Genomic DNA, 55535 nt, shown 5'->3' on the forward strand with positions numbered 1-55535 from the left:
GATCCTCGCCTGGGAGGTGAACGGCGCGCCGATCCCGCTCGCGCATGGCGGGCCGCTTCGGATGATCGTGCCGGGCTATTCCGGCGTGAACAACATCAAGTACGTGAAGACGGTGGCGCTCACGGAGGCCGAGACGGACGCCAAGATCCAGGCCACGAGCTACCGCATGCACGGTGTCGGCGAGAAGGCTTCGCCGAGCCAGCCGTCGATCTGGGAGCAGCCGGTGCGCTCGTGGATCAACGCCCCCCTGACCGGGATCCCGGCCGGTCGCACCATCGTGACGGGCGTGGCGTTCGGCGGGCTGCACGCGGTGGCGCAGGTCGAGGTCTCGGCAGACGACGGCAGGACCTGGACGCGCGCGCCCTTCGTCGGCCCGGACCTCGGGCCCTACGCGTGGCGCGTCTTCGCGCTGCCGATCGACCTCCCCACCGGCACGCACGTGCTGGCGAGCCGAGCGACCGACGCGGGCGGCAATGTCCAGCCGGACAGCACGCCTCCGAACGGCGGCGGCTACAGCTACAACGGCTGGCGCGGTCCGGCGATCACCCTGGAGGTCGCATGACGCCGCGGGACGGTGCGACGTCCGCCGCGCGTGCGCTCGCTCTGCTCGCAGGCCTCCTCGTCTGCGAAACGGCGTCGGCCGATCCTGCCCGGCTCGAACTCGGCAAGCGCGTGTTCACGGAGATCTCGGAGCCGCGCTGCGGCGCCTGTCACACGCTGGCAGACGCCGGCACCACGGGTGACGTCGGACCCGTCCTCGATGGGCTGAAGCCGGATGCCGCCCGCGTCGCGGCCGCGGTGAGCGGCGGCATCGGGGTGATGCCGGCGTTCGAGGACCTGACGCCGGAACAGATCGAGGCCGTCGCGCTCTACGTCGCCACCGTCGCCGGAAAAGCGAAATAGGTCGCGCCCAGGCCGTTGGTCCTCGGATCTCGCAACAGCCAGGGAGGCCCCGGAGGCGATGCCGTCGGACTCAGTTCGCCGAACAGAGCTTGGTCCGCTCCGATGTACGATTGTCTTGAGGGCAATCGGGCGGCTGCCGGGTCGATCCGCGCCCGTGGCTGCCGTTCGAACGAGCTGTGCGGATCACTGTAGGCGGACATCGCTGCACCGCGCGCGAACAGCGATGCACGCAGTGTCTCGACGATCGCCTCTCGCTGGCCGAGGACGGTCAGGCTGCCCTGTATCAGACGGCATCGGATCGCGGGTACAATCGTGGCGCGCCCTCACCCGCCCGGAACGCCTGAGCGACCCAGCGCGGGATGCATGGCACTTCCTCCGAACCCCAGGGAGCGCGCGAACTGCGCGCCGATCGATTTGCAGCCATCAGCGACCGAGAGGCTTCGCAGCTCCGCCGCGGCACGGATCGGGCCGCTGCGGCACCTGCCGGCCCTGTTCCGGCTCGCCTGGTCGACGAACCGCGCCCTGACGCTCCTCAGCGTCGGGCTCCGCCTCGCTCGCGCGGCGGTACCTGCGCTGATGCTCTACGTCGCGAAGCTCGTCGTCGACACGGTCGTGAGCGGGCGGGCCGACGGGACCCTGCCCGCGAGCGCCTCGGCCTGGCTCGCCAGTCCGCTTCTTCAGCATGTGGCACTGCTGGTCGGGATCGAGCTCGCGCTCGCGCTCGCCTCCGATCTCCTCGGGCGCGCGACGAGCCTCGTCGACGGCGTGCTGGCCGAGATGACCGGCAACGCCACCACGCTCCGCCTGATGGCGCACGCCGCCACGCTCGATCTCGCTCAGTTCGAGGACCCGGCCGTGCAGGACGGGCTGGAGCGCGCCCGGCGCCAAGTCGCCTGGCGCGCAAACCCGATGGGGCAACTGCTCGGCCAGCTCCAGGACGGCCTCACGGCCGTCTCGCTCGCGGTGGCAGTCGTCGCGTTCCTGCCCTGGCTCGTCGTGCTGCTCGTGCTCGCCCTGATCCCGGCCTTCCTCAACGAGATCCACTTCAACCGGCAGGGCTATCGGCTCGCTTACCGCCGCTCGCCGGAGCGGCGCGAGGGCGACTACATGCGCCAGCTCGGGGCCGGGGCCGAGAGCGCCAAGGAGGTCAAGCTGTTCGGCCTCAGCGGCTACCTCGCCGAGCGCTTCGGGTCGCTCGCCGACCGCGCGCTCCGCGAGAACACCCGCCTTGCGCTGCGCCGGGCCTTCGCGGGCGGGCTCTTCGCCACCCTCGGCACGCTCGCCTACTATCTCGCCTACCTCGTGATCGCGCTGCGCACGGCCACCGGCACGCTCACGCTCGGCGACCTCACGTTCCTGACGGGCGCCTTCCTGCGCCTGCGCGGCCTCGTCGAGGGGCTGCTGCTCGGCCTCTCCCAGCTCTCGGGCCAGGCGCAATACCTCGACGACCTGTTCTCCTTCCTCGCGCTCGCTCCCAACCTTCGCGCGCCCGAGCATCCCGCGCCGTTTCCGACGCCGATCCGCGAAGGCTTCGTGTTCGAGGCGGTCGGCTACCGCTACCCCGGTGCGGAGCGCTGGGCGGTGCGCGACCTCTCGCTCACGATCCCGGCCGGCGAGGTCGTGGCGCTGGTGGGCGAGAACGGCAGCGGCAAGACCACGATCGTCAAGCTCCTGGCGCGGCTCTACGACCCGACAGAGGGGCGCATCCTGCTCGATGGGCGGGACCTGCGCGACTATGATCCGGACGTCCTGCGAACGCGCATCGGCGTGATCTTCCAGGACTTCGTTCGCTTCGACCTCACGGCGGCCGAGAACATCGCGGTCGGGCGCATGGAGGCGCGCGCGGATGCGTCCCGCATCGAGGACGCGGCGGCGCGCGCCCTGGCCGACGGCGTGGTGACGCGGCTGCCGGCGGGCTATGGCCAGCGGCTGGGGCGACGCTTCGAGGACGGGGTCGATCTGTCCGGCGGCGAGTGGCAGAAATTTGCGATCGCGCGCGCCTACATGCGCGAGGCCGAGGTGCTGGTGCTGGACGAGCCGACCGCGGCGCTGGACGCCCGCGCCGAAGCGGAGGTGTTTGCCCGCCTGCGCGCGCTCGCGGTCGGGCGCACGGCGCTCCTGATCTCGCATCGCTTCTCGAGCGTGCGTCGCGCCGACCGGATCGTCGTGCTCGGGGAAGGGCGGGTGCGGGAGACCGGCACGCACGAGGAACTGGTCCGCAACGGTGGGCGCTACGCCGAGTTGTTCGAGCTGCAGGCGGCAGCCTACCGGTGATCGGCGGCCGCGGCCGATGCGCTGTCCAGGGCGGCCGGACGGCGGACAGGTCGCGGACATGCGCCGCCCAGACCTTCGATCGATCTCCGAGGCCTCCTTGTAGCGGAGCGGGTCGCGCCTGTGACCGATTGGATCAGGCCCTGGCGCTCCGGCGCCGCAGACTATGTGACTGTTGGACTCGGAGGACGATGCATGACCGGAGATCCGCGTGAAGCAGGGCCGAAGCCGCCCTTCCCCGGCGACCAGCAGCAGCCTCGCCCGGGACTGACTTCCAAGATGACGCCCGCGCCGGACCATGGCGAGGACAGCTATGTCGGCAAGAACCTGCTGTCGGGCTGCGTCGCGCTGATCACCGGCGGCGATTCCGGTATCGGCCGTGCCGTTGCCATCGCCTATGCGCGCGAAGGCGCCGATGTGGCCATCTCCTATCTCGCGGCGGAGCAGTCCGACGCCGAGGACACGGCTCGCTGGATCGAAAAGGCCGGCCGGCGAGCCCTGCTGCTGCCGGGCGACCTGCGGGACGAGGCGCATTGCCGCTCCCTCGTCGAACGGACGGTCAAGGAGTTCGGCCGGCTCGACATCCTCGTCAACAATGCGGCCGCACAGACGATCAACGACGGGCTCGACGACGTCACCGCCGAAGACCTCGAGGGGGCGTTCCGCGCCAACGTCTTCGCGATGTACTACCTCGTCCAGGCGGCCGTGCCGCACATGAAGCCGGGCGGGGCCATCGTGAACTCGACAAGCCAGCAGGCCAAGGTCGCCGACAAGAGCATGCTGATCTACGCGGCGACGAAGGGGGCGATCGCGAGCCTGACCATCGGCCTCTCGAACATGCTGGCGCCGCAGGGCATCCGGGTGAACTGCGTGGCGCCTGGCCCGATCTGGACGCCGATCCAGCCGATCGCCAAGACCCCCGAGCAACTGGCGGATTTGGGCGCGGAGACGCCGCTCGGCCGGGCCGGCCAGCCGGCCGAGCTCGCCCCGGCCTACGTGCTGCTCGCCTCGCGCGAAGGCAGCTACATGAGCGGTGCGCTCGTCCCGGTGACCGGTGGCACGCCCATGTATTGACCCGGGCTAATCCCCGCGCCGGGCTCAGCCCCATAGTGGCCGTCGCGCCTCACCGGCTCAGGATCTCGCTGGCCACCAGGAAGAGGGCAGCGGCGAGGATCCCGGAAAGCACTGCGATGAGAAGGGGATGACGCGTCATAACTGGGCGATTGTGACCGTCATCCGTATCCAGGCGATTAAAAAATGCTGAATGCAATCGCTGATGGTCGTGGCAGAATGCGTTCTCCAGAGCGATTTGCAGGCCAGCGATGACGTTGACGGAACTGACGAGAGCGATCCGGTTCCAGGGACTGCCGCGGCGTCTCCGGGGCGGCCCGGTCGAGGCTCCGACCTCAATCGTGTGGGCCGAGACACCTCAGGTCCGGATCTTCACGAGCGACAAGGGATACCCCACGACCCGCGAGTTCATCCTGATGGCTCAGGCCGCCCGCACGCGGTCCGCCGCGGCGGGAGCGGAGTGACGCGAGCACGGCATTTCAGGCTCACGCCTCACCACAGGCGAGCGGTCCTGGCGAAGGACTGCCCGGCGATCAGAATCCCGTCGAGCACCGCAACTCCGTCATTCGCAACGCGGGCTTCGACGAGGATGTCCTTGCGGGCCGTCCGGTCGAGCTTGGCGGGCACCCCCTGCGGCCCGTACCAGTGTTCGATCCCGTAGGTGACGGCCCCGCTCAGGCAAGCCGCGTGCTCGCAAGTTGCCGGTTCGGAGGCGCGGACGTTGGCGCCGGGCCGAACGTTTACCGGAGCGCCTCGGCGAACCAGCGCTCCGGAACCGAGCCGGCCGGCCACGAACAGATCCCGGCCCGCGGGCGGCTCGAACTGCACCTCGACTGCGCGGTGTATGCCCTCGGCGTCGGCCGCGAGGCGGACGAAGACTTGGCGGCCGCCGTCCAGGCGGCAACTCTCGCGGCTCACGAGATCGCAGCCGGCCGGGATCGTCGCCGCCGCAATCCCCTGGGGCCGGCCGATCTCGTAGGCGAGCACGCTGTACTCGCCACGAAACAGGTCGCGCGGGTCGCGCGTCTCGACGGCGAGGCGCACCGGGCGTCCCTGCTGCAGCCGCTGCGTCTGCTGCCATGCCAGCGTGGCGGAGGGCAGGACCTGAACTGCCAGCAATGCGACGAAGGCGACCGGAAGGAGGTAGCGTCTCACGCGGATTCTCCGATCAGGCGGCGATCGGCCCAGCGGCAGGCCGCCAGTGTCATCGCAACGAGAAGCGCGCAGACCAGCAGGTTGCCGGAGAAGGTGATGAGGCTGTGAGAGAACGCGAGCATGCCGAGCGTGAGCCCCGCGCACAGCGTCAGGCTCCAACCGAACAAGCCGCGGCGCTCCTCCAGGTGGCCGGCCACCACTAGCGTGAGCGCGGGCACGATGCCGCCCCAGACCGTAAGGATCGGTGACGGTCCCCGGACCGTCCCGGCGAGGAGCCAGGTCAGCAGTCCGAGGCCGGATGCGCCGAGCACGAGAAGGTCGGCGAGTGGCAACGGGCCGCGTCCGTCGAGGCGATGGCGAACGAGGAGGAGAGCGGCGAGCGCGAGGGCTGCGAAGGCCGGCAGGGTCATCACGCCGGGCTTGGCGCCCCCGAACCCGAGCGTGTGAAGCGCGACGATGAGGATGCCGACGAGGCACAAACCTGCGGCCGCCCGGCTGAGGGCCTCGCCGCCCTCTCGCAAGCGCGCAGCCCAACCGCCCGCCCCTGCTGTCGCCGGTGTACCCGCCGAGGCCGCGGCCAGCCCGTGGCCCAGCGCGAGGGCCAGCGCCGCGACCATGAGGACACGATCCGGAGGGACGAGGAAGGGAAGGCCGCTCGATGCGACGCCGAGGTGGTTCGTCAGCACGAGGAGGAGCAGGAGCAGCGTCGCCTCCCGCGCCGGCAGCCAACCCGCGAGGCTGGCGAGGAACAGGCAGGGACCGACGAGCCAGAAGCCGCTCCAGCCCGTGCGCAGGGCTTCCACGCCGGTGGGACCGATTCCCAAAATGCCGGTATCGGCCGCGGCCAGTGCAGCGCAGGCGATGAGGGTTGCGCCTCCGGAGCGCGTGACGAGCGCGGTGGCCAACCCGAGCGCTGAAACAGTTCCGGCAAAGCCGCGTGGATCCGCCGGCAGGTGGAAGGTTTGTCCGACCAGCGCGAGCGTGCCCGCTGCGAAGACGAGGGACAGGGTCGCCAGCCCGTCCGCGAGGCCGCGCGACGGACCGGACGAGCCGGGCGCCTGTCGCCGTGCAGCGACGTAGGTTGCGAGCACCGCCGCAGCGTTACCCAGGAAGAGAACGGCCATGCGCCAGGCAGGTGACATCGCTGCCCAGTTCGCCGCCACGAAGGCGATGATCGCGGGTGCGGCAAGCAGGAGGATGCACAGAGCGAGCAGCGCCTGGAGGTGCCCGAGGCCTCGCGGCGTGAGCGCATCGGCAGCGATGCGCTCGGCTTGCTCGGGAAGGATCAGGCCGCGCTCCTGCCAGCGCTGAAGATCGCGGCGAAGCCTTGCACGATAGGAAAGCGGCATGAGTGCCCTCGTGGCGACGAGGCGGAGTGTGTCCGAGGATCCTTAAGCGACCACCGTTCGAGTCGATTGGTCTGCACCTCGCATCGCCGGAACGTTATTTCTTTCTGAACGGCATGCCGTGCTTTGCCGCACGGCCGCCGGATTGGGGGCTGGCAGCCTTTCACGTAATCAGGGGGTGTTCCGGGCCGGCCAAGCGGCCGCGGACAGTGCCAAGTCTATCAGAACACTCTGAGGCATATCCGACGATGACTCAGGATCTCCCGGAACTGCCACGGGAAGCGTTCGCCAAGCACGATTCCGGTCCCGATCCCCTGTTCTACGCCCAGCCCCGGTTCGTGACCCATATCGACGCCGCCGCGATCGCGGCCGTGACCGGCCTGTACAGGACGGTCGTCCCGGCGGGTGGCGTCGTCCTCGACCTCATGTCGAGCTGGGTCAGCCACCTGCCCGACGAGGTCGCCTACGCCGGCGTCATCGGTCACGGCCTGAACGCGGCGGAGCTCGCCGCCAACCCGCGCCTGACCCGGCATTTCGTGCAGGACCTCAACGCCGACCCGGACCTCCCCCTCGACACGGCCTGCGCCGATGCCGCCCTGGTCTGCGTCTCGGTGCAGTACCTTGAGCGACCGGTCGCTGTCCTGTCCGAGGTCGCGCGCGTGCTGCGCCCCGGCGCCCCGGCGGTCATCAGCTTCTCGAACCGCTGCTTCCCCACCAAGGCGGTGGCCATCTGGAGCGCCCTCGACGGTGCAGGACACGCGCAACTCGTGAGCCTGTATCTGCGCCGGGCCGGCTTCGCCCGCATCGAGATCCGCGTCATGGCGCCAGAGGGACGCTCCGGCGACCCCCTGACGGCGGTGATCGGCTGGACCGCCGCCTGAGGCACGCATCGCCGGCAAGCCCGGGGGGAAGGTTCCGTGCGGGACCGTTTGCCGATGGCCCCGTCCACGGCTTACGCCTCAGGGGCTCGCTCCGACAGGATCCCCGAGGACACCCGGGTCGGCCATCCCTCGTGTCGGGAACCAGTTGCCGTGGAAGCCCGGCGGGATCCGGTGATCGAGGCGGACGCTGGCGACGGGCTGCGCCTCGAACGATCGCGCGTCGAGGACGGCGAAGTCCGTCGTGTCGCGCGCGGTGTCGATGACGAGCCCGACGAGCCACCCCTCGTCCTCGCCGGCCCCGGCATGCGCCGGCACGAAGACGAACTCGCCCGGGACGCGATCGGCACCGAACTCATGCACGCGGCGCGTGCCCGTCGTCAGGTCGTGCTTGTAGAGTTGCGTGGCACCGGCCAGTTGCGTGTTGCCGTCGGGCGGAACGCTGACCGTGTAGACGTACCGGTGGCGCTGCCCGAACAGCCGCTCATCGATGCGGGGGAACTCCTGCGCCGCGGGATCGATCACCCGGCGCTCGACCCGCTTGGCCGATGGGTCCAGCGTCCAGCGTTCGAGCCGGCCCGGCGCGTCGAGCCCGCCCCCGGCCGAGGCGAACACCGTCTCGTAGGCGACCACATCGAGGATCACCCGCCCGTCCGCGTCGTCGTAGGCGTTGGCGGCGTGAAACACGAAGCAGGGCTCGACCTCGCACCAGGCGATGTCGGCGGGCTCGCCTCGACGGGGAAGCAAACCCACGCGAGCCCTGTGATCAGGGTTCCAGCGGAACGGGAAGCGATACCCGGCGAGCAGGGCCCGCAGCGAGAACGTCACGGGCAGATCCAGCACGATCGCGAAGCGCTCCGTGATGGCGCAGTCGTGGATGCAGGGACCGTGCTCGACCGCGATCGGCACGTCCCGCACGACCTGCCCGGTCGGCGCGACGATGACGTGCCGGATGCTGTCCCAGACGCGGCCGTCATAGGCGATGGCGTGGGTCTCGCCGGTGAGCGGGTCGCGGTGCGGGTGCCCGGTGAAGGATCCGGCGAGCGTCCCGTCGAACGGGTTGTAGCGCTGCGCCTCCAGGGTCCGCGAGAGTTCGACCGGGAAGCTGCCGGCCTCCACCACGGCGAAGATCCGGCCACCGATGGTGACGACGTTGGTGTTGACGGTGTCATTGTCGCCCCGCCGCGGTCCGGGCGCGGCAGGCCGGCCGAGCGCAGCGGCAGCCGAGCGCGAACCGATCCAGCGGTTGCGATACCACAGCGCCTTGCCGCCCTCGATCGCAAGCCCGTGCACCATGCCGTCGCCGAGGAACCAGTCGTGGCCCCGCGTCGCCGGACGGACGGGGTTGGCCCCCATCTTGAGGTAGAGGCCGTCGAGCCCGGACGGGATCGCGCCGATCACGGGCAAGTCGGTGAGCGTCAGCTCCTCTCGCATCGGCGCGTGAACGCCGACCACGAAGGGGTTGCGCGTTCCGGGCAAGCGAAGCCGGTTGCAGGCTGCAACGAAGGCGGCAGCGCCCTCGACGGCGGCGCGGAAAGCCGATCGGGCTCGGTGCGACATCAACGGCGATCCCCGGGGTCGAGCAGCAAGTGGAGGCCCCGTAGCGGCCGGGAAGGCGCGCTTCCCAGCGCGCGGGTAAGAGTCCGTGAGCTCATCCGGCCGCCTCGCCGCCCAGCAGACGCAACAGACCCCAGGGCGGGACGCTGCGCCATGCGGCCGCTTGACCGGCCGGCGCGGCTCGGATGAACCGTTCGCCCGAGGAACGCCGGCGACCACCCATGGTGCTGGCGCGCATCGCTCGTGCAAGAAGGCTCTAGAGGGCATGGACGTATTCGAACGCCTGCAGTCGTCCGCTGTCGACGATTGGACCCGTTACGTCGACCACGCCTTCGTCCGCCAACTCGGCGCAGGCACCCTGCCCGAGGCGGCGTTCCGCGCCTACCTCGTGCAGGATTACCTCTTCCTGATCCAGTTCGCGCGGGCTTATGCCCTCGCCGCCTACAAGAGCCGGACACCGGCCGACATCCGTGTTGCGCAGGCTGGCCTCTCCGCCATCCTCGATGAAACGGATCTGCACATCCGCCTCTGCGCACGCTGGGGCATCGGCGCGGAGGATCTGGCCGCCACGCCAGAGCACCCCGCGACGGTCGCCTACACGCGCTTCGTGCTGGATCAAGGGGCAGCCGGCGACCTGCTCGACCTGCATGTCGCACTGGCACCGTGCGTCGTCGGCTACGCAGTCATCGGCCGTGCCCTGGCCCCGCAGGGCGTTGAGGCGCTCGAAGGCAACCCGTACCGCGAATGGATCGCGGAATACGCGGGCGAGCCCTACCAAGCCGTCGCGACGCGGGCGCGCCGCCATCTGGACGATCTCGCCGCCCGTGCGTTCACGGAAGCCCGCCTGCCCGACCTCGTGGCAACCTTCGCCGCCGCCTCCCGCCTGGAGGCCGATTTCTGGCAGATGGGTTTGGATGCCGCCCTCGGTTGAATTCCGCTGCCCAACGCCTCGCATCCCCGGCGATCAGACCTGTAAGGTCGAAGCCGCGTCGCGGGCGGACCACGTCACGGAGAGGCGCAACCTCTCTGACCGTCGCGCCATCAAGGCAGCGACGGTCTTCGACACCCAAGTGGAGGAACCATGTTCACGCACGTCATGATCGGCAGCAACGATCTCACGCGGGCCCGAGACTTCTACGATGCCACATTCGGCGCGTTGGGCGGCAAGCCCGGAGAGATGGATGCCAGGGGCCGGTTGATCTACGCCCATGACGGCGGGCGGTTCATGATCACGAAGCCGATCGACGGCAATCCGGCGACGTCCGCCAACGGTGGGACGATCGGCATCGCGGCGGCGAGCCGCGATCACGTTCTCGCCTGGCACGAAGCCGGCGTCGCTCATGGTGGCACCGCGATCGAGAGTGCACCCGGCGAACGTCCGAACGGCTCCTTCGTGGCGTATCTTCGCGACCCGGACGGAAACAAGCTCTCCGTGCGATGCCCTGCGAAGAGATGACGAACTCGCCGACGATCCGCGTCGGCGATCGAGCGTCCGCGTGGGGAATGGAACGCAATAAGCAGTTGGTTTCGTCCCCCCATCTCGGGCCGGATGGATCGCACGCCCCTCCCCCCCGAGTTGCCGGACGACCAGCAGGCGACTGCGCACAGGAAGCGCCAACGACGGGCTGCGCGCTGACAAGGCCGTCGACAGGGCCGGTATCCGGCAGCCCGCTTTTCGGGCAGGCCGGTTCGGCGCCAGTCATTGCGGTTTCGGCCAGATCCAGCCCGCGGCGGATCGGCGCTCGCAAATTCGGCTCTGCCCGACCCATGCGTCTTCCGAGGGCGGAACGGACCGCCCGTGGGAGACGGGACATGACCAAGACGATGATCTTCGTGCTCGTGGCCGGCAGCCTGATCGGCGCGGGGCATCCCGCCCTGGCACAGGAAGCGTCCGGGACGGCCGCGCCGCGCGGCAACCAGGAATTCATCGGCGTCGATCTCGACAACGGCGGCGTCTACTACAACGGTCACGACTCGGGCCGCTACTGCGTCTACCGCACGGTGGAGGTGTTCAACCGCTACACCGGCTACGTCGAGGCCCGCCGCGTGCGCCGCTGTGGCCGCGGCCTCTACCTGCGCTGAGGCGAAGCGGCATGCTGCTCGTCCGGCTCTATCCCCTGCACCTCGCGGCCCTCGGCCTGGTCTTCGCGCTCATCGACCGGATGTGAGCGCGTAGGTCCCGGGATCGCGGCCGGCATTGTGTCGCCGCTCCCGGCCGACTATTCCGGCCCCCGTCCGGAGAAGCCGGCGGCGGGACCCGGTCGCGCCGGCACCCTACAAGGAGTGGCGCATGGTGACCCCCGCCACGGTGTCGGCTCGTCGTGCACGATCGCGCTTCCGAGGCGGTTGGCCGCTGTTCCTCGTGCTGGTCGCCTTCGCCTGTCTCCGATGCGCCGACGCGGCCTGGGCCGCTGAACCAGCCTCCTTCGCCGACAACGGCGACTCGGTCGCGGTGGTGATCGGCAACCGAGACTACAAGCAGACCGTGCCCGTCGACTACGCGCACAACGACGCCGACGCGATGCGCGACTACCTCGTCCAGCGCCTCGGCTACCGCGAGGCCAATGTCTTCGTCCTCAAGGACGCGACGCTGAACGAATTCAACCAGGTCTTCGGCACCGAGCGGAACCCGCAATCCGGGCGCCTGTGGCGCAGCGTGCGCGAGGGCCGCTCGAACGTGTTCGTGTACTATTCGGGCCACGGCGTGCCGGACCTGTCCACCCGGCAGCCGTTCCTGCTGCCCCAGGACGGCAACCCGAACCTGGGCGAGAGCGGCTTCGCCCTCGAGACGCTCTACCGCAACCTCGATCTCGTGAAGCGCAAGATTGGCCCCGAGCGCCAGCTCGTGGTGATGGTGGACGCCTGCTTCACCGGCGAGACCGGCCGCAAGGGCGAGAGCCTGCTCGCGGTCTCGGCCCCCGGCTTCGCACCGGCCAGGCCGAAAGCCGAGGCGGGGATCGTGAGGATCGTCGCGACCTCGGGGGCGACGCCCGCGAACTGGGACGCGGCAAACCGGCTCGGCCTCCTCACCAGCCGGTTCCTGATGGGGGTTTCCGGGCTTGCCGAGGAGGCGGGCGGCGACGTCCACTGGCCCGCGCTCAAGGCCTACCTGCGCCGCGAGGTGGCGGAGGCGGCGCGCCGGATGAGCGGGCGCGAGCAGGTGCCGGAGGTGGACGACGCGCCGATCGTCATTAAGGCCACGGCCCCGGTCCCGGCCATCGCGGGCGGCGTCGCGCAGGTGCGCGACGAGGCGGCGTGGCGCCGGGCGGAGGCGCTCGGCACCCAGGCGGCCTTCGAGACTTACGTCGGCACCTGCGGGCCGACCTGCGCCTACCGCGCCCAGGCCATGGACCGGCTCCTCGCCGGCCGCCAGCAGGACGCCGCGGCCCTCGACCAGGCGAACTGGGCGAAGTTCGGCACCGCGCGGCAGTATCAGGCCTACCTCGACAGCTGCGGCGCAGTCTGCGCCTACCGCAGGCTCGCCCTCGGCTACCTCGGCGGCTCGGATCCCGCGGGCGACCCGCGGGTCCAGCGCTGCGACGCGCTGGCCGCCGGAACGGACGATCCAGACCGGCCGAGAAGCGTCGAGGGGGTGAAGCTGGGGCGCATCGAATCCGCCTCGGCCATCGAAGCCTGTCGGGCGGCGGCGGAGGCCTACCCGAAGCTGCGCCGCCTCGCCTACCAGCTCGGCCGGGCCTATGACCGCGCGGACCGCTACCGGGAGGCCTTCGCCGCCTACGATCAGGCCGCCAAGGCTGGCAGCATCTCGGCGATGAACAACCTCGCCACCCTCTACGAGAACGGCCAGGGCGTGAAGCGCTCGCAGGCCGAGGCGCTCCGGCTCTACCGGCAGGCCGGCGAGGGTGGCAACGTGGTGGCCCTCGCCAATGCGGCGCGCATGCTCGAGTACGGCAACGGCGTCCCCAAGGACGAGGCGCAGGCTGTCGGCCTCTACAAGCGCGCGGTGGAGGGCGGCGACGTCGCCTCGATCTCGAAGCTCGTGCCCCACTACGCGACCGGCGCCTACGGCTTCCCGAAGGACCTGCGGCAGGGCTTCGACCTGTTCCGGCAGGCCGCCGACCGGGGCGACCCCGTCGCCATGGCCACCATGGCGACGCTCATCGACAACGGCTTCGCGCGCTTCTTCCCCGGCGTGCGCTCCGCCGACATGGTAATGCGAGCCCTGAAGCGGGGCGAGCTCGGCGCGGCCTCGGTCTCGGCGACCGACACCGCGGCCCAGAAGCTGAAGCCCGAGACGATCCGGGAGGTCCAGAAGGCGGTGAAGCAGGCGGACTACTACCCCGGTGCCGTCGACGGCCGCTTCAACCCCGTGTTCGTGCGCGCGCTCGACCAGTACGCGCGCGCCAACGAGGTCGAATGAGCAGGACTCCGCGGGCGCTGCGGGCCGCCCCGACCCTGCTCCGCGTCGCGCTCTTCTCGGCGCTCCTCTCGGCCTCGTCGCCGGCCCGCGCCGATCCCGGCACCGCGGCGCTGACCCCCTTCCTCGACGCCGTGGTGGCCTGCGCCGGGCGGTCGGCCCTCACCCTTGCCGTCGTCGGCCTCGACCCGGGGCAGACCGCGTTCTCGCGCGAGCAGGCCGAGGAGGTGCGCCTCGCGGCCGAGACTCGCCTCCAGGCCACCGGCCGCGCGCGCCTCGCCGCCGCCGCCGACGTCGTGCGTATCAAGGCCCTGCGCGAGGGCACCACGGGCCTCGCGGCCACCGAGGCCGAGGCGCAGATCCGCGCGGCCTTCGCGGGCGACGCCAGCGTCTTCCTGGTGGACGCCCGGCGCGCGGGCGACACCGCCGCCTTCCGCCTCCAGGCCATCACCAGGGCGGCCGACTGCAAGGCGACGAGCGAGCTCGTGGTCCTGCCGATCCGCACCGGGCCGGGCGTCTCGGACGTCGACGCCGTGATGGAGGGCGCGGTCCGGGCGCTCGACGCCGCGGTGCCGAACGCGGGCCGCGTCGACATCTGTCCCTTTGCCACCGATGGGGGGCACTCTTCCTGCGCGGGGGTCCTCACTGACCGCCTCGTGATCGCGCTCGACGCGGAGGCGCGCGCGCCGAACCGCGTCCTGAGGGGCGGGCGCCTGGAGGTGCGGCGCCAGCCCCCCGGCACGACCTGCCCCGCCGCCGGCCTCACGGCGCGCGGGCGCTTCCTCACCGACCAAGGCCGTCAGTCCTGGATGGAGCTGGAATTCCAGCGCGACGGGGCCGTCGTCGCCCCGACCGGGCGTCGCCGCATCGGCATCGAGGGCCTCGGCTGCGACCCGACACCGCGCCCCTTCCTCGACCACGTGGCGGCCACCGCCCCGACCGACGGGTCCCGGCTCGCGGTCTCGGCCACCGCGGCGCCCTTCGCGCGGGGCGAGCGCCTGGAGATGCGGATCGAGGCGAAGGCGCGCCAGAGCCTCTACTGCTGGGTTCTGGCCCCAGACGAGACCGCGTTCGTGGCGCTGCCCGTGCGGGGCAACGCGGCCACTGAGGCACCCCTCCCCCCGGGGACGGCCCGGCGCTATCCGCGCGGCTACGGGCTGGACGAGATCGTGGCCGGCGAGCCCTTCGAGAACTTGTTCTCCTGCTTCGGGGTCGAGGGCGGGCTGCCGCCCGAGCTGGCGGCGCGCTGGCTCGACGCCGCCCCCGCCGTCGACGCGGAGGCGCGCCTCCTTCAGCCCGCCGACGTGCTCGATCTGCTCGACAGGATCCGCCGCGTGCCCGGCGTGACGGAGGCGACCGCGCGCATCACTGTCCGCTGAGCGTGCGAGATCTGCTCTGGCCGCCCATCGTTGGGAGGAGAGCAGCTCACGTGGGAGTTGTAGGGGGGATGACGGAGGGTCACGTAAAGTTTATCGGTGGGCTGGGCCTTCGGGCGCGTGAAGCAAACCATGGGGGGCGACTCATCGGGGGCTACGATGAACGCTGCGCGGCCGACCTCGCCAATGTCGGCGAGGGGCGCGACCTGACGCGTGAGGATCGAGCGTGGCTCATCCGGGTCGTGACGGGCGGCGTGCGGCCGAACCGCGACAAGCCGCTCTGGGAACTCGCCCACGCGCTCGCCGCCCTAGCTGCGCTCACCCGGGCGCGCGAGGGCCGCGACCTCGTCACCCTCGTCCTCGACCCCCGGCTCGCCAGGCCGGGCGCAGCCGCCGCCCGCTTCGCCGACGCGCAGGCGGAGGCCGCCGCCACGGACGCGCGCGGCCTCGTGCTCCCGGCCGAACGGGACTGGCACTGCACCTGGGCCGGGCTCGCGCGCCTGCTCGCCGTCGGCGAGTTTCTGCTGACCGCCGACGACCTCGCGTCCTTCGCCACGGTGTCGGGCTGGTTCGACGAGCTCGTGGCCGCCCCTGGTGCCGCCGCGGCCGAGCTGCTGGGCAAGCGCCTCGCGCGCCAGCTTTCGGCCTACCGCAACGCCCACCTGCCCCTCGCACCCTATGAGCGGCGCTTCCGGGCGATCCTCGCCCATCTCGACGGCCGCACCGCCTTCACGGACGACGACATCGTCGCGTTCTGGCAAGGCGTGATGGCGGCGGGCGAGGAGCGGCCGGGCTTCCGCACGGTCGCGGAGCACTTCGTCACCTTCGAGGTGGCCGGACACCTTGTGGGCAGCCTCGCGAGCCTCGGGTCGGCCGCCTCCCTCGACGCGGTGGCGGGCTGGGAGGAGCGCCTCGACGCTTCCCTCGCGGATCTCGCCGCCGCCGAGCCGGCGGAGGGGCTCGCGGACCTCCTCGCCGACCTGCCGGACGGGCTCAAGATCCTCACGGGCGCGGAGCGGGACGACCTCGCCGACCTCCTGCGCCTCGACCCGTTCCACCGCACGCGCCCGCTCACCAGCCTGCGCGCGGTGAGCTTCGGGCGCGTCCAGGCCGGCCTCGCGAACCGCCTGCGCCGCGGTGGCGGCGGGGCCGGCCTCGCCGAGCGCGCAGCCTGCGCGGAGGCGGAGAGCTACGAGGATCTGGCGGCCCGCGCCGGGGCGCTGTCGGCCCATCTCGGGCGGATGCTGCGCATCGCGGCGGCCCTTCGGCTCGCCGCCGCCGACGATCTCTCGCCCGAGGTCCGCGCGGCGCTCGCGGCGGCGGAGGCCGACCTGAAGCGGGTGCGCCGGGCGGGCTTCGACGATCGCGCGCGGGTCGAGGCGGGCTTCGCCGCGGCGGACGCCGCGCTCCTGCGCCTCGCCGCCGAGGTCGGCCGCCTGGAGCGGTCCCTCGATGCGCTGGGGCGGCAGCGTCCGCTGGCGGCCGCCTTCGCGGCCGACCGCTCCGTCTTCGCCGAGACCCTCTCGGCGGCCTACGCGGACGAGGCGGCGGCGTGAGCGAGGCGGCGCGCCTGCTCGCCGAGATCCACGCGGCCCGCGCGCTGGTGGGCGCGCCCGCACCCGCCGCCGCGCGGCCCTCTGCGGCGGCGCTCTGGGCCCATGCCGTGCGCGAGGCCGGCGCCCCGGTGGATCTCGAGGTCGCGCGCGCGATCCGCAGCGATCCCGAGGCCGCGCGGCGCTACCGCACGCTGCTCGGCGCGCAGGCCGTGGCCCACGCCCCGCTGGCCATCGCCGCCTCGGACGGCGCCCTCGCCGCACGCAGGGTCGGGCCCTTCGTCCTCGAGGTGGTGCCCGCCGACGACGATGCCCCGCCGCTCCTCGTCATCCGCGGGGGCGAGGGCCGGCCGACGCGGGCGCTGGAGGTGAGCCTCGGCGGGGAGGTGGTGCGGCTCGCGCTTCCGGAGCCGGTCGAGGGCGCGATCGTGATCGCCCTGGACCCGGCCGCGCCCGAGGCCGACAGGCTCGGGCAGCTCCTGCGCGACCCGGCCTCGGCGGTCTTCCTGTTGTGAGCGCGGGAGCGCCGAGGCCGGCCGCGATCCTGATCGTGGTGCCGACCACGGGCGGCCTGCTCGTGGTGCGCTCGCTCAAGGTCCGCCAGGGCCTCCCGGCGTCGGCTGCCTTCGCGCAGGGCGATTACAGGCCGCTGCCCTGGTCGGGCGACTACGCACGGCTCGCCGCCCCGGGGGGGCCGCTCGCCGGTCTCACCGGAACGGCAGCCCCGCACGAACTGCGCCTGTCCGGCTCCTTCGATGCCGGCCGCTCCTGGGAGGTGCCGGTCTGCCTGGCGCACGGCCTCCTGGCGCGGGGGCATCGCCTGGTCGCGGAGCCTGGCGAGGCGGATTGCGTGCTCTGGGCGACGGGTGCGGTCGATCTCGATCTCGCGGTGCTGCCGGGCGACTACGCCCTGCTCGACAAGATCGAGCGGTCTCGCGCGCTGCTCACCGGCCCGTCGCGGCCCGCCTGCGCGGTGCTGCTGCCGGAGGGCCCCGAACGCGCCGAGGCCGTGCGCGCCATCGAGGCCCTCGGCGGCGCGAGCCCGCCGCGTCTCCTGCCGGCAACCTCCGTGACCGCGGCACTCGACGCCCTCGCGGCGCCCGAAGTCCCCACAGCAGGCCCGGCGCCGCGCCCGCCGTTGCGGCGGCGCGGCGCCGGGCTTGCCGCAGGCGGCCTCGCCCTCGGCCTCGCAGGCGTCGCGCTTGCAGCCGTCTATCCGCGACCGCCCGCCGCCGAGGCGCCGGCGCCCGCGGCGGCCGATCCTCGCCCGCTGGCGGGCGGGCAAGGCGGCACCGAGCTGCCGGCGGCCCGGGCCGAGGCCACGCCCGGATCTGGCGTCCTCGTCGACGAGCTCGTCGCGCCCGCCCGCTCCTCCTGCCGGCGGGTCGCCTTCGGGGCCGATCCACCCGAGCGCCGCCCGGTGCCGGCAGAATCGGAGGCGCGGCTGCGCCCGAGCCGCCTCACGCCCGAGCTGTGCGGCCTCGCCTTCCGCCCCGCGGCACCCGGCGGCCGGATCGAGGTCGGGCCGGAGCTGCGCGCGGCGTCGCTGCCGCCGACCGCGCTCGACGACGGCGCCCGGGCGTACTTCCTGCGCGAGGGCGCGCGCCAGAACCTCGTCTACGCGGTCCAGGCGGTGCCGGAAGCGGGCGCCGCGCGCCGCATCACCCACGCGCTCGAGCGTCGATGAGGCCGCGCGTCAAAGAAGCGTCGTCGCGCGGATGCATGCGTGCGTCGCCGGAAGGACATGGGGAGGAGGAGAGGAATGGCTGAGGCCCGCCACCGGAGGCGCTGCGCGCGGCTCGCCACGCTCGTCGCGCTGACCGTCTGCGCCGCGGGAGGGGCGCGGGCGCAGAGCGTCGGCTTCGATCCCGCCGATTACGGCAAGGCGCAGCTGCCCCTGCGCCAGACGACCGGCGATGCGGCGGCCTACGTCGATCAGAACAAGGGCGCGTTCGAGCCCATCGCCGAGCTGGACCCGAGCAGTACGCTTGCGGCCCTGGCCCGCCCGATCGGCCGAGTCGACATCGTGATGCGGAACGGGTCGAGCGGCCAGACGGCCGGGGCCTCCTGCACGGGCGAGCTCGTCGCGGGCGACTACGTGCTCACGAACCACCATTGCCTGCCGCAATCGGGCGACCTCAGGCCGGTCAAGGCCTCGATCCTGATGGATTACCTGACCCTCGACGGGAAGGGCGCGCGGCGTTTCGAGATCGACCCGCGCCCCGTCGAGTTCGACCCGCGCCTCGACTACGCCATCGCCCGCGTCGCCGGGCACCCGACCGCGACGTATGGGTCGGTGCGACTGTCCGGCGAGGCCGTCCCGGGCAACCGCTCGATGCTGGTGATCCACCATCCGCTCGGGCGGCCGAAGGTGATGAGCCGCTTCCGCTGCTTCGCCCTCAAGGACCAGGCCGAGGGGCCGGACCTGCGCCATCGCTGCGACACCCTCGGGGGGTCGTCGGGCTCGCTGATGTTCGACGCGGATGCGGGCGTCGCCCTCCACAAGGAGGGCGGCCTCGACCCGAAGGACGCGACGAGCTTCAACGGCGCCACGCGGCTCGCCGCGATCCTCGGCAAGAGCCGCGTCCTCGCCGAGGCCCTCGCCGCGCAGGCGCGCCCGGTCGCCAAAACCTCGACGCCGGCCCCACCGGCGGCTCCGCCAGCCGCCGCCGCCGCCGCCCCGCCCGCGGGCGGTCCCCTCGATACCGACGGGATGAACGCGATCCTGCGGGGCCGGTGAGGCCGGCCAGCGGCGAAAACCGCTCTGCGAGCCCCATGGAGGGGGCACGAGGGGCCGAGGCACGGCCCGCAGCGACGAGGAGTTACGCCATGCGCAAGGGTTTCGCGCCCCGCCCCAGCCTGATCCTGGCCGTCGCGGTGCTGCTCGCGGCGCAGCCGGCCTCGGCGGGTCCGCTCACCGAGGTGCCGGGCGAGCGGGGCACCGCGTCCGGGGCACCGGCGCCGTCTGTCCGCGACGAACTGCCCCCGTCCCGCGACGTGTCCGCGGAGGCCGAGGAGGCGCGCGCCGCCAACCCCTCGGCCACCGCCATCATCCGCTCGCTCGCCCCCTTCGCCGACGGCAATCCGGGCGCGCCCGCCAGGCCGCTCGCCGTGACCCCCGCCGACGGGGGCGCGCCGATCCGGGTCGACGCCGCCCGCGCCGTCGATCTCACCGTGTTCTTCGCCTACGACAGCGCGCGGCTGACGCCGGAGGCGCGCATCCAGCTCGAGCCCCTGGGTCAGGCGCTGCGTTCGGGCGTGCTCGCCCGCCAGAGCTTCCTCATCGCCGGGCACACCGACGCGGCGGGGGGCTGGGGCTACAACCGACGCCTGTCGCTCGCCCGGGCCCGCGCCGTGCGGACGCACCTCGTCGCGACCTACGAAATCGACCCTGCCCGCCTGCGCGTGCACGGCTGGGGCCCCGGCCGGCTCAAGGATCCGGATGCGCCGCTCGCGCGGGTCAACCGCCGGGTCGAGGTGAGCCTGATCGCGCCCCGGGCCGCATCCCTGGGCTCGTGGAGCGAGCCCGTCGCCTTCGACGCCTGCGCCGGGCGCGACCTTGCCGATCCCCGGCGCCGCGTCGCCCTCGATCTCGACGACTTCGACGCGGCCCCGACGCCGCTGCCCTGCGCCGACTGATGATCCGCCGCCCCATGAGACCCGAGACAGGAGCCTAAACCTCATGCGCACGCTCTCCGCCGCCGTATCGGCCGGCCTCGCCCTCGTCCTCGCCCTGTCCGCCGCGCCCGCGCTGGCGCAGCCCAAGCCCAACATCGTGGTGATGGGCGAGGATGCCGACGAGGATGCCGTCCCGCGCGGCAACCGCATCTTCCAGCGCGTCATCGGCGAACTCTCCGAGACGATGAACCTGCGCGGCTACAACGTCTACGACGAGACCGCGGTCGCGATGGGCTTCACGCAGCCGAACCGCGTCAGGCGGCGGGACGCCGAGCTGATCGAGGTCGCCCGCGCCGTGTCGAACCCGCCGCTGGACGTGGTGGCGATCTTCCAGATCTACGCCTCGGCCTCGAAGTCCGCCTACGCGGACATCGTGCGCCCGCAGGTGCGCATTCCCGGCCGGCTGCTCAACGTCCGGACGGGCCAGTCGCTCGGCTCGTTCGAGGTCGCGAGCCTGCAGCTTCCGCCCCTGCCGCAGGGCTGCGACCGCGAGTGCCTGCTGGAGCGGGTCGGGGCCGAGGCGAGGACGATCGCCGGGGACGTCGCCGCCGCGCTGACGGCGAAGCTCGACGGCTTCGTCGCGCCCCGCCGCGGGGCGGATGCCGGGGCGCCGGCGGGCGAGGGAGCGTCGCCCGCGCCGCTGGCCGGGGGCGCCCCGGCCGCGGGGGGCGAGGGCTGCGGCGGCCTGCCCACCGCCTACAGCGTGCGCCTCGACGGCTTCTCGCCCCAGGAGGTGCAGGCCGCCGAGGAGTACATGGCGGCCTTCCGCTGCTACGAGCACCACCGCACGGTGCGCGCCGGGGGCTCCTCGGCCGAGTACTGGTACGAGACCCGCTCCGACGCCGCCCGCCTCACCCGCAACCTGCGCCTGATGCTCGACCACATGAGCGCGCCGGGGCAGGTCCAGTTCTCCGGCAACACCATCGTCGTGCGCCGCGTCGCGACGCGCTGACCACCGCGAACCTGTCAGGGACCCGCCGATGGCTCACCCCAGTCCGACCCGCCCCGTCCTCCGGCTCGCCGCGCTCCTCGCCCTGCTCGCGGCGCCGCTCGCCGCCCGCGCCGCCGAGCCGGTCTTTCCCACCAACGCCTCGGTCGGCCTCGTGCCGCCGACGGGCATGACGCCCTCGCAGACCTTCGCGGGCTTCGAGCACCGGTCCGGCGCCTCCATCCTCATCGCCGAGATGCCGCCCGAGGCCTACCCGCAGCTCGTGGAGCGCTTCACGCCCGAGGCCCTGCGCGCGACGGGCTTCGCCGCCAAGGGGGCCGGCGAGCCGCTCCCCGTGGCGGGCGGCGAGGGCCGCATCCTGCGCGGCAGCCAGGCCGCGAACGGCCAGACCTACGCGAAGTGGGTCGCGATCGTCCGCGGCGCCCCGGGCACCGGCCTCGTGACCGTGCAGGTGCCGCAATCGGCCGACGCCCAGGTGCCGGCGCCGGCGGTGGAGGCCGCCCTGCGCACCATCGGCTTCCGGGCGCCCGCGAGCCTGTCCGACCAGATCGCCGGCCTGCCCTACAGGGTCGGGGATCTCGGTGGGCTGCGCCCCGTGCGCGTATTCATGGGAAGCAGCCTCCTGCTGACCGACGGGCCGAAGGATGTGGACCCCGAGGGAACCCAGGCCCTGGCCATCGTCACCCCCTCCATGGGTCAGGTCTCGGTGCCCGCCGGCGGCGAGGGCGCCCTCGCCCGCAAGGCTTTCCTGGGCGGCCTGCCGCAGATCAAGGACGTGGCGGTGACCGGGGAGGACCGCTCGGCCCGCGACGGCGCCACGGTCGTGCGCCTGCAGGGCACCGCCAAGGATGCACGGTCCGGGCGTCCGCTGCGCGTGACGCAGACGATGCTGTTCGCCCAGTCCGGCTACCTGCGCCTCGTGGGCGTCGCCGGCCCCGACCAGGCGCGGGCCCTGGACGGCATCGAGCGCGTGGCCGCCTCCCTGGCGCTGCGGTGACGCGGCCGTGACCCCGTCTCGCAGCCGCGCCGTCGCGCTCCTGTGCCTCGCGGGCCTGCCGGCGGCGGCCGGCCCCACCGATATTCCCGGCGAGACGCCCGCCTGTGCCAAGGCCGAGGACGCGATCGATTGCCTGTCCAGGCTTGCCGATCGCAGCGAGGCTCGCGTGCGCGCAGGACTCGCCAAGGCCCGTGCGGCCATCGCCCGGAGCGGGACGATCGAGGCGGCCGGCACCCGGCCGGAGGCCCTCGAGGCACTGGAGCGCACGCAGCGGGCGTGGCGGTCCTACGTCCGGGCTCGCTGCGAGGGCGAGGTTCCCGTCGCCTTCACCGGCGGCACCGGCCGGAACCACGCCGTGCTCACCTGCCTCAGGATCCACGGAGAGCGCCGTGCCACCGAACTCGCCGACTTCGCGGGTCTGGACTGATGCGCAGCGGAACGACCCCGCAGGGCCGCCCGCCGCGGCTGCGACACCCCTGAGAGCCGGAGGAAGCTGAGCATGCGAACCGTCCTCGCCGGCGCGATCATCGCCCTGTCGGTCGTCGCCCCGCCGCCGGCCCGTGCCGAGGCGGTCCCGAGACTCCTGCGGGAGTGGACCGCGCTCAACGGCCTCTGCCGGGGCGGCAGCGGCGACGACCCGCGCACGCAGGCCGCCTGCACGGCGCGCGACGCCCTCGACAGCCGCCTCGCCGCCGCAGGCTGGTGCTACGGGCGTCCAGGAGAGTTGGGCGCCCAGCGCGCCTGGCGTCCCTGCGGCGACGGGGGTGCACCGTCGCCGCCCGATCGCACCGCGACGCCGCAGGGGCCGGAGCGCCGCGCGCTCCTCGACGCTGCGCGCGGCCCGGCCGAGGCCGGCCGCAGCGAGCCCGTGCAGTTCGTCGTTCACGCCCTCAACCGCGAGGGCGGCTGGGCCTTCCTCTTCGCGCGGATGCAGCGGCCGGACGGCCGGGCCCTCCGCCGCGCCGCCGACGACCTGGACTCGAGCGACTACGCGGCGCTGCTGCGCCGGGACGGAAGCGGCTGGCGGGTCGTCGACTTCGCGGTGGGGCCGACCGACGTCGCCTGGGAGGGCTGGGGCCGGCGCCATGGCGCGCCGGCCGCCGTCTTCGCGGTCCGCTGAGGCCCGCCCACACCGCCGACCTGGGGAGATGCGCATGCGCGGACGCCTCGGGGCCCTCGGGCTCCTCCTCCTGATACCCGCCCCCGTCGCCGCACAGGCGCTGGGACCGGACAGCCTCCGAGAGACCGCGCCCGGATACGCCCGGTCGCCGGAGGTGGACCGCGCCGGACCGACGCCGGAGCCCGGCGCGGCGGATGCGGGACCGGACCTGCCCTTCGCCTCGACGCCCGACCTGCGCGCCCGCACGGTGGCGCAGCGGGTGCGGCGGATGCAGTCCACGGATCCCCTCGGGGCCGCGGCCGTGGCACGGGAACTCGCGCGCCACGACTACGACGCCATCTTCCGCGGCTTCCTCGACGGGACCGAGCTGCGCGAGACCGATGCGGGCGACGTGCTCGCCGCGTTCGTCGCCCTGCAATGGATGGTCGCCAACGACGCAACGGCGGAGCCGAGCCCGGCGGCGCTGCGGGCCATCCGCCGCCAGTTCGCGGCGCCCCTCGCCGGCAAGCCGCCCCTGTCGCAGCCCGCCGCCCGCGCGGCCTTCGCGGAGGAGGTGAAGCTCCGCGCCGTCCTGCACCACGCCGGCTGGCAGGCGGCCAAGCGCGCGGGCACGCTGCCGCGCTTCCTCGCGACGCTGCCGAGCGACGTCCTCGCGCCGGCGACGCTGCGCACCCTCGCGTTGACGGATGCGGGGCTGGTGCCGCGGGCCGGCCCGGCCCGGGCGGCGGCGCCCGTCGCCGCGGCTCCGACGCGCGCCGCCCGCGCGATACCGCCCGAGCCGGACCTGCCGGCCGTGCCGCGCTTCCCGGAGAACTGGACAGCCGTCGAGGGCGTGTACTTCCGCGCCGCCTACGGCCTCGGGGTCGGCGGCATGATGATCCTGCGCTTCGAGCCCCTGATCCTGTTCCGCGACGGCACCTCCTACGAGGTCGCGTCGGCGGCGCTGGAGGACGTGGACCTGCCCGCCGAGCGCGTCGCCAAGCCCCGCCGGTTCGGCTGCTGGACGCGCGCCGGCGACACCTTCGCGCTCACCGACGATCGGGGCCGCGCGGAATCCTACAAGCTCCAGGACGGCAGCTTCTTCCGCGCCTTCCCGGCCGGCGCGGGGGAGACGGTCGCGCGCAGCTACCGGAACCTGTCGGGGGGCGGCAACACCGCGCTGGGCGGCGACGTGATGATCGCGGTCTCGAACCAGTACGACTTCCGGGCGGACGGAACCTACGGCCGGGGTGGCTCGGTGGGCGCCACGAACTCGGGGGCGACCAGCGGCGTCGGCTCCGCCGTCTCCAGCCGCCGCGCGCCGGAGGGCGGGCGTTACGCCCTCGACCGCCACACCCTGACCCTGACGGCGGCGGACGGGCGCGTGCGGCGCCTGTTCTTCGCCTTCGCCTCGCACGGGGATCCGCCGGCGATCGACCGCGACATGGTCTTCGTGGGCGACGCCGCCTTCACGCCCCAGCGGTGAGGCGGTCGGCCATGCTCGTCCCGCTGCGCCGGCCCCTCACCGCGGCCGGGCTCCTCCTCCTGCCGCTCCTCCAGCCGCCGGCCGCCCTGGCCGCCCTGCCTCCGTCCTGGGAACGCGTCCGCGCGTTCCAGGCCGTACTGGAGGCGGCTGCGCGCGTCCTCGGGGATCGCCCCATCGATGCGGTCGAGCGCACGGAGGACGGGCGCTTCCACGTGCGGGCGGGGGGATGCCGCGTCGCGGTCCGCCTCGTCGACCGCCCCCGCGCCGGACCGGGACCCCGGGCGTTCGAGGCGGTTCCCGACGCACCGGACTGTCCGTAGGGGCGGTCCGGTCGCGACTTCTCCTGGACCGACCCTAGCGACGCCGCCTGCCCCGCACCTGCGCCATGGCGTTGAGGATCGCCGGGATGCCGCCCTGCACGCCCTGGCCGGGCACCCAGTAGCCGCCGCCCAGGATGCGGTTGAGGCGCGCGGTGAGACGCGCCCGGCGCGTCCAGGGCAGCGTCGCATCGCGGTCGGCCCGCGGGTGGAGGCGGAGGAAGGCCTGGGCGCCGATCCCGGCCTCGCTCACGTGGTCGAGCGCCGACCACGGGATCCAGTCCGTCGAGAGCCGCCGATCGAGGATGCCATGCGCCGAGACCGACACGACGGGGCCTCGCCGCAGCAGGTCGCGCAACGCCGCGAGGGCGCCGAGGCCGAAGAAGGCACCGCCGCCGACGAGCACGACCGCGGCCACGGGTCCGGCTCCGGACGCGAGCGTGAAGACGATCCCGGCGATGAAGACGGCAGCGGCCGCGAACAGGCCCAGCAGGCGTCGGCGCGCCACGGGCAGGTCGATGCGACCCTCGTCCGGCACCGGCTCCCGCGGGGCACCCCGGGGCGGCCTCTCGCTCGCGGCGCGGCGGTCCGGCATCAGTCCGGCCACCCCGCCCGGGCCGCATGTATCGCGCCGCGCAGCATCATGAGCACAGGATAGGACTGCGTCGGGATCGGGAACAGGGTGGGTCGGAGACGCGGGACCACGTTTACCCGGCGTGCGGAACGAGCCGTTCGCGGCCCGGCCGGCCATAAAGGCCATCCCGAGCCACCGGTTCGAGCCCGCGGCGACGATCCGGACCAGGGCGCGCCCGCGGGCGTCGGGATGCCGACATCGCGAAACCGGCTCTGGATGGTTCATGGCTGTTGGGCGGCACCGGGGGCTGCCGAGACACAGGGGAGCGATGAAGCGATGATCATCTGGTCGGGTTGGGGGTTCCTGCCGGTCCTCTTCGGAGGGTTGGGCATGGTGGCCGGCGTACTTCTCGATCCACTCCTTGCCCGACTGGGCCTTCCGGCCCAGAGCGGGCTGATCGTCGGCTGGCTCGCCGCGGCCGCCGTCAACGGGTGGGTCGGGACGCGGCTCAACGGCGGACAGGGCCGGGAGCTCATCGACCCGACGACCGGACAAAGGGTCATCCTGCGTCGCAGGCACACGCTCTTCTGGATCCCGATGCAATACTACTCGGTCCTGATGCTGCTCCTCGGCATCCTCGCGGTGCTCGGCGCGCTGGGCGTCGGTTCCGCATCGAGGCTGCGACCCCAATGAGACGTTGGGGTCCGGCCGCGCGGTTGCTGCGGTGGCGAGGGTTCCCGCTCGCGGTCGCGACCATCGTCATCTGGCTTCCCGCGATCCTGCTGACGATCGCGATTCTGGTCAGCAGCCTGGCGGAGTGCCGCCTGGACGAAGGCAACGCCCATCCCTGCCTCATCCTCGGACTGGATGTCGGGACCGTTCTCTACAGCTTCGCGGTGAGCGGATGGCTGATGCTCGTGACGTTTCCCTTCATGGCGCTGACCGGTTTGGTCTGGTTGGGGCGCGCGCTGTTCCTCGCGGCCCGTTGGGCCAGGTCTCTCGGCAGAAAAGCTCCATGACGGCAACGCGACACGCCATCCTGCTCGTCGCGGCCCTCGCGGCCGTCCCGTCCGTTCGAGCCGACACGTCGCCTGAGTGCCGCATCGCAGGCCGAATCCCCGCCGAGGATCTGCCCGCTGCGGTGTCGACCGAGATCCGCGAGCGGTTCGGTCCCCTGTCCTGGCCGGGTGGCCCCTTCAACCCGAGCGATATCGTGCAGCCCGGGATTCCGACGCGGCGCCTGATGGAGGTGTGGCGCAACGGCGATCGTTGGGTCATGGCGATCGAGCAGGGTGGCCGCGGCTACCACGTCTCGGTCGTAGCGCTCGACCTCGAAACCGGCAGGAGGCGCGTGAGACGGGCGGAGAAGCGGACGGCCTATCCCGGCAACCGGTGTGCAACGGTCGCGGGTCTCCTTGCCGGACGAGCTCCGTGAGCCGGACTGCGCGGCGCACGCCGATCACGGGGCTGAATTCCGACGGTATCCAGGACGCCGCGCATTTCATGGCGCGCGTTGCCGCCTGTAGCTCAGGCCCGCCAGCACGAACGGCAGGCACGCGCAGACGAAGCCCAGGGGCTTCCAGATGCCGCCCTCCGCGAGCATCGCGACGAGGCCGATGATCGTCAGGCTCGCCTGGCTCAGCACGAACGCCAGCGGGCGCCTCTGCCAAGCCGTCGCGAGCCGGGTCATACCGCGCCCGCCGCGCGCCGTCGGACACGCCGCGGCCGGGCCCGCGTCCACCACAGCCAGGCGCCGTTGCCGGTGATGAAGAGGGCGGCCCAGGCCAGCAGGTTCCAGAGGACCTTCAGCGGCCATGCTCCGTAATCGCCGAAATGCAGAGGTTGCGAGAGCCTGACGAGCGTCAGGTACCAGGGAAGCTCGGCGACCTCCGCCACGCCGGCGGTGCGCGCATCGACGAGGGCGATCTCGAAGACGCGCTTCTGCAGACCGGTCGGCCCCGTCAGCAGCACCGTGAAATGCTGGTCGGTCGAGAATGCTGTGCCTGGATAGATCATCAGCGTGGCGCGCCAGCCGGTGCGCGCGGCCTCCGCGGCGCCTCGGATCGCGTCGAGGGAGGCCGCGGGTGTCGCGCCCTCGCCGACCGTCCGTTCCGTCGCCACGTAGGCCGCCGTGAGCCTGCGCAGCTCCGTTGCCTGCCAGGCCATCAGGGCGACGCCGCCGAGGGCGAGCGCGATGCCCGTGACGGACACCAGCACCGTCCAGCCGAACGTGGCGACGCCGATCAGATTATGCAGGTCACGCTGCCGCAGCGCTTCGCCCCGCCCGCGCCGGATCGCACCGAACGCGAGGCCCCTGACATAGGGGCCGTAGACGACGATGCCGGAGACGAGGCAGACCGTCACCAGAAGGCCGACGCCGCCGCCCGCGAGCTGTCCGGCCAATCCGAGGAACCAGTTGGCGTGCAGGGTCAGCAGGATGCCGGTCACGGTCGTCCGTGGGTCCGGGCGTGGCAGGACCGCGCCCGTCCGGGTGTCCAGCACGACCGGCTGCGAACCGGCCAGCGCGCGCGCGCCCGGTTCGGCGAGGTTGACCGTCAGGTGCTCCGGGTGATCCTCGTCCAGATCGACCGCGACGATGCGCTTGCCCGGGTGCAACGCCTGCGCCGCCGCGACGAGGTTGTCGAGCGACCGGATCGGATCACCCGTCGCCTCCAGCGCCGGCTCGGCTCCCGTCCAGGCATCGATCTCCTCGTGGAAGATCAGCACCGTGCCGGTGAGGCACAGGACGAGGAAGAACGGTGTGGCGATCAGCCCGCACCAGCGGTGCAGCCAGAGGTTGATCCGGAACGTGCGCGAGGCCGTGAAGCGCGGGGCCGTCGCCCCGGCGACGACGGTGCTTCCCGCCCCGTTCCGTCCACGCGCGCGCTCAGCCAAGGCCGGTGCTCCTACCAGCGATAGGCCAGTGTTCCGAACACGCTGCGCCGGAAGCCCTCGAAGACGTAGCCGGTGTAGAAGCCCGAGGTGTAGTAGCGCTGGTCGAACAGGTTGGTCGCGTTGATCGACAGGCTCGCGCCCTTCCAGGCAGGATCGAGCCGGGCGAGGTCGAAGCTCAGCGAGGCGTCGACCAGCGCGTAGCCGGGAATGAAGTCGACGTTGGTCGCGTCCGTGCGCGAGCCGACGTAGCGAACGCCGGCCCCGGCGCGCAGGCCCCCGAGCGGCGACGCGAGCGGGAAGGTGTAGTCCGCGAACAGGGACACGGTGTTCTCCGGCGCGTTCGCCAGGCGGTTGCCCACCAGCCGCGGATCGGACGGGTTCCGCGTCACCCGCGTGTCGAGATGCGCGAAGCCGAAGATCAGGTTGAAGCCCTCGAAGAGGTTGGCCTTGCCCTCCAGCTCGAAGCCCTTGGCGACCGCCTCGCCGGTCTGGATGAAGAAGCCGGGATTGAGCGGGTCGGCCAGCGGGATGTTGGTCTGGGTGATCTCGAAGTACGAGGCGGTGTAGAGGGCGTTGCTGCCCGGCGGCTGCCACTTGACGCCGCCCTCGACCTGGGTCGCCTCGCGCGGGCTGAGGGCCGAGCCGTCGGCGCGTTGACCCGCGATCTGCGGGTTGAAGGAGGTCGAGTAGGACGCGTAGGGCACGAGGCCGAAGTCGAACTCGTAGCCGAGGCCCACGCGATAGCTCAGCGCCGAGAAGCGCTGCTGGTCGACGGTGGTCCGGTTGAGCGTCGGGACCGGCAGGTTCGGGAAGTTGAAGGTGCTGCGGATCTCCTGGTCGACCCAGTCGTTGCGCACGCTCCCGGTGAGGATGAAGCGATCCCACTTCATCTGATCCTGGAAGTAGAGTCCGGTCTGCTGCTGCAGGGCGCGCGCCGAGAAGTTCGTGCGCTGCGGGAAGGCGATGGCGAGGTTGTAGACGGGATTGTAGAGGTCGATCAGGCGGTTGGCCGCGGCGGTCGGATACCCGTTCGGATAGGTCCGCGCGTCGCGGCGATAGTAGTTCTGGAAGTCGACGCCGAAGACGACGTTGTGCTGGACGTCGAGCGTCGCGAACTGGCCCTCGACGTGATTGTCGGCGAGCAGCCCCTGGCTCGACTGGTCGCGCAGGTACGGAAAGACCGCGACCGCCAGGAAACTCGGGGGCGTGAACCCCGGCGAGGCGCCGACCGCATCGAACTTCGAGGTGGTCTCGAACGCACGGAAGGCCGAGTGCAGCAGCCATCCCGGCCCGAAGGTGTGATCGAGGACGTAGCCGATCTCCTTGTTCTCCAGGAGGCCGGTGTTGAAGTTCGGCTGGCCGACGAAGAGGTCGCGCTGGTAGAATCCGCGGGCGCTCGGGATGAGCGAGCCGACGATCGGCAGGCTCTGCTCGGAGCCGCCGCCGCGGAACTCGGCATACTTGGCGAGCACGGTCAGCGAGGTGTCGGCATCCGGCCGCCAGGTGAGGGCCGGCGCGATGAAGGTGCGGTCGTCCGGGGTGTAGCGGAACTGGCTGTCGGCGTTGCGGACGAGGCCCGTCACCCGGTAGGCGAATTGCGGTGCGCCCTCTACCGGCCCGGTCAGGTCGAAGCCGGCCTGGATCCGGTTGCGGTTGCCGCCCTGGATGAAGACCTCGTTGAAGGGGACGAAGCTCGGGCGCTTCGAGACGAGGTTGATGATGCCCCCGGGCTGCCCGGCGCCGTAAAGGACCGAGATCGGCCCCTTGATGACGTCGATGCGCTCGTAGGCGTAGGGCTCGACGTTCTGGTCGAACGAATTGAAGCCGTAGCGCAGGCCGTCCTCGTAGACGTTGTCGAAGTTGTTGGCGTTGAAGCCGCGCAGGGTGAAGGTCGGGCCGCCCTGGCCGCCCGGATAGTCGACCGCCTGGATGTTGGGCGTGTAGGCCACCGCGGTGTTGAGATCCTGCACGCCGCGCACGTCGAGCTCCTCGCGCGTGATGACGCTGACGGTCGCTGGCGTCTCGAGGATCGAGTCGTTGCCCTTCATGCCGGCGGTCGAGCGGGTCGCGACGAAGCCCGTCGTCCCGAAGGTCGGCTGCTGACCCTCGACGGACAGTTCGTCGAGGATCACCGAACCCGCCTGCGCGGCCCCGACGAGCGACGGTGCATTCGAGGTGCCGGGCGGCTTCGAGGCCTGCGCCTGCACGGAGACGATGCCGACAACGAGGGCGGCGGATGCGACACCGGCCATCAGAACGAACTGACAATTCCAGCGTTCGCAGACACTACCAATAGCTGCGCACATCTCACGAGGTTCCGCTTAAAAAGTCCGGCGATCGACGCTTCACTACCTGTCTGCGTGATCTTGCGGCAACAGCGGAGATTTTGAATACGTCTAAACTCAGAATTCTGGAATGGTTACAATGATTTTTCCAAGGTGTTAGTCGAACTTGCATTTCCACCGCATTCAGTTCTCCTCCCTCGGCTTCGCGTGCGCCTCTCACGAAACCCATGTTTGTGGATCGTGTCCGCTGAGCCACATCCTGCCCCACGCCGCCCCTGGATTTTCATCTGTCGGCACGCGTTCGCGTTGAACGATCGGAGGACGCGGGATCCGCCGATCGGTCGCCGAGCGCATCGGCCAGGACGGTCCGGTCTGTAACGGTCCTAGATCTCCCGCGACCTCTCACGCGCCTCGATCGAACAAGCTGCGCAGCGCATCCAGCGTGGTCTCGTGCGCCAGCGGGGGCACGACGCCTATGGGAGCTGCCATGCCCACCCGATCATGCCAGTACGTCGCCAGGCCCACCTGCGCCGTCCCGACGAGGTCGTACGCCGAGCCCGCGACGAACAGGCAGCGCGCCGGTTCGACCCCGAGCGCCTGCAGCCGCAACCGATAGGGAAGTGGATCCGGTTTGTAGAATCCGGCCCGCTCCGCCGTCACGACGGCGTCGAACGCGACGCCGACGCGATCGGCGGCGATGCGGCCCAGCCGTTCGGAGCAGTTGGTCACGACGCCGAGCCGCACGGAGCGGCCCGCGAGCGTCCGCAGGGTCTCGGTCACCCCCGGCCAGGGTTCGAGCTCGCCGTAGCGGTCCTCGAGGTCGGCCGCGAGGCGGCGCGGCAGCCCCACCGCCTCCGCGGCGTCGGCGACGAGAGCCTCGTAGGGCCGGTACGATCCCGTCCGGTAGGTGATCCGCAGGTATTCCGCCCGCCACCGGCCTCCGGCCCCCGCGTCGCCGGCGACCGCGTTCCACAGGGACCAGCTGTCGAGCAGGGCCGTCAGGAGATCGAACAGGACGGCGTCGAACCGTTGGGGCGTCATGGGGGGCATCTCCTTCCGCACGGGCCGGCTCCCCTCCGCCGCGCGCCCGACGATGGCCGGCAGCGCCTACCAGCCGTTGATCCGCGGCCACACGGCACCGACCCGCCCGTCGGTATCGAGGACGTGGTAGCGATCGTGCTGGGCGCAGGTGGCGCAGGCGTGGTTCGGCAGGATCCGCACCTGGGCGCCGATGGGGAGGTCGGGTGGGACGGCGCCGGAACCCGGCCGCAGGGCCAGGATGCCGTGCTCCTGGTTGGCGTCGGCGACGATCAGGTCCGGGTAGGGCCGGCCGGCGCGGTCGCAGACCAGGCCGTAGCCCTGGTCGACCGCCTGCCGGGCCGTGCCCCGGTCGCGCGACAGCGCCATCCAGCCGGCATCCGTGATGATCCAGCCCTTGTCGCGGCGGTGTCCGATCACCGTGGCGAGCACGCTGAGCGCGATGTCGTCGATCGCGACGGAGCCGACGCCGGCCTGGAACAGGTCGCCGAACATGAACACGCCGGCGCGGACCTCGGTGACGCCGGCGAGGTCCCGGGCGTAGCGCGCGGTCGGCGTCGAGCCGATGCTCACCACCGGGCACGGCAGGCCCGCGCCGCGCAGCTGGGCGGCCGCCGTCCCCGCGGCCGCGCGCTCCTGCTCCGCAGCCGCGGCGAGAGCCTCAGGATCGCTGAGGCCGTAGCTGTCGCCGGCATGGAGGAGCAGCCCGCGCAGTTCCGCGCCCGCGCCGAGCGCGCGCCCGATCGCCAGCAGCGAGGCTGCATCCGCCGGCTTCACGCCGGATCGATGCCCGTCGGCATCGACCTCGATGAGCACAGGCAGGCGATCCGCCGCCTGCGAAGCCCAGGCGGCCACCGCCTCCGCCTGCTCGAGCGAATCGAGCACTACGGCGAGGTCCGCCCCCCACCGTCGCCGGATCGCGCCGACGCGGTCGAGCTTCCCCGGAGCGATGCCGACGCCGTAGATCATGTCCCGCACCCCGCCCTCGGCGAAGTACTCGGCCTCGCGCAGGGTCGAGACCATTGCCGGTCCGGCCTGACCGCTCATCGCCAGCCGGGCCACGTCGAGGGATTTGGCGGTCCTCAGATGCGGCCGGAAGGCCACCCCCAGTCCGTCGAGATGCGCCCGCATCCCCGCGATGTTCGCCCGTAGACGCGCCTCGTCCAGAAGAAGGCACGGCGTCGACAGGGGAAGCGATGCCGTTCCGGCATCCGCGGTGGGCAAGTGCATATCTGGTCCGGTGCCCAGCATGTCGGCGCCTCCCTCGCTGGCCCAGCCTGAAAGACCACGGCGGTCAAGGCGACGCCATTAATCTGTCCCGCATCCTGGATTAAGGTCCGCCTTAATGCTCGATACGAACGATCTCCGCTTCTTCGTCACGGTGGCGGCCAGCCCATCCCTGGCCGCCGCCGCCCGCAGCCTGAACGTGACCGCGCCCGCCGTGACGCAGAGGCTGCGTGGCCTGGAAAAGCGGCTGCGCGTTCACCTGGTCGACCGGTCCGGTCGCGGCCTCACGCTGACCAACGAGGGGGAGTTGCTCGCCGAGCGCGGCCGCGCCCTTCTCGGAGGCTTCGATGACCTCAACGACGCCCTCGCCGAGCGAGTTGGGCGGGTGACCGGGCACCTGCGCATCGTCGCGCCCCTCGGCTTCGGGCGCCGCCACGTGGCCCCGGTCGCGGCGGCGTTCCGCGTCCGCCATCCCGGCGTCAGGATCGATCTGCTGCTCTCCGACCGCCTGGGCCGCATCCCGGCCGAGACCTGGGATCTCGCGATCCACGTCGGCGAGATCCGGGACGCGACCCCGAGCCTGACCGTGCGCGCCCTCGCACCGAACGACCGCATCCTGTGCGCGGCACCCGCCTACCTGGCCCGGCATCCGGCCCCGCGCACGCCGGCCGAGTTGCGGGACCACGCCTGCATCGCGCTGCGCGAGAACGACGAGGACGTGACGCTCTGGCGCTTCCGCGCGGTGGACGGCAGCGAGGCGCGCGTCCGGGTGGATGCGGGCCTGGTCAGCAACGACGGTGAGGTGGTGCGGGGCTGGGCCCTCGCCGGCCTCGGCGTCATCGTCCGTTCGGAATGGGATATCGCGGACGACCTGCGGGCGGGGCGACTGACGCGCCTGCTCGACGGTTATGCGTTGCCGTCGGCACCCGTCGTCGCCCTGCTCGGCTCGGAGCGGCGGTCGCGCGCGGCGAGGACGGAGAAGTTTCTCGAGGCGCTCGGGCGCTCGTTCGAGCCGATCCCCTGGCGGGCGCCTGGCCTGCCGGGTGGCATCGGATGTCAGGATGCATCGTCCTTGACGTAGGACGCCAGGCCGTTGCCGAAGGACCACTCGTCTCGCGCATTCGTTTCGGGGCCCGCGGATGCGCTGCCGGAGCCTCTGCCGGATCGAACAGGCGATCCGGCTGTCAGGCGCATCAGGGCCGGCGTCCTCGCTGTCGCCCATCTCGGCCATTCGACGAAATCTGTAGGCATCGCCGAAGCGGACATCGTCTTGCACAGCGTCGCACAGCCGTTCGCGCTGTCCTGCGCGAGCATCCGACCGTAGCTCTCCTCAAAAGACCGCCGAACCGGCAAGGTTGGTGGGCGTTGCCGCACAGGTCGTGAGGGTCAGGCACCACATGCAGCAGCGTTGGCCGAGCCGATTGTGGATTGTGCGTCACGGCGAGAGCGCCGGCAACGTCGCTGCCGAGGCTGCGCACGGCGCCAGGCTCGCGCGGATCGACATTGCGGAACGGGATGTCGATGTTTCACTCAGCGCGCGTGGCGAACAGCAGGCCGATGCGGTCGGACGCTGGTTCGCGGACATGCCGTCGGATAACCGCCCCGAGACAGTGCTGACCTCGCCCTACCTTCGCGCTCGGCAGACCGCGGACCGCATTCGAATCGCCGGCGGCCTCGCTCCGGACGCGCTGAAGCACGTGGTCGACGAGCGACTTCGTGAGAAGGAACTCGGCATCCTCGACAGACTGACGCGGACAGGCGTCGAGCAACTGCATCCCGAGCAGGCCGAAATGCGGCACCGCCTGGGCAAGTTCTACCATCGCCCGCCATCCGGCGAGAGCTGGTGCGACGTCATCCTGCGGCTGCGGAGTGCGTTGGACACCGTTTCTCTCCACCACGGCGAGAGGCGTGTCCTCATCGTGGCCCACCAGGTGGTCGTGCTCTGCCTGCGCTACCTGCTGGAAGAGCTCACCGAGGCGGAGATCCTCGCCATCGACGCGGAGGGGGACGTCGCGAACTGCTCGGTGACGGAGTACGCCTTCAGGCCGCGTGAGGGGACCACCGGCACGTTGGCGTTGGAGCGCTATAATTTCGTGGCACCCGTGGCAGCGGCTGGGGCGCCGGTCACCTCCGAGCCCGACGCTAAAGTGACCGCCCGATGACGCCCCACCCAACGCTGACCGCCGAGTGCCTGCGGCATTGCCCGCTACCGACACCAAAGGAGGGCAGCAAAGACGAGCGCGGCAGCGTTCTGGTTGTCGGTGGCTCGAGGTCCGTCGCAGGAGCCGCCTTTTTGGCTGGCGTGGCGGCGCTGCGCGCAGGCGCGGGGAAATTGAAGATCGCGACCGTCGAGAGCGTCGCCGCTGTGATGGCGCTGGCGGTACCCGAGGCGATGGTCATTGGCCTCGCCGAGGACGCGGAGGGCGGCTTTGACACGGGGAGCGCATCGGATCAGCTAGCAAAGCTTGCAGGCGGGTGCGATGCCCTCCTGGTCGGGCCCGGCATGGTCGAGGGCGATGCGACCACTGAACTGTCGGTGGGCCTGCTTCAGGTGCAGCGTTCCGCTTCCTTCGTCCTCGACGCCGCCTCCGTTTGCGGCCTCGGCGCGCGCTCGAACGACGTTCGGGCCTGTGCCGGCCGGACGGTGATTACGCCCCATGCCGGTGAAATGGCGCAGCTTCTGGACATGAGCCGGGAGTCGGTGGAGGCGGATCCGCTCGACGCGGCCCTCCGTGCGGCAGACCTTTTGCAGGCGGTGGTCGTCATGAAGGGCGCACGAACCTGGATCGTCGAGCCACGCGGCGCACGCTGGCTCTACGAAGGCGGCGGCGTCGGCTTGGCGACGTCGGGCTCTGGAGATGCCTTGGCTGGTTTGATCGTCGGGCTGCTTGCACGCGGCGTCGCCCCGATGCCGGCTGCCCTGTGGGGCGTCTTCCTGCACGGGGAGGCTGGGAAGCGATTGGCAGCGTCGGTCGGCCCGATAGGCTTTCTGGCTCGGGAGATCGCGGGTGAGGTGCCCAACCTGCTGCGCGAAGCCAAAGCTTAGTTTCGACCATATCCGAGCAGGCCTATGTCTGCCGAGGGCTGCCGGTGACTTCCCCGCCGCAGGACGCGTTCAGCGGGCAGGCCGGCGGCTTCCGACACGTCACCCGCGGGGCGATCGATGGCGACTGCGGCGGCAATGCCGTGACGGGCAGCGACGCGGCGCCGAGCGGCAAATGGGTCGCGGTCGGATCAGTCGTGGAACCACTCGTACCGTCGCACCTGATAGGCCGCCTCCGCTGCGTCCGGCGGTACGATCGAGCTCGGACGCGGGCCTCGCCCCTCCACCGCGATCACGTCCGCAACGAGAAGCAGGAGCAGCAGACTGAGCTTCCGACGTGACATGGCTGCGCTCCGGTTGTGAGCGTGACCATGTGCGAAACGATGCCGGGCAACCGTGATGCTCGTCACGGAGCAATGACGTGTCCTGCGCCTTCGTGCTGGCTGATCACATCGGCGCGGCAAACGTCGTGTGCGAGTTGCGCGACACCGACCGCTACGGCCGGACGGCCTCGGTGTGCCGGACGGGCGAGCAGGATCTGAGCGCATGTGCCGCGGCTCAGTTCGACGTCGATGACGATCCGGCGAGACCGGGGGACACCGCAGGCTCGCGACGTCAGCCGAGCTGATCCGTGCACATTGAACTGAACAGGGTTGAGGACCGCACGTCACACGAAGTGAGCGGGCAGGGCCAGCAGTCGCATGTACTCGACCACGGCCAGTGACAGGCTTGCCATCATCGAGATGGCAGCGACGCGATCGAGGATGGAGAGAGATTTCGCAACAGGCCGGAACATCGATCATCCCCTCGCTTGATCAGCCGGCATCGGCTGTCTTGAGACGAGGTTATGGTTAAGCTCGGTTGCGCGTCGATTTCGTCGATTGTTGCGCGCCGCTTTCCACGGCCGCACCTCGGCTCGCGCCCGGCATTCACCCTGTCAGGAAAGGGGCGGCCGCAGGTAGCTTGGTCGCGGCCGCGAGGCTGTCAGGTCAAGCGCAGAGCCGGCTCAACCTTTCTTGTCGATGACACCGGCCGCCCTGAAACACGCATTGATTTCCGGATGCCCGCACCCGCCGAGCTCCGGACCGCGCCACCCTCAACAGGATCAAGCCGTTCTGGTAAGCGCTCTCGCGTATGTGGCTATGCTCGGCCTCCGAGCCTCGGTTTTCAGCTGAATGTCGCCCTCCTTCCGACAACGCTCGCACGAGGCCGCCGAAGCGAGCGCTGCGGGAGCCGAACTCTCGGCCCTTCAGCGAGAGGTCGAGCGGCTGCGTGGGATGCTCGACCTCAACTCGGATTGGATCTGGGAGGTCGATGCGGCAGGTCGCTATACCTACGTCTCAGGCCACTGCCTCACGCTCCTCGGGTACGAGCCGGCGGAGATGCTCGGACGCACCCCCTTCGATTTCATGCCGGAGGATGAGGCGGCCCGGGTGGGGGCGGACTTCGCCGCGATCGTCGCCGAGAAGCGAGCCTTCTCACACCTGTTGAACCGTAACCGCTGCCGTGACGGCCGGATCCTGGTCCTGGAGACGAGCGGCATCCCGCTGCTCGGATCGGACGGCAACCTCATCGGCTACCGGGGCATCGACCGGGACGTCACCGAGCGGGAGGCGGCGGCCGAGCGCCTGCGCTACAGCGAGGAGGGCTGGCGGAACGCAGCGCAACGTGCCGACGAGGCGCTGACCAGGCTCAGCCAGACGCAGGACGATCTCATCCGCGCGGAGAAGCTGGCCTCGCTCGGAGAACTCGTGGCCGGCGTCTCCCACGAGATCAGCACACCGCTCGGGATCGCCCTGACCACCTCGACGCAGGTCGAGGCCGACTCTGCCCAGTTCGAGCAACTGGTCGGCGAGAACCGGCTCTCACGCTCGCGCCTCCTGGACTACGCCCATCGGATGCGGGAGGGGGCCCGCCTCCTGAGCACGAACCTGCTGCGGGCCTCCAACCTGCTCTACAGCTTCCAGCAGGTTGCGGCCGATCAGGTCCTGGACGAGCGGCGCGAGATCGACCTCGGGGCCTGGATCGAGGAACTGCTGAAGAGCCTGCGTGCCCTCGCGCGGGTTGGCCGGCACGAGATCGTCGCGATCTGCCCGGCCGACATCGTCCTCGACACCTATCCGGGGATCCTCGCCCAGATCCTCTCCAACGCGATCAAGAATGCCATCGATCACGGCCTGCGCGAGCGGCAGGGCGGCAACGTAACGATCACGGTGACGTCGGAGGGTATGCGTCTGCTCATCGACGTCGTCGACGACGGGGTCGGCATCCAGCCCGATCATCTCGGTCGGGTGTTCGATCCGTTCTTCACCACGGCGCGCGCACGCGGCGGCACCGGCCTCGGCCTGCACATCGTCCACAACCTCATCGTGAACCGGCTCGAGGGCAGCGTCGCCATGCACAGTGTTGTCGGGCAGGGCACGCGCCTCAGCCTGCAGCTTCCGCGTCGTCTCAGCTGAGGACGGCACGGCGTGGCGGACAACCCGACGCTCGGCAAGCTCGACAGGGCCGAGGCGGTCAGCGAGGACGAGGTTCGCGCCGCGGTCGACACCTGACCCGGTGGACGTCCCTCCGCCCGCCCCGCTACCGGGCCTTCCCGCCGGCGGCCCAGCCGTGCGCCTTGATCGCCTGGGCGATCTTCGTCTGCATCTCGGGCATCATGCCGGCCATCCACTGGCTCACGCCCGTCATCTGCGCCTGCGCGAGCTGCGGTTGCGCGGCCGCCAGGCGGCGGCCCGCCGGCGACGCGTAGAAGGCGCTCACGGCCTGCAGGTCCTCCTTGCCGAGAACGCTCGCGAAGCTGCGGGCCTGGACGTCCAGGAGCTCGTCGTAGTGCGCGCCGAGCATGGGCAGCAGCACCTCCTGCACGAGTGTCTGCGCGCGGTCCGGCTCGCGGATGCCCATCTGCTGCATCATGCCCGTCATGGGGGCGGCCATCGCGTTGAGCGTGGTAGCGCGGTCGCCCTGCATCTGCGTCACGACCTCGCGTGCCGCCTTCAGGGTGTCGGCATCCGGCGCCGCGGCCGCCGGCTTCGCGGCGGGCGGCGCGGCTTGTGCGAACGCCCCGCAGGAGAGCGACAGGGACAGGCAGATGCCGGTGATGACGGTTGCTGTGCGCATGCGCGATCCTGCTGGGACGCCGGAGGGGTGAGAAGCGGCCGCAGGCCGCGGCGGCGCCGTCGGCCCTACTACCATGGGTGGAGCGCTGTTACCTGAAGCGCCGATTCAGACAATGCGTCCTCGACCGGCCATCGCAGGGCTGGACCACGGATCGAGATCAATCGCGGAAGATGCGTGTGCCGTCGGCGTTGAGGATCTCGCGCTGATCGGCGCACCACTCCTCCACGCCGACGCGCTCGATCTCGCTGCTGACACGAGCGCCCTCCAGGTCGATGGCAGCCTGCGCCTGCTTACGGCCGAGTGCTTTGTCGAGGGTCTTGCGGACGGTACGGGACAGGGCGTCCGAGACCGTTTGGTCGACCGTGTAGAACTTGCCGCAGTAGAGGACGATGCCGGCCTGCGCGCCCACGATGCGCAGCAAGCCGTCGATCTTCTCGGACCGGGCATCCACTTGAGCCGATGCACCGCCGGTGCAAGCCACCACGATCAGGAAGGCGCTCAGCCCCCGGCCCATGTTCGGTATTCCTTCGCGTTGAAGTTTTCAGGGCGGATTTCGCGGAAGCCGCCCGCCGGCAGCTCAGTCGTCATCGGCATCGGCGGGAGAGCCTGGCGGAAGCGGTCCACTGTCCAGCACATCTTCGCCGTAGGTGCCTGGTGGGCCATCGAAGCCGACGACACCGTCCGGATTGTCCGGAGTTACATTCGGGTCGACCGGTGGAGGCCTGCTCCGATCAAGGCGCCGATCGATCCGATCCATGCGGTTGAGGTCCCGTTGGATCGGAACGTCCCGCGCTCCCTGGCCGAGGGCTTCGACGCCAGGAGCAAGCGCGATCAAGGCAGCCAATGTGAGCCGTTTCATTTCAGGTGCCCCTTCGCCGGTGGCTGTCGTCGAACCTTGGCTGGATCGGCTTGCCGAGCTGTCCGAAGCGGTCGGCAGCTTCCGAGGCCCGCCCGTTCGAGAGCGTCGTCACAAGCAGATCGGCGAGGGCTGGAAGCGTCAGATTGCGCGCGGTCGCCTCGGATCTCCGACGAGCATCCACCGTCGCATCGTCGAGTTCGGCCATCGCGCTCATGCGCTCCATGAGCGGACGTCGAACTTTCCGTATCCCGGGGTGCGCATCGAGGAACCGAGAGGGCCGGTCGAGCCGGCGCGGGACCTGGGACGAAAGCTCCTTCGCGCCCGGCTCGCAGGCCTGGATGCAGTCCGTCGCCGTCGCAAGGGCTTGGGCGATGCCATCCCGGAGTTGGCTCATCGGTTCGCGTCCTGGAGTCCCTGCGGTGCGCCACGTCAGCCCGCCCCGCGAGGGCCGGGGCAATTGCCGGAACCCGTCAGCCGCGCAAAGTAATCCGCCAGGTGAGGCGGCAGGGGGAGGCGTGACGCCTGGTCGAGCGGGAACCACTGCGCCCCTACGATCTCCCGGTGGTCGACCTTGATGCTCGGCATCACTGACGGATGCCACTCGAACAGGCTCACGCGGTCGTGGCGGTATCTGAACTTGAACTCGACATCGCGCACGAACCTGAACTCGGCACCGCTGACCTGAATGCCGATTTCCTCCCCGATCTCACGCACGACAGCATCGCGTGAGCTCTCGGACCGCTCGACCGAGCCGCCCGGTGCAGACCAGCGGGGCTGATAGGAGTTGCGGACCAGAAGCACTCTGTCCTCGAACCAGATCATGGCGAGGGCGCCGTGCTGGTTCGGACGCCTGATGAACCACCAGGCCCGCAAGCCCTGGAAGGCGCACCACAGCGCGAGCTGATAGCAACGATCCAACACCGTCACGCGCGATCCGACTTTCTCACGTCAGGCGGTCCTCCGTGTTCGCGTGCTCTGACGACGCCTCATGGATGACCTTCGGGCGGCAGGGCTTCGGGTCAGGCCGAAAGACCATCCGGGCAACCGCCAAGTGCATGCCCGATTGGATTTCTTCCGCCGCCTGAAGTCCATCGGTTGAACCTCTGGTCCGCCAGCACTCTCGCCAATGATGGCGCCAGTCGCAACCTGCAATAGCGATCCGACAGCCAGCCTCGCGAGCCGGATGGCCGGGAACCAACCGATCAGGGGCTCCGCAGTCGAATGCGGTCCGGCCATCGCGGCCTATCGCAGGCCACGGAGCGCCATCTCCTCCGGTGCCTGCTCCGCCGCAGCCTGGCGCCTGAGGGCGGCGAAGAGGTCGATCGGACGGTAGTCGCAGGCATCGGCTCCGACGTCGCACGAGCGGCTCGTGTCGGGCAGGCAGGCATGCGTGTGGCCGTAGAGGTGCCGAGTCTCGCGCCAGAACCCCGGCCAGCTCCTGTGGGGATAGTGCGACAGGAACAGCCGCCAGGGTTGGCCGCTGTCGTCCTCGACGGTGACGCGGGCAGTCTCGACCGGCGGCGCGGCCCAGGGGAGTTCCAGCACCCGGTTCGTGTCGTGGTTGCCGCGCACCAGGCGCTTGATGCCGTTGAGCCGGGAGAACACCGCGGCGCAGTGCTCGCGCGTTGCGTCAGCCGCGAAGTCCCCCAGGTGCCAGACCTCGTCGCCATCGGAAACGACCGCGTTCCATCGGCCGATCAGCGCCTCGTCATGCTCCTCCACCGACCCGAACATGGTGCGGCGACGGCGCACGAGCGCCGTATCGCCGAAATGGGTGTCTGCTACGAAGAAGACCGGCATGGATCCCGCTGACGAAGGTACGCTCGAGGTGCCGAGCGGTCCGAGCTCCGCTGCCTCATGAGGTGGAACCGCGCTCGGAGATCGCCAGCGACCGCGGCATCGCACCGCTTGCAGCAAGGAAGCAGAGCGTCGAGCACGGGGCGGGTGATCACGATCGCCGGTATGCCGGGCTGGACGCTGGCGTGGGCCTTGCCCGACCAGCGGCAGCGCGAAGCAGCGAGCCGGGCCGCTACGGAGCCCGAGGCCACGATGAGCCGGACTACGCGGCGACCCTGTTCGACGCGGTTTTCTGGAGTTGCGCCTCGATCGCTGCGTTGGCACGGCTGCGCAACGCCTTGGTCGCCTCGACCTCGTCGAACGTGTCGGGGAAGCGCCGACCCAGCCAGAGATAGGCGGCGGCGAGTTTGACCGTGCGCTCGAGGTGGCCGAGTTCGCCATCGACGCTGGCCCGCAACGCGGGGACGAACACGCCCGCCGCGTGGGCTTGGACCCATCGCTCGAGCACGGCTGTCGAGGTCGCGTCGCGCCGGTCGATCGGGGCGACCGCGAAGACGAAAGCCTCACGGATCGGGAGCCGCGCCTTGTCGACCGCCCGCGCGGCTTCAAGAGCCTCCTCCATCTCGGATGGCTGGAACGGCGAGCCGTCGTAGAAGGTCGTGCGGGAGAAGTGGGTCAGCACGTCGGCAAGCGATGCGGTGCCGAGTTCCAGGGCCGCCGCCTCGATCGCGATCAGGTCCGGCCTGACGTAGAACCGGGTGTCGGCGGCGGGGGCCGTCGGGGCACCGGCGAGCGCGTCGCGGATCGGACCGAGGCTCGCGTCGTCCGTCGCCGAGACGTGTCCCTCGTCCTGATGGCCGAAGCGTCCGGCGCGGCCGGCGATCTGCCGGATTTCCGGGTTGGTGAGCGAGCGTGTGGTCGTGCCGTCCCACTTCGTGACCGCCGAGAAGATCACGCGCTTGAGCGGCCCGAGGTTGAGGCCCATGCCGATCGCGTCGGTGGTGACCAGCACCTCCGCCTCGCCGTCGCGGAACCGTCGCGCCTCGGCCCTGCGCACCTCCGGCGACAGGGCACCGTAGATCGTCGCGACGCTGCGCCCGGCCACCACCAGGGTCTCGCGGATCTCGTGCACGGCGCGGCGCGAGAAGGCGACGACGGCGTCTCCCGGCTGAACGGCTTCGAGCGGGACGGGCGCATCGAGTGCGACCAGCGGCGTCTTGCGCTCGAATGTGACGACGTCGAGGGATTCACCGGCCGCCTCCGCCGCGCGGCGGACATGCGACAGGGCATCGTCCGAGCCGCAGACGATGACGGTCTTGGCCGGGATCCCGAACAGCGCGTTGGTCCAGGCCCAGCCACGATCGGGATCGGACAGCATCTGGATCTCATCGATCACCGCGACCTCGACCGGGCGGCGCAGATCCGCCGTCTCGATGGTGCGCGCGGTGTGGCTGGGGTCGGCCTCGCCCAGAACCTCCTCGCCGGTGACCATGCCGGCACGCAGCCCTCGCTCCAGCAGCGCCTCGTAGTTCTCCAGCGCGAGCAGCCGTAGCGGCGCGAGATAGGTGCCGCTCGGCGCCTTCGCCAACGCTTCCAGAGCCGCATAGGTCTTGCCGGAGTTGGTCGGGCCCATGTGGAAGACGATCCGCCGGTTCAGCCGGCGGGCGGGCACGAACTTGTCAATGTAGCCGCCGAAGCCGACCCGGTCGCGCAGGCGCCGCCGGCCGGCCTCCTCGTGCGCCACCACCTTCGCCCGGGTGCGGACGGTCTTGAGTGTGTCGCCGATGGCGTGGGCGAGATTCGGCGACGGCGTGAAGATCCTTGAGCGGAGCGATCGATCGAGATGGGCGATGTAGGTCGGCGCATCCGCGCCGGTCTCGTGAAGATCGTCGCGGATCTGGTCGCGGAGCCGGGCGACTGTCCGGCGCAACGGGCCTTCGTGTTGCGCGGCGGTCGCCGCGAGAGCCGCGCGCAGGTCGCCCAGCCGTCGGGCCGGGTCGTTGCCCAAGGCCATCTCCTCCAGGATCTCCGCCGCAGCCTCGTCTGGCGGAACGTCGAGGCGGAGATCGAGGCGGCCATCGTCCAGGAGTGGGATGCTCATCCGCAGCCGCCAGACGAGGTCATCGTCGCGCCGAGGCTCGGACCGCAGCGCCGGGATGGCGGAACGAAGGGCCGCGACACCGGTCTCGACGAAGGCACGTCGTGCATCGCCATCCCGGAGAGCGGCCGCGACCGCTTCGTCCTCGACGAATCCGTCGTGCTCGGGCAAGCCCATGCGAAGGCGCAAGGCTTCGCGGTCGACCGCAGCGGCTCCGATACCGAGCCGATGCAGGGCATCGGCCAGGATGTCGGTCGTCAGGTGGATGCGCTTGCGGGCCATGACCCACCTTCTCGGTCGCGCGGCTGCAGATCAAGCACGGTGTGTCCCTCGAACCCGCCGAAGGGCCTGCGTCGTATGTTCCGTCTAGCGAGACGAAGGACGGGCGGCCGATCGGCGATGAACAGCGTGCCGCTCCTGATGAACACCAGAAATCCGAAGGCGCGCACGCTCGCGGACTTCATGGCCCGAACCGGCACGATCCGCCGCCGCCCGGACAGCTGAAAGGACCTGATCTTCGCGGGCGTCCACGGCAAGCCTGGGAGCTGACCCGCAACGGCGGCCGGCTTCAGCCCTGCAGCAGGCCGGGCAGCGCCAAGGCGGTGGTGGTGAGCCCGATCGCCCCGAGCAGCGCGAGGACGAGGGTCCGGAAGCGCCGCTGGTCGATCCGGGCGAACAACGAGAGACCGGCGAGCACGCTCACCAGCACCACGGGCAGCGCCAGCGCCAGGTCGCCGACGAGTTCGGGCGGGATCGGGTCAAGGTAGACGAGGATCGAGAAGGCCCAGACCTGCATCACCAGGGTGAAGGACTGGTAGACCGCCCGCTGGGTGCGCGGCTCCCAGCCGCGCACGAGGCTCCAGGCCGTTGGCAGGGCTCCGGACAGACCCGCGATGCCGCCCAACACGCCGCCGAGGAAGCCGATCGCGCCGTCGCTCCATGAATTACCGAAGCCCACCCGGTAATCGGCGCGCAACAGGGAGATGCCGCCGCTGTAGAGGACCAGGAAGGCACCGATCGCGACCTTGATGAAGCGTGGATCCAGACCGTGAAGCAGATGGATGCCGATCGGCGCTCCGACGAGGCCGGGCAGGATCATCGCGACGGCGGTGCCCCGCGGGGGCCAGGTGCGCAGCCGCAGGATCGAGATCACCTGCGAGAGGATGCTGCAGACGAGTACTAGAGCGGTCGCCTCGACGGGCGTGCGGATCGACAGCAGCGTGCCGGAAGCGATCAGCGCGAAGGCGAAGCCCGTGAGGCCCGAGATCACGCCGGCGCAGCCGACACACAGGATGAGGAGAAGCGTCTCGTTCACCGCGGGCGCCCTGCCCGGCCAATGCCCTGCGCGGGCACGCTTATCATCCTCGTCCTCCCGGCCAGCGTCCTGCCTTAAACAGGATCCCACAAGAATGTATCTTATATAAGACTGACCGTGCGCGACAAGATGCGGGACAGCACAGCGGGTCGGGAACTGGATCCTTGCGGACTGCTCGCAACGACGTTGGCAGGTTGCATCGGTTGCGCGCTGGGACCGGCGGTCCAGACACATCACGCACCCTCGCCGCCTGCTACGAGCGCGGTGGGGTCCGGTCGCTTGGGGGCCCGTTCGATCGACTGGATCACCAGCTTGAGTCGGCTGCTTGAATCCTGACGCCTGCGGCCTCGGAGCCATTGAACGCTCGAACTGTCAGATCGACGAATTCGCTCCCCTCCCTTGATCGGCCGTTGACGCCCAACTTTAATAGGTCTTATATAAGACTAGTCGCCGCCAAGAAGCCGACGACAGCTACCAGGAGGACCGCATGAGCAGCCACGCCGCGTCCGGCGAGGGGCACCGCAAGCCGCATCTCCTCGCGCATTCCCCCCAGGACAACGTCGCCGTCGCGGTGATCGAGGGCCTGAGCGCGAACACCGACGCCTTTGGGGTGGTCACCGAGAACGACACCACCTTCGCGGTCCATGTCCGCCACGACATCCCGATCGGCCACAAGGTCGCGCTCACCGACCTGAAGGCCGGCGATACGGCCATCAAGTACGGCCAGGACATCGGCAAGGTCATCAAGGACGTCGCCAAGGGCGAGCACGTCCACGTCCACAACGTTAAGACGAAGCGCTGGTGAGGTGACGATGTTCAAGGAAGCCGCTCAGCTCGAACACGAGATCGCCACCCCCTTCGTCGGCGGTGCGCCCGATCAGCTCGCCACCAAGGCGCTCGCGACCAAGCGCGCCTCGGAGACTTACACGTCCGCCACCTTCATGGGCTGGCGCCGGGAGAACGGCCGGGTCGGCGTGCGTAACCACGTCGTGCTCCTGCCGCTGGACGATCTCTCGAATGCCGCCTGCGAGGCGGTCGCCAACAACGTGAAGGGCACGATGGCGCTGCCCCACGCCTACGGCCGGCTGCAGTTCGGCGAGGATCTGGATCTCCACTTCCGCACCCTGATCGGCATCGGCTCGAATCCGAACGTCGCCGCCGTCGTGGTGATCGGCATCGAGGACCAGTGGACCAACCGCGTGGTCGAGGGCATCGCCAAGACCGGCAAGCCGGTGGTCGGCTTCGGCATTGAGGGCCACGGCGACATCGCGATCGTCGCCAAGGCGAGCTACCAGGCCAAGCGCTTCGTGCAGTGGGCCACCGAGCTCCAGCGCGAGGAATGCCCGATCACCGATCTCTGGGTCTCGACCAAGTGCGGCGAGTCCGACACCACCACGGGCCTCGCCTCCTGCCCCACGGTCGGCAACATGTACGACAAGCTGATCCCGCACGGGATCTACGGGGTGTTCGGCGAGACTTCCGAGATCACCGGCGCGGAGCATCTCTGTCGGGAGCGGGCGATCAGCCCTGAAGTCTCCGACAAATGGTACACGATGTGGAAGGCCTATCAGGACGACGTGATCGAGGCCCACAAGACCGACGATCTGTCGGACTCGCAGCCCACCAAGGGCAACATCGCGGGCGGCCTCACCACCATCGAGGAGAAGGCGCTCGGCAACCTCGAGAAGATCGGGCACGAGTGCCGGTTCATCGACGCGCTGCAGCCTGCGGAGGCCCCTGCAAAGGGACCCGGCCTCTACTTCATGGACACGTCTTCGGCGGCGGCCGAGTGCGTCACGCTGATGGCGGCGGCCGGCTACGTGGTCCACACCTTCCCGACCGGTCAGGGCAACGTCATCGGCAATCCGATCGTCCCGGTGATCAAAATCACCGGCAATCCCCGGACCGTGCGGACCATGGGCGAGCATATCGACGTCGACGTCTCGGGCGTGCTCACCCGCGAGATGACCATCCCCCAGGCAGGCGACGCGCTGATCGACATGGTGGTGCGCACCGCCAACGGCCGGCTCACGGCGGCCGAGGCCCTCGGTCACCGGGAATTCGTGATGACGAAGCTTTACCGCAGCGCCTGACGCGCAAGTCGTCGACTCACAAGTCCCGCCCCCGCGGACCGCGCTCCGGTCCGCGGGGGCGGTCCCGACGCCACGGGGTCAGGACCACGATGGAGCGCACGACCGCGGGCGAAACCGCGGCGGCCTCCGTCCGGTCATTCTGGAGGAACGCATGAGGTTGCTTCGGTCGATCTACGGCCAGGTTCTGCTTGGCATCGCGTTGGGCATCGGCGTCGGCGTGGTCGCGCCCGACTTCGCGGTAGGCTGCAAGATCCTCGGCGACATGTTCATCAACCTGATCAAGATGATCGTCGCCCCCGTGATCTTCTGCACGGTCGTAGTCGGCATCGCGCATGTCGGCGACATGAAGAGCGTCGGCCGGATGGGCCTGAAGACCATCCTGTACTTCGAAGTCGCCACCACGGTGGCGCTCGCTGCGGGCCTCCTGTTCGTCAACCTGCTGCGGCCGGGCGACGGCGTGAACGCCACCGTCGACAGCCTCGACGCCAAGCTGGTGGCTGGCATCGCCGGCAAGGCCCACGCGCAGTCGCCGATGGAGATCATCGCCAACATCATCCCGCACAGCGCGGTCGACGCCTTCGCCAAGGGCGATCTGATCCAGGTGATGTTCTTCTCGGTGCTTGTCGGCATGGGTCTGGCTATGCTGGGCCGGCGCGGCGAGTTCCCGCTCAAGGTGGTTCATGCCTTCGGCGACGTGCTGATGAAGGTGGTCGGCCTGATCATGCACTTCGCGCCGATCGGAGCCTTCGGCGCGATGGCCTTCACCATCGGCAAGTTCGGGCTCGGCATCCTCGCCCAGTACGGAATGCTGATCGTCTCGCTTTACTTGACCTTCATCGTGTTCATCGCGGTCTTCCTCGGCGGCGTGATGCGGTTCTATGTCGGTCTGAGCCTGTGGAAGCTGCTCCGCTACAGCCGCGAGGAGCTGTTCATCCTGCTCGGCACCACGAGCTCGGAATCGGTGCTGCCGCGGATCATGGCCAAGCTCAACGGGCTCGCAGTCGAGAAGAGCGTCACCGGCCTCGTGATGCCGGCAGGCCTGTCCTTCAATATGGACGGCTCCTGCATCTACCTGACCATGGCGATCGGCTTCATCGCGCAGGCCCTCAATGTGCCGCTGACCTGGGAGCAGGAGCTCGGCATCCTGGCTATCGCGCTAGTGACCTCGAAGGGCGTCGCGGGCGTGGCGGGCGCCATCCTCTTCGTGCTGGCTGCGACGCTTCAAGCCTCGCAGCTTCTGCCGGTGGCGGGCATTGCGCTGATCATCGGGGTGGACCGCATTCTGAACGAGCTGCGATGCGTGACCAACGCGGTCGGCAACATGGTGGCGACCCTGGTGATCGCGCGCTGGGAGGGCAAGATCGACCTCGCCCACGCCCAGGCGGTGCTCGACGGCCGCATCACCCCGAATCTCGATCTCCTCGACGACGAGGACGAGGCGGCGGACGCGATCCCCGCCCGCGAGCCGGCGGCCTTCCGCCGCCCGCTCCCGGCTGCCGTGCCGGCGACCTGAGAAAGACGCTCCATGCCCAAGGTCATCATCAGCGAGTTCATGGACGAGGCGGCGATCACGGCCGAACTCGCCGGATTCGACGTCCTGTACGATCCCGGCCTCGTCGACCGGCCGGGGGATCTCGCCGCCGCCGCGGCGCAGGCCGACGCCCTGATCGTGCGCAATCGGACGCAGGTGCGCGGCGCCCTGCTCGATGCCGCCCGGGATCTCAAGGTGGTCGGTCGCCTCGGCGTCGGCCTCGACAACATCGATGTGCCCTCCTGCCGGGAGCGGGGCATCGCGGTCTACCCGGCGACCGGCGCCAACGACGTTGCGGTCGCCGAGTACGTGGTCGCCACCGCGATGCTGCTTCTGCGGGGCGCCTACGGGGCCACGGCCAGCGTCGCGGCCGGCACGTGGCCGCGCAACGCCCTGATGGGCCGCGAGATCTCCGGCAAGCGCCTCGGCCTCGTGGGCTTCGGTGCCATCGCCCGCGAGACCGCCCAGAGGGCTGCGGCCCTCGGCATGGCGATCGCCGCCCACGACCCCTTCGTCGCTGAGGGCGACCCGGCCTGGAACCCGGCCTACGGCCCCGTGCAGCGACAGGCGCTCGACGCCCTGATCGCCCAGAGCGACGTGCTCTCGCTGCACGTGCCGCTCACCGATCAGACCCGCGACCTGATCGACGCGGCGGCGCTGGCCCGGATGCCCGAGGGCGCGATCCTGATCAACGCGGCCCGGGGCGGCGTGGTGGACGAGGCCGCCGTGGCGGAAGCCCTGCGGTCGGGGCATCTCGGCGGCGCGGCGCTGGACGTGTTCGACCAGGAACCCCTCGACGCGGCGGCGGGCGCCCTCTTCGCGGACGTGTCGAACCTGATCCTGACCCCGCACATCGCCGGGGTGACGCAGGAATCGAACGTGCGGGTCTCCGCCGTCACGGCGCAGTCCGTCCGCCGCCATCTCATGGAGCGCTGAACCGTGCCGAACCTCACTCTGTCGGAGGCGGAGGCCCTCGCCGAGGCGGCTCTGATCCGCTGCGGCACGGCCGAGGCCGCGGCGCGGAGCGTCGCCCGGGCGCTGGTCGGCGCCGAGGCGGACGGGCTCAAGGGCCACGGCCTGTCGCGGGTGGCACCCTACGGCGCGCAGGTGCGCACCGGAAAGGTCGTGGGCGACGCGGTCCCGCGGGCGGAGCGCCCGCGGCCCGGCCTGCTCGCAGTCGACGCCGCACACGGCTTCGCCTATCCGGCCCTCGATCTCGCCCTGGAGGCGCTGCCCGGCCTCGCCCGGCAGCAGGGCGTTGCGGCAGCCGGTATCCGCCGGTCGCACCATTGCGGCGCGGCCGGACGCCCGGCCGAGGCCCTGGCCGAGCAGGGCTGCGTCGCGCTGCTCTTCGCCAACACGCCCGCCGCGATGGCCCCCTGGGGCGGGCGTCAGGCAGTGTTCGGCACCAACCCGCTGGCCTTCGCCTGCCCGCTGCCGGGCCGCGCGCCGATCGTGGTCGACCTCGCCCTGTCGAAGGTGGCCCGCGCCAACATCGTCGGGGCGGCCAAGCGCGGCGAACCGATCCCCGAGGACTGGGCCCTCGACGCGGAGGGACGCCCGACGACCGATGCCAAGACGGCGCTCGGCGGCACGATGGCGCCGCTGGGCGAGGCGAAGGGCACGGCGCTCGCCCTGATGGTCGAGCTGCTCGCCGCCGGTCTCGTCGGCGCGCGCTTCGCCGGCGAAGCCTCCTCGTTCCTCGACGCCGTGGGCGACCCACCGGGGACCGGGCAGCTGATCCTCGCCCTCGACGCGTCGGCGCTCAGCCCGGACGCGCCGGAGCGCTTCGCGACGCTGGCCGGCGCAATTGAAACGCAGGACGGCGCCCGCCTCCCGGGCAGCCGCCGTCTGGCGCTGCGCCGCCGCGCCGCCGAGGCGGGGCTCGATGTGGCCGAAGCCCTCGTCGCCGAGATCAGAGCGCTGTGACGCGGATCGCCTGTGCGGAGGAAAACCCTGCGATTGCTCCTGTCGGCGGAGCCACGTAAGCGAGAGGAGGGAGAGGTGCTGGACACATCCTTCGACGCTCTACCCACGGATGGGGCTCTGCGTCGTCACGCGATGGAACGGTCAGGCGAGGGGCAGGCAGGTTCGGGACGCGCCGGCACGGTCGGCTTCCGGCCGCTCTACCGACAGGTCTACGATACGCTGCTGAGACGCCTGGCCGATGCGGTCTGGCAGCCCGGCCAGATCCTGCCGAGCGAGGGACAGCTCGCCCTCGAGCTGGGGGTCAGCCAGGGGACGGTGCGCAAGGCCCTCGACGCGCTCACCGCCGACAGCCTGCTGGTGCGCCGCCAGGGCCGCGGGACCTTCGTGGCCGATCATGACGACAAGCAGAGCGTCTTCCGCTTCCTGAAGCTGCGGCCGGACGGCGATGGCACCGGTATGCCCACGAGCCGGGTCACGGGGATCGCGGAGGCGGCCGCCAGCGCCGACGAGCGCGGGCGCCTCGACCTCGTGCGATCGGCCCGGGTCGTCCGGATCGAGCGCGTGCGCGCCGTCGACGCCAAGCTGTGCGTGGTCGAGACGATCAGCGTACCCGCGGGCCTGTTCCCGGGGATCGCCCAGCTCGAGCTGCCGAACACCCTCTACAGCCTCTACGCCACCCGCTACGGCATCACGATCGCTACCGCCAACGAACGCCTGAAGGCTGTGGCGATCGGGCTCGGCGAGGCGGAGTTGCTTCAGGTGCCCGCCGGGACCCCCGCCCTCGAGATCGACCGCGTCGCCATCGATCTCGAGGAACGGCCGGTCGAGTGGCGCCTCTCGACCTGCCTGACGCAGGACATCCACTACCTCTCGGTCCTTCGCTGACCGGGGTCTCCTCTGAGGCGTCGCCCCGCGTTCGAGGATGGCGCGCGCCGAAACGGAACGCCGCTGCGACCGCCTGAACGAGGAGCGCGCGATGACCGATCGCGGAAAACGGGACTTCATGCGGCTGACCGCGCTCGGCGCTCTCGCCGCCGTTGGGGACGTGCCGCACGCACGGGCGGGCGACACCGCGACGCTGCCCTTCGGCAGCGGCGATCGGCGGCTCATCGCCAATCCGGGCAAAAGGCCGCTCCTGCAGATGACCGCCCGCCGCAGCTGGAGACACCGTTCGCGGTCTTCGACGAAGGCGCGATCACGCCCAACGACGCCTTCTTCGTCCGCGACCACCTCGCCGACATCCCGACCGAGATCGACCCGCGGGCCTTCTGGGACGCCGAGGTCGCCAGGATGATCAAGGTCTACCGGGCGTCGATCGCCGAGGGGCAGGCCAGGGCTATCGCCGCCGATCTCGGCGCGGCCTACTGAGCGCCGAGACCGAGCAGGAGGCCGCGCGATGATCGCCAAAACTGTCGTGCCGGATCAGCCCGGGGCCGCGCCGACGAGGCCGCGGCGGGCGTCCGCCTGGGCCGGGACAGCCGGCACTCTGCTCCCGGGCCTGCTCCTGTGCCTGGGTATCACCGCAGTGGCACAGGGTCTGCAGGCCGGCGAGGAGCACCTGACCGGCCATCCCTACGTCGAGGCCCTCGTGCTAGCCATCCTCATCGGCACGGCCGTGCGGACCGTTTGGGTGCCGGGCGCGCGCTTCAAGGCCGGGATCGCCTTCTCGGCCAAGCAGGTACTGGAAGTGGCCGTCACGCTGCTCGGCGCCGCGGTGAGCCTCGGGGCCATCGTCGCCTCGGGTCCGGCGCTGCTGGCCGGCATCGTCGGGGCGGTGGCGCTGACCATCCTGGCGAGCAGCGCCCTCTGCCGTGCCCTGGGGCTGCCGGTGCGCATGGCGCTGCTGATCGCCTGCGGGAACGCAATCTGCGGCAACTCGGCGATCGCGGCGGTGGCGCCGGTAATCGGGGCGGACAGCCGGGACGTGGCGGCCGCCATCGCCTTCACGGCCGTGCTGGGCGTGCTGATGGTACTGGGCCTGCCCCTGTTCGTGCCGCTCGTCGGCTTCAGCGAGCATCAGTACGGTGTGCTGGCGGGCCTGACCGTCTACGCGGTGCCGCAGGTGCTGGCCGCGACCGTCCCGGTGGGCCCGCTCGCCACGCAGGTGGGCACGCTGGTCAAGCTGGTTCGGGTGCTGATGCTCGGGCCGGTGGTGCTGGCCCTCTCGCTCCTCGCCCCGCGCCTGCCGGCGGCGGGAGCCAAAGCCGCTCCGGGGAGCTCACCGAGCCGGCTCGGCTTCTTCAAGCTCGTTCCGTGGTTCATCCTCGGTTTCCTGGCCCTGGCGAGCCTGCGCTCGCTCGGGCTGATCCCGGACGCCTGGATCGCGCCGATCTCCCGCCTCGCCGGCTTCCTTACGATCGTGTCGATGGCCGCGCTCGGCCTCGGGGTGGATGTGCGTATGCTGGCACAGGTCGGCGGTCGGGTAACGATGGCGGTCACCGCCTCTCTCCTCGTACTGCTGATCACTGCCATCTTGCTCATCCGCGGCCTTGGGCTCGGCTGAGCGGGGCGCCGGTGCGGTTGCTCTCTCGTGCCGTCATTGAGGCGGGAAGGTTTGCAATAGGTTCTCGATCCCGTTTTCAAGGACGTCTGCTTCCTAGACCGGATCGTATCTGGCCTCGTGTCAGCAATGAGCGCTTAGTCGAAGGCCCGGTTCAGGGCCGAACACCGAAGGGAACTCGGGGAACACCTCGACCGCTCCTGGGCCGAGAAACCACAATCTGTAAAAGGATTTGACGGGAGCGGGCGATCGGGATCGAACCGATAACATTCAGCTTGGGAAGCTGAGGTAAGCTGTTGGAATCTTCGTGTGGTGTTCCCCGAGCCCCATTGACTACATCAGCCTAGCGCTAACAGCGACACTGCGGAGCCGTCGTTCTGCTGTGCGCCCATACGGGTCCCATGGAGGTGGTGAACCACTTCCACAGAGCGGACATGCCCTGATGGGATGTGAGGGCGCAGCCGGATGAACATTACGAGTGTTCCGCCGGAGAGGTGCCTCGTGACCACGATACACGTTCACCTTCGAACTTCGCGTTGTTTTCACTCCGGCAGACCAGCGCTCCCCAAGGCCTCGGCATAGACCTTCGCCATACTGGCGAGAGGCATCGGGATGCGAGCGAAGAACGTGCTCACGGTCAGGTCCGGCTCGATGTGCAGCAGCTCGCCGGCGATGGTACGGGCTCGCTCGACCTCGCCGAGCCTGACCAGTGCGACGGCTAGGACGCGCAGGGCCACTGCAAACCGTGCATTCTGCGCCAGCGCCTGCTCGGCCAAGCGCATCGCTTCCGGATAATCCTCGTCGATGATTGCGGCGAGTGCCAAAACGCCAGCCGTAAGCCAGCCGTGTGGGTCGCGCGGGTTGAGCGCCTGCGCGCGCAGCACCATCGCGCGCCCTTCGCGGACATTGCCGCACATCGTCTCGATCCAGCCCGTCAGCGTCAATGCCATCGCTGAGTTCGGGTTGATGAGCAGCGAGCGACGGAAGATCGTGCGTGCCCGCTCACGTTCGGTGCCAGCCATGTTCCAGAGGGCAAAGGCCGCCATCCAGAGCACCTGGGCATCCTCCGGGGCGATCTCGATCGCGCGCCACGCAGCGCTGACGGCCTCTCGGCGGTCGGCCTCCGTCTGATACGCCCACCCCTGAAAATGGCACTGCGCGCGCGTGTAGGCGGCAGCCGCCAGGGCATGGGCGTAGTGGGGGTCCAAGGCGAGCGCTTGCTGGAGATGATCCAGCGCCGAAATCATGCTCGCCGCAGTGAACTCACCCAGCTGCGCGTAGGCGCGCAGGACATGGTCGTAGGCGTCGGGAGGGGTAGGAGTCTCCTGCTGGATGCGGCGGATCTCCGCGCGCTGGAGCGTAGGCTCAATGACGGCAGCGACCCTCTCGGCCACCCGATCCTGCAGGTCGAACACATCCTGCAGGTCACCATCGAAGCGCTCAGACCAGAGATAGGCGCCCGAGGCCGTATCCACGAGCTGGCCGGTGATGCGCAGCCGCCCGGCCCCGCGGCGCACGCTGCCCTCGAGCACGTAGCCGACTCCGAGCTCCTGCCCGATCCGGCGCACGTCGGCTGTCCCGCCCTGGTAGGTGAAGGAAGAATTACGCGCGATGACGAACAAGCCGCTGCTGCGGGATAGGGCCGTGATGATCTCCTCGGCCATGCCTTCGCCGAAGTAAGTCTGCGCCGGGTCGCCGCTGAGATTCGTGAACGGTAGAACGGCCAGCGCAGGCAGCCGGGAGGGACGACGCCCAGCGAAGGGCGCAGCCGCGCTCCTCTCTGCAGCGCCATCCTCGCCTTCGATGACGTTGACCCGCGCAACGAACCGGACTCCCTTTCTCGGAAGGGTCCGGATCAGCCGCTGCGCTGCACCGGTATCGCCGACTGCCACGCGGGCGGCGTTGATGCGGCTGCTCAAGGTCGCTTCGGACACGATGCGGCCGTGCCAGACGGCATTCAGCAAATCGTCGCGGCTGACCACCCGGTCGCGCGCCTCGATCAGGAACTTCAGTACGTCGAAGACCTGCGGCTCGACCGCCACGAGGCCTTCGCCCTCACGCAATTCACGGCGGGCGACATCGAGACTGAAGGACCCGAATTGGTAGATCACGGGAGGGCCGTATGCTGGTTGCGGCTCCCTAGCACAACGGCCTCCGACGCAGAAATCATGGCGATCTCCAGATTCTCTCCAGGGCTTCTCAAAGCGCGGCCGTCGG

The 55535-nt window shown here is 70.8% G+C and carries 55 protein-coding genes, 1 tRNA gene and 1 pseudogene (1 of these 57 only partly in view); 37 read left to right on the forward strand and 20 right to left on the reverse strand.

All coding sequences use genetic code 11. The features are described from left to right. The 4 genes from sorT to ACLBXP_RS09140 all read left to right on the forward strand — a co-directional run. Nucleotides 1-562 carry the 3' end of a SorT family sulfite dehydrogenase catalytic subunit gene (gene sorT, locus ACLBXP_RS09125; RefSeq protein ID WP_447667321.1) on the forward strand. It extends 665 nt beyond the left edge of the window, so only the last 562 of its 1227 coding nucleotides appear in the window; the start codon falls outside the window, past its left edge; it ends in the stop codon at nucleotides 560-562. Further along, entirely contained in the window at nucleotides 559-903 is a 345-nt protein-coding gene (gene sorU / locus ACLBXP_RS09130; RefSeq protein WP_447667322.1) for a SorU family sulfite dehydrogenase c-type cytochrome subunit, read from the forward strand. The genes sorT and sorU overlap by 4 nt, the downstream gene beginning before the upstream one ends. A gap of 414 nt (nucleotides 904-1317) precedes the next feature. Further along, nucleotides 1318-3177, forward strand: coding sequence for an ABC transporter ATP-binding protein (locus tag ACLBXP_RS09135; protein ID WP_447667323.1), 1860 nt, complete (start codon nucleotides 1318-1320; stop codon nucleotides 3175-3177). A 192-nt stretch (nucleotides 3178-3369) separates the two neighbouring features. Beyond that, entirely contained in the window at nucleotides 3370-4248 is an 879-nt protein-coding gene (locus tag ACLBXP_RS09140) for an SDR family oxidoreductase (protein ID WP_447667324.1), read from the forward strand. A 489-nt stretch (nucleotides 4249-4737) separates the two neighbouring features. Here the strand turns inward: ACLBXP_RS09140 and ACLBXP_RS09145 are convergent, their stop codons facing one another. Together ACLBXP_RS09145 and ACLBXP_RS09150 are read right to left on the reverse strand one after the other, a co-directional pair. Next, nucleotides 4738-5400: a GDYXXLXY domain-containing protein gene (locus tag ACLBXP_RS09145; RefSeq protein ID WP_447667325.1), complete on the reverse strand. Its 663-nt coding sequence runs from the start codon at nucleotides 5398-5400 to the stop codon at nucleotides 4738-4740. Further along, nucleotides 5397-6749 (reverse strand): DUF2157 domain-containing protein, encoded by a 1353-nt coding sequence (locus ACLBXP_RS09150; RefSeq protein WP_447667326.1) that lies wholly within the window; start codon nucleotides 6747-6749, stop codon nucleotides 5397-5399. Before ACLBXP_RS09150 ends, ACLBXP_RS09145 begins: the two co-directional genes overlap by 4 nt. Nucleotides 6750-6994: 245 nt before the next feature. Here ACLBXP_RS09150 and ACLBXP_RS09155 point away from each other — a divergent pair, with 245 nt between their 5' ends. After that, entirely contained in the window at nucleotides 6995-7627 is a 633-nt protein-coding gene (locus tag ACLBXP_RS09155; protein ID WP_447667327.1) for a class I SAM-dependent methyltransferase, read from the forward strand. Between the two features lie 78 nt (nucleotides 7628-7705). On the opposite strand, the gene ACLBXP_RS09160 is transcribed toward ACLBXP_RS09155, so the two are convergent. Beyond that, on the reverse strand, nucleotides 7706-9184 hold the full coding sequence (locus tag ACLBXP_RS09160) for an 8'-apo-carotenoid 13,14-cleaving dioxygenase (RefSeq protein WP_447667328.1): 1479 nt from the start codon (nucleotides 9182-9184) through the stop codon (nucleotides 7706-7708). A 262-nt stretch (nucleotides 9185-9446) separates the two neighbouring features. Between ACLBXP_RS09160 and ACLBXP_RS09165 the strand changes: the two genes are divergently transcribed. The 16 genes from ACLBXP_RS09165 to ACLBXP_RS09240 all read left to right on the forward strand — a co-directional run bounded on the left by ACLBXP_RS09165 (nucleotide 9447) and on the right by ACLBXP_RS09240 (nucleotide 25017). After that, entirely contained in the window at nucleotides 9447-10112 is a 666-nt protein-coding gene (locus ACLBXP_RS09165) for a TenA family protein (RefSeq protein ID WP_447667329.1), read from the forward strand. Between the two features lie 150 nt (nucleotides 10113-10262). Next, nucleotides 10263-10637 (forward strand): VOC family protein, encoded by a 375-nt coding sequence (locus ACLBXP_RS09170; protein WP_447667330.1) that lies wholly within the window; start codon nucleotides 10263-10265, stop codon nucleotides 10635-10637. Nucleotides 10638-10993: 356 nt separating this feature from the next. Then, nucleotides 10994-11263, forward strand: coding sequence for a hypothetical protein (locus ACLBXP_RS09175; RefSeq protein WP_447667331.1), 270 nt, complete (start codon nucleotides 10994-10996; stop codon nucleotides 11261-11263). A gap of 208 nt (nucleotides 11264-11471) precedes the next feature. After that, a complete protein-coding gene (locus tag ACLBXP_RS09180) occupies nucleotides 11472-13562 on the forward strand; it encodes a caspase family protein (protein WP_447667332.1) in 2091 nt (696 codons plus the stop codon). Continuing rightward, nucleotides 13559-14938 carry a hypothetical protein gene (locus tag ACLBXP_RS09185; protein WP_447667333.1) on the forward strand — a complete coding sequence of 460 codons (1380 nt, stop codon included), beginning with the start codon at nucleotides 13559-13561 and terminating at the stop codon, nucleotides 14936-14938. The genes ACLBXP_RS09180 and ACLBXP_RS09185 overlap by 4 nt, the downstream gene beginning before the upstream one ends. Nucleotides 14939-15006: 68 nt before the next feature. Then, the gene (locus ACLBXP_RS09190; RefSeq protein ID WP_447667334.1) at nucleotides 15007-16491 is read left to right on the forward strand and encodes a hypothetical protein; all 1485 of its coding nucleotides are present in this window, start codon (nucleotides 15007-15009) and stop codon (nucleotides 16489-16491) included. After that, a complete protein-coding gene (locus ACLBXP_RS09195; RefSeq protein ID WP_447667335.1) occupies nucleotides 16488-17003 on the forward strand; it encodes a hypothetical protein in 516 nt (171 codons plus the stop codon). Before ACLBXP_RS09190 ends, ACLBXP_RS09195 begins: the two co-directional genes overlap by 4 nt. Continuing rightward, complete coding sequence (locus ACLBXP_RS09200) at nucleotides 17000-18175, forward strand: hypothetical protein (RefSeq protein WP_447667336.1); 1176 nt, start codon at nucleotides 17000-17002, stop codon at nucleotides 18173-18175. The genes ACLBXP_RS09195 and ACLBXP_RS09200 overlap by 4 nt, the downstream gene beginning before the upstream one ends. A 75-nt stretch (nucleotides 18176-18250) precedes the next feature. After that, nucleotides 18251-19228, forward strand: a complete 978-nt coding sequence (locus tag ACLBXP_RS09205) for a trypsin-like serine peptidase (RefSeq protein ID WP_447667337.1) — start codon at nucleotides 18251-18253, stop codon at nucleotides 19226-19228. Nucleotides 19229-19317: 89 nt separating this feature from the next. After that, the gene (locus ACLBXP_RS09210; protein WP_447667338.1) at nucleotides 19318-20127 is read left to right on the forward strand and encodes an OmpA family protein; all 810 of its coding nucleotides are present in this window, start codon (nucleotides 19318-19320) and stop codon (nucleotides 20125-20127) included. Between the two features lie 43 nt (nucleotides 20128-20170). Continuing rightward, nucleotides 20171-21118: a hypothetical protein gene (locus ACLBXP_RS09215; protein ID WP_447667339.1), complete on the forward strand. Its 948-nt coding sequence runs from the start codon at nucleotides 20171-20173 to the stop codon at nucleotides 21116-21118. Between the two features lie 28 nt (nucleotides 21119-21146). Next, on the forward strand, nucleotides 21147-22112 hold the full coding sequence (locus ACLBXP_RS09220) for a hypothetical protein (RefSeq protein ID WP_447667340.1): 966 nt from the start codon (nucleotides 21147-21149) through the stop codon (nucleotides 22110-22112). Nucleotides 22113-22119: 7 nt separating this feature from the next. Then, the gene (locus ACLBXP_RS09225) at nucleotides 22120-22539 is read left to right on the forward strand and encodes a lysozyme inhibitor LprI family protein (RefSeq protein ID WP_447667341.1); all 420 of its coding nucleotides are present in this window, start codon (nucleotides 22120-22122) and stop codon (nucleotides 22537-22539) included. Between the two features lie 72 nt (nucleotides 22540-22611). After that, complete coding sequence (locus tag ACLBXP_RS09230) at nucleotides 22612-23232, forward strand: hypothetical protein (RefSeq protein ID WP_447667342.1); 621 nt, start codon at nucleotides 22612-22614, stop codon at nucleotides 23230-23232. A 34-nt stretch (nucleotides 23233-23266) separates the two neighbouring features. Next, on the forward strand, nucleotides 23267-24697 hold the full coding sequence (locus tag ACLBXP_RS09235; RefSeq protein WP_447667343.1) for a hypothetical protein: 1431 nt from the start codon (nucleotides 23267-23269) through the stop codon (nucleotides 24695-24697). An 11-nt stretch (nucleotides 24698-24708) separates the two neighbouring features. Then, nucleotides 24709-25017 (forward strand): hypothetical protein, encoded by a 309-nt coding sequence (locus ACLBXP_RS09240; protein WP_447667344.1) that lies wholly within the window; start codon nucleotides 24709-24711, stop codon nucleotides 25015-25017. Nucleotides 25018-25051: 34 nt separating this feature from the next. On the opposite strand, the gene ACLBXP_RS09245 is transcribed toward ACLBXP_RS09240, so the two are convergent. Beyond that, the gene (locus ACLBXP_RS09245; protein WP_447667345.1) at nucleotides 25052-25609 is read right to left on the reverse strand and encodes a hypothetical protein; all 558 of its coding nucleotides are present in this window, start codon (nucleotides 25607-25609) and stop codon (nucleotides 25052-25054) included. 315 nt (nucleotides 25610-25924) lie between these two features. Between ACLBXP_RS09245 and ACLBXP_RS09250 the strand changes: the two genes are divergently transcribed. The 3 genes from ACLBXP_RS09250 to ACLBXP_RS09260 are packed head-to-tail and all read left to right on the forward strand — an operon-like array spanning nucleotide 25925 to nucleotide 27023. Next, complete coding sequence (locus ACLBXP_RS09250) at nucleotides 25925-26281, forward strand: hypothetical protein (protein WP_447667346.1); 357 nt, start codon at nucleotides 25925-25927, stop codon at nucleotides 26279-26281. Next, nucleotides 26278-26607: a hypothetical protein gene (locus ACLBXP_RS09255; RefSeq protein ID WP_447667347.1), complete on the forward strand. Its 330-nt coding sequence runs from the start codon at nucleotides 26278-26280 to the stop codon at nucleotides 26605-26607. The genes ACLBXP_RS09250 and ACLBXP_RS09255 overlap by 4 nt, the downstream gene beginning before the upstream one ends. Further along, nucleotides 26604-27023 (forward strand): hypothetical protein, encoded by a 420-nt coding sequence (locus ACLBXP_RS09260; protein ID WP_447667348.1) that lies wholly within the window; start codon nucleotides 26604-26606, stop codon nucleotides 27021-27023. Before ACLBXP_RS09255 ends, ACLBXP_RS09260 begins: the two co-directional genes overlap by 4 nt. A gap of 66 nt (nucleotides 27024-27089) precedes the next feature. Here the strand turns inward: ACLBXP_RS09260 and ACLBXP_RS09265 are convergent, their stop codons facing one another. The 5 genes from ACLBXP_RS09265 to ACLBXP_RS09285 form a co-directional block, all read right to left on the reverse strand. Continuing rightward, nucleotides 27090-27278 carry a hypothetical protein gene (locus ACLBXP_RS09265; protein WP_447667349.1) on the reverse strand — a complete coding sequence of 63 codons (189 nt, stop codon included), beginning with the start codon at nucleotides 27276-27278 and terminating at the stop codon, nucleotides 27090-27092. Next, nucleotides 27275-28483, reverse strand: a complete 1209-nt coding sequence (locus ACLBXP_RS09270) for a PepSY-associated TM helix domain-containing protein (protein ID WP_447667350.1) — start codon at nucleotides 28481-28483, stop codon at nucleotides 27275-27277. The genes ACLBXP_RS09265 and ACLBXP_RS09270 overlap by 4 nt, the downstream gene beginning before the upstream one ends. An 11-nt stretch (nucleotides 28484-28494) precedes the next feature. Then, nucleotides 28495-30735: a TonB-dependent siderophore receptor gene (locus ACLBXP_RS09275; RefSeq protein ID WP_447667351.1), complete on the reverse strand. Its 2241-nt coding sequence runs from the start codon at nucleotides 30733-30735 to the stop codon at nucleotides 28495-28497. Nucleotides 30736-31170: 435 nt separating this feature from the next. Beyond that, nucleotides 31171-31809: an HAD-IA family hydrolase gene (locus ACLBXP_RS09280; protein WP_447667352.1), complete on the reverse strand. Its 639-nt coding sequence runs from the start codon at nucleotides 31807-31809 to the stop codon at nucleotides 31171-31173. 66 nt (nucleotides 31810-31875) lie between these two features. Then, the gene (locus tag ACLBXP_RS09285) at nucleotides 31876-33036 is read right to left on the reverse strand and encodes an alanine racemase (RefSeq protein ID WP_447667353.1); all 1161 of its coding nucleotides are present in this window, start codon (nucleotides 33034-33036) and stop codon (nucleotides 31876-31878) included. 115 nt (nucleotides 33037-33151) lie between these two features. Here ACLBXP_RS09285 and ACLBXP_RS09290 point away from each other — a divergent pair, with 115 nt between their 5' ends. The 3 genes from ACLBXP_RS09290 to ACLBXP_RS09300 all read left to right on the forward strand — a co-directional run bounded on the left by ACLBXP_RS09290 (nucleotide 33152) and on the right by ACLBXP_RS09300 (nucleotide 36079). Then, nucleotides 33152-34114, forward strand: coding sequence for a LysR substrate-binding domain-containing protein (locus tag ACLBXP_RS09290; RefSeq protein ID WP_447667354.1), 963 nt, complete (start codon nucleotides 33152-33154; stop codon nucleotides 34112-34114). A gap of 316 nt (nucleotides 34115-34430) precedes the next feature. Next, on the forward strand, nucleotides 34431-35195 hold the full coding sequence (locus ACLBXP_RS09295; protein WP_447667355.1) for a histidine phosphatase family protein: 765 nt from the start codon (nucleotides 34431-34433) through the stop codon (nucleotides 35193-35195). Further along, a complete protein-coding gene (locus ACLBXP_RS09300) occupies nucleotides 35192-36079 on the forward strand; it encodes an NAD(P)H-hydrate dehydratase (protein ID WP_447667356.1) in 888 nt (295 codons plus the stop codon). Before ACLBXP_RS09295 ends, ACLBXP_RS09300 begins: the two co-directional genes overlap by 4 nt. Before the next feature lie 188 nt (nucleotides 36080-36267). Here ACLBXP_RS09300 and ACLBXP_RS09305 read toward each other — a convergent pair whose 3' ends face one another. Beyond that, on the reverse strand, nucleotides 36268-36420 hold the full coding sequence (locus tag ACLBXP_RS09305) for a hypothetical protein (RefSeq protein WP_447667357.1): 153 nt from the start codon (nucleotides 36418-36420) through the stop codon (nucleotides 36268-36270). A gap of 77 nt (nucleotides 36421-36497) precedes the next feature. On the opposite strand from ACLBXP_RS09305, the gene ACLBXP_RS09310 reads away from it, so the two are divergent. Continuing rightward, nucleotides 36498-36704 carry a hypothetical protein gene (locus ACLBXP_RS09310; RefSeq protein ID WP_447667358.1) on the forward strand — a complete coding sequence of 69 codons (207 nt, stop codon included), beginning with the start codon at nucleotides 36498-36500 and terminating at the stop codon, nucleotides 36702-36704. A 39-nt stretch (nucleotides 36705-36743) separates the two neighbouring features. Here ACLBXP_RS09310 and ACLBXP_RS09315 read toward each other — a convergent pair whose 3' ends face one another. Further along, nucleotides 36744-36872 carry a hypothetical protein gene (locus ACLBXP_RS09315; RefSeq protein WP_447667359.1) on the reverse strand — a complete coding sequence of 43 codons (129 nt, stop codon included), beginning with the start codon at nucleotides 36870-36872 and terminating at the stop codon, nucleotides 36744-36746. Nucleotides 36873-37251: 379 nt separating this feature from the next. On the opposite strand from ACLBXP_RS09315, the gene ACLBXP_RS09320 reads away from it, so the two are divergent. Beyond that, a complete protein-coding gene (locus tag ACLBXP_RS09320) occupies nucleotides 37252-38535 on the forward strand; it encodes a sensor histidine kinase (protein ID WP_447667360.1) in 1284 nt (427 codons plus the stop codon). Nucleotides 38536-38659: 124 nt separating this feature from the next. Here ACLBXP_RS09320 and ACLBXP_RS09325 read toward each other — a convergent pair whose 3' ends face one another. The 7 genes from ACLBXP_RS09325 to ACLBXP_RS09355 all read right to left on the reverse strand — a co-directional run bounded on the left by ACLBXP_RS09325 (nucleotide 38660) and on the right by ACLBXP_RS09355 (nucleotide 45265). Beyond that, nucleotides 38660-39196, reverse strand: coding sequence for a DUF2059 domain-containing protein (locus tag ACLBXP_RS09325; protein ID WP_447667361.1), 537 nt, complete (start codon nucleotides 39194-39196; stop codon nucleotides 38660-38662). A gap of 157 nt (nucleotides 39197-39353) precedes the next feature. Next, the gene (locus ACLBXP_RS09330) at nucleotides 39354-39710 is read right to left on the reverse strand and encodes a hypothetical protein (RefSeq protein ID WP_447667362.1); all 357 of its coding nucleotides are present in this window, start codon (nucleotides 39708-39710) and stop codon (nucleotides 39354-39356) included. A 346-nt stretch (nucleotides 39711-40056) separates the two neighbouring features. Continuing rightward, a complete protein-coding gene (locus ACLBXP_RS09335; protein WP_447667363.1) occupies nucleotides 40057-40449 on the reverse strand; it encodes a hypothetical protein in 393 nt (130 codons plus the stop codon). Between the two features lie 35 nt (nucleotides 40450-40484). Beyond that, nucleotides 40485-40982: an NUDIX domain-containing protein gene (locus ACLBXP_RS09340; RefSeq protein WP_447667364.1), complete on the reverse strand. Its 498-nt coding sequence runs from the start codon at nucleotides 40980-40982 to the stop codon at nucleotides 40485-40487. A 315-nt stretch (nucleotides 40983-41297) separates the two neighbouring features. Next, on the reverse strand, nucleotides 41298-41855 hold the full coding sequence (locus tag ACLBXP_RS09345) for a metallophosphoesterase (RefSeq protein WP_447667365.1): 558 nt from the start codon (nucleotides 41853-41855) through the stop codon (nucleotides 41298-41300). 259 nt (nucleotides 41856-42114) lie between these two features. Then, entirely contained in the window at nucleotides 42115-44232 is a 2118-nt protein-coding gene (locus ACLBXP_RS09350; RefSeq protein WP_447667366.1) for a helicase-related protein, read from the reverse strand. Between the two features lie 286 nt (nucleotides 44233-44518). Continuing rightward, entirely contained in the window at nucleotides 44519-45265 is a 747-nt protein-coding gene (locus ACLBXP_RS09355) for a sulfite exporter TauE/SafE family protein (RefSeq protein WP_447667367.1), read from the reverse strand. 487 nt (nucleotides 45266-45752) lie between these two features. On the opposite strand from ACLBXP_RS09355, the gene ACLBXP_RS09360 reads away from it, so the two are divergent. From ACLBXP_RS09360 to ACLBXP_RS09395, 8 genes and pseudogenes are all read left to right on the forward strand, one after another. Then, nucleotides 45753-46070, forward strand: a complete 318-nt coding sequence (locus tag ACLBXP_RS09360; protein ID WP_447667368.1) for a UxaA family hydrolase — start codon at nucleotides 45753-45755, stop codon at nucleotides 46068-46070. A 7-nt stretch (nucleotides 46071-46077) separates the two neighbouring features. Beyond that, entirely contained in the window at nucleotides 46078-47358 is a 1281-nt protein-coding gene (locus tag ACLBXP_RS09365; RefSeq protein WP_447667369.1) for a UxaA family hydrolase, read from the forward strand. Nucleotides 47359-47509: 151 nt separating this feature from the next. Further along, the gene (locus tag ACLBXP_RS09370; RefSeq protein ID WP_447667370.1) at nucleotides 47510-48871 is read left to right on the forward strand and encodes a cation:dicarboxylate symporter family transporter; all 1362 of its coding nucleotides are present in this window, start codon (nucleotides 47510-47512) and stop codon (nucleotides 48869-48871) included. A 12-nt stretch (nucleotides 48872-48883) separates the two neighbouring features. Further along, a complete protein-coding gene (locus ACLBXP_RS09375) occupies nucleotides 48884-49825 on the forward strand; it encodes a hydroxyacid dehydrogenase (protein WP_447667371.1) in 942 nt (313 codons plus the stop codon). Between the two features lie 3 nt (nucleotides 49826-49828). Further along, nucleotides 49829-50818, forward strand: coding sequence for an Ldh family oxidoreductase (locus ACLBXP_RS09380; RefSeq protein WP_447667372.1), 990 nt, complete (start codon nucleotides 49829-49831; stop codon nucleotides 50816-50818). 75 nt (nucleotides 50819-50893) lie between these two features. Next, complete coding sequence (locus ACLBXP_RS09385) at nucleotides 50894-51703, forward strand: GntR family transcriptional regulator (RefSeq protein WP_447667373.1); 810 nt, start codon at nucleotides 50894-50896, stop codon at nucleotides 51701-51703. 91 nt (nucleotides 51704-51794) lie between these two features. Continuing rightward, a pseudogene (locus ACLBXP_RS09390) lies at nucleotides 51795-52087 on the forward strand (molybdopterin-dependent oxidoreductase); the annotation flags it as partial. A gap of 127 nt (nucleotides 52088-52214) precedes the next feature. Next, complete coding sequence (locus ACLBXP_RS09395) at nucleotides 52215-53321, forward strand: YeiH family protein (protein WP_447667374.1); 1107 nt, start codon at nucleotides 52215-52217, stop codon at nucleotides 53319-53321. A gap of 237 nt (nucleotides 53322-53558) precedes the next feature. Here ACLBXP_RS09395 and ACLBXP_RS09400 read toward each other — a convergent pair. Together ACLBXP_RS09400 and ACLBXP_RS09405 are read right to left on the reverse strand one after the other, a co-directional pair. Further along, nucleotides 53559-53661 (reverse strand) — tRNA-Gly (locus ACLBXP_RS09400). A 199-nt stretch (nucleotides 53662-53860) separates the two neighbouring features. Next, nucleotides 53861-55429 (reverse strand): winged helix-turn-helix domain-containing tetratricopeptide repeat protein, encoded by a 1569-nt coding sequence (locus tag ACLBXP_RS09405; RefSeq protein ID WP_447667375.1) that lies wholly within the window; start codon nucleotides 55427-55429, stop codon nucleotides 53861-53863. Between the last annotated feature and the right edge of the window lie 106 nt (nucleotides 55430-55535).

Source organism: Methylobacterium sp. A54F (genome assembly GCF_053346035.1).

Coding starts and splice junctions, on each gene's coding strand:
- ACLBXP_RS09320 (WP_447667360.1), top strand. CDS start 37,252: ATGTCGCCCTCCTTCCGACAACGCTCGCACGAGGCCGCCGAAGCGAGC.
- ACLBXP_RS09170 (WP_447667330.1), top strand. CDS start 10,263: ATGTTCACGCACGTCATGATCGGCAGCAACGATCTCACGCGGGCCCGA.
- ACLBXP_RS09255 (WP_447667347.1), top strand. CDS start 26,278: ATGAGACGTTGGGGTCCGGCCGCGCGGTTGCTGCGGTGGCGAGGGTTC.
- ACLBXP_RS09210 (WP_447667338.1), top strand. CDS start 19,318: ATGCGCAAGGGTTTCGCGCCCCGCCCCAGCCTGATCCTGGCCGTCGCG.
- ACLBXP_RS09295 (WP_447667355.1), top strand. CDS start 34,431: ATGCAGCAGCGTTGGCCGAGCCGATTGTGGATTGTGCGTCACGGCGAG.
- ACLBXP_RS09220 (WP_447667340.1), top strand. CDS start 21,147: ATGGCTCACCCCAGTCCGACCCGCCCCGTCCTCCGGCTCGCCGCGCTC.
- ACLBXP_RS09205 (WP_447667337.1), top strand. CDS start 18,251: ATGGCTGAGGCCCGCCACCGGAGGCGCTGCGCGCGGCTCGCCACGCTC.
- ACLBXP_RS09240 (WP_447667344.1), top strand. CDS start 24,709: ATGCTCGTCCCGCTGCGCCGGCCCCTCACCGCGGCCGGGCTCCTCCTC.
- ACLBXP_RS09175 (WP_447667331.1), top strand. CDS start 10,994: ATGACCAAGACGATGATCTTCGTGCTCGTGGCCGGCAGCCTGATCGGC.
- ACLBXP_RS09280 (WP_447667352.1), bottom strand. CDS start 31,809: ATGACGCCCCAACGGTTCGACGCCGTCCTGTTCGATCTCCTGACGGCC.
- ACLBXP_RS09360 (WP_447667368.1), top strand. CDS start 45,753: ATGAGCAGCCACGCCGCGTCCGGCGAGGGGCACCGCAAGCCGCATCTC.
- ACLBXP_RS09265 (WP_447667349.1), bottom strand. CDS start 27,278: ATGACCCGGCTCGCGACGGCTTGGCAGAGGCGCCCGCTGGCGTTCGTG.
- ACLBXP_RS09375 (WP_447667371.1), top strand. CDS start 48,884: ATGCCCAAGGTCATCATCAGCGAGTTCATGGACGAGGCGGCGATCACG.
- ACLBXP_RS09215 (WP_447667339.1), top strand. CDS start 20,171: ATGCGCACGCTCTCCGCCGCCGTATCGGCCGGCCTCGCCCTCGTCCTC.
- ACLBXP_RS09180 (WP_447667332.1), top strand. CDS start 11,472: ATGGTGACCCCCGCCACGGTGTCGGCTCGTCGTGCACGATCGCGCTTC.
- ACLBXP_RS09395 (WP_447667374.1), top strand. CDS start 52,215: ATGATCGCCAAAACTGTCGTGCCGGATCAGCCCGGGGCCGCGCCGACG.
- ACLBXP_RS09155 (WP_447667327.1), top strand. CDS start 6,995: ATGACTCAGGATCTCCCGGAACTGCCACGGGAAGCGTTCGCCAAGCAC.
- ACLBXP_RS09245 (WP_447667345.1), bottom strand. CDS start 25,609: ATGCCGGACCGCCGCGCCGCGAGCGAGAGGCCGCCCCGGGGTGCCCCG.
- ACLBXP_RS09370 (WP_447667370.1), top strand. CDS start 47,510: ATGAGGTTGCTTCGGTCGATCTACGGCCAGGTTCTGCTTGGCATCGCG.
- ACLBXP_RS09335 (WP_447667363.1), bottom strand. CDS start 40,449: ATGAGCCAACTCCGGGATGGCATCGCCCAAGCCCTTGCGACGGCGACG.
- sorU (WP_447667322.1), top strand. CDS start 559: ATGACGCCGCGGGACGGTGCGACGTCCGCCGCGCGTGCGCTCGCTCTG.
- ACLBXP_RS09235 (WP_447667343.1), top strand. CDS start 23,267: ATGCGCGGACGCCTCGGGGCCCTCGGGCTCCTCCTCCTGATACCCGCC.
- ACLBXP_RS09315 (WP_447667359.1), bottom strand. CDS start 36,872: ATGTTCCGGCCTGTTGCGAAATCTCTCTCCATCCTCGATCGCGTCGCT.
- ACLBXP_RS09230 (WP_447667342.1), top strand. CDS start 22,612: ATGCGAACCGTCCTCGCCGGCGCGATCATCGCCCTGTCGGTCGTCGCC.
- ACLBXP_RS09150 (WP_447667326.1), bottom strand. CDS start 6,749: ATGCCGCTTTCCTATCGTGCAAGGCTTCGCCGCGATCTTCAGCGCTGG.
- ACLBXP_RS09305 (WP_447667357.1), bottom strand. CDS start 36,420: ATGTCACGTCGGAAGCTCAGTCTGCTGCTCCTGCTTCTCGTTGCGGAC.
- ACLBXP_RS09300 (WP_447667356.1), top strand. CDS start 35,192: ATGACGCCCCACCCAACGCTGACCGCCGAGTGCCTGCGGCATTGCCCG.
- ACLBXP_RS09250 (WP_447667346.1), top strand. CDS start 25,925: ATGATCATCTGGTCGGGTTGGGGGTTCCTGCCGGTCCTCTTCGGAGGG.
- ACLBXP_RS09190 (WP_447667334.1), top strand. CDS start 15,007: ATGACGGAGGGTCACGTAAAGTTTATCGGTGGGCTGGGCCTTCGGGCG.
- ACLBXP_RS09345 (WP_447667365.1), bottom strand. CDS start 41,855: ATGCCGGTCTTCTTCGTAGCAGACACCCATTTCGGCGATACGGCGCTC.
- ACLBXP_RS09165 (WP_447667329.1), top strand. CDS start 9,447: ATGGACGTATTCGAACGCCTGCAGTCGTCCGCTGTCGACGATTGGACC.
- ACLBXP_RS09260 (WP_447667348.1), top strand. CDS start 26,604: ATGACGGCAACGCGACACGCCATCCTGCTCGTCGCGGCCCTCGCGGCC.
- ACLBXP_RS09350 (WP_447667366.1), bottom strand. CDS start 44,232: ATGGCCCGCAAGCGCATCCACCTGACGACCGACATCCTGGCCGATGCC.
- ACLBXP_RS09285 (WP_447667353.1), bottom strand. CDS start 33,036: ATGCACTTGCCCACCGCGGATGCCGGAACGGCATCGCTTCCCCTGTCG.
- ACLBXP_RS09160 (WP_447667328.1), bottom strand. CDS start 9,184: ATGTCGCACCGAGCCCGATCGGCTTTCCGCGCCGCCGTCGAGGGCGCT.
- ACLBXP_RS09290 (WP_447667354.1), top strand. CDS start 33,152: ATGCTCGATACGAACGATCTCCGCTTCTTCGTCACGGTGGCGGCCAGC.
- ACLBXP_RS09185 (WP_447667333.1), top strand. CDS start 13,559: ATGAGCAGGACTCCGCGGGCGCTGCGGGCCGCCCCGACCCTGCTCCGC.
- ACLBXP_RS09140 (WP_447667324.1), top strand. CDS start 3,370: ATGACCGGAGATCCGCGTGAAGCAGGGCCGAAGCCGCCCTTCCCCGGC.
- ACLBXP_RS09275 (WP_447667351.1), bottom strand. CDS start 30,735: ATGGCCGGTGTCGCATCCGCCGCCCTCGTTGTCGGCATCGTCTCCGTG.
- ACLBXP_RS09330 (WP_447667362.1), bottom strand. CDS start 39,710: ATGGGCCGGGGGCTGAGCGCCTTCCTGATCGTGGTGGCTTGCACCGGC.
- ACLBXP_RS09325 (WP_447667361.1), bottom strand. CDS start 39,196: ATGCGCACAGCAACCGTCATCACCGGCATCTGCCTGTCCCTGTCGCTC.
- ACLBXP_RS09365 (WP_447667369.1), top strand. CDS start 46,078: ATGTTCAAGGAAGCCGCTCAGCTCGAACACGAGATCGCCACCCCCTTC.